55 protein-coding genes are annotated in these 55,660 nt (G+C 63.6%); 25 read left to right on the top strand and 30 right to left on the bottom strand.

Annotation, left to right across the window (positions count from 1 at the left end; translation table 11 throughout):
- Nucleotides 1–228: 228 nt before the first annotated feature.
- The 6 genes from arsB to ACCD03_RS12365 all read right to left on the bottom strand — a co-directional run bounded on the left by arsB (nt 229) and on the right by ACCD03_RS12365 (nt 4,082).
- Entirely contained in the window at nt 229–1,302 is a 1,074-nt protein-coding gene (gene arsB, locus ACCD03_RS12340; RefSeq protein ID WP_413411785.1) for an ACR3 family arsenite efflux transporter, read from the bottom strand.
- A gap of 15 nt (nt 1,303–1,317) precedes the next feature.
- On the bottom strand, nt 1,318–1,812 hold the full coding sequence (locus ACCD03_RS12345) for an arsenate reductase ArsC (protein WP_413411786.1): 495 nt from the start codon (nt 1,810–1,812) through the stop codon (nt 1,318–1,320).
- A gap of 15 nt (nt 1,813–1,827) precedes the next feature.
- A complete protein-coding gene (locus tag ACCD03_RS12350) occupies nt 1,828–2,316 on the bottom strand; it encodes an ArsI/CadI family heavy metal resistance metalloenzyme (protein ID WP_413411787.1) in 489 nt (162 codons plus the stop codon).
- Nucleotides 2,317–2,328: 12 nt separating this feature from the next.
- A complete protein-coding gene (locus tag ACCD03_RS12355) occupies nt 2,329–2,652 on the bottom strand; it encodes an ArsR/SmtB family transcription factor (RefSeq protein WP_413411788.1) in 324 nt (107 codons plus the stop codon).
- A gap of 486 nt (nt 2,653–3,138) precedes the next feature.
- Nucleotides 3,139–3,618, bottom strand: a complete 480-nt coding sequence (locus ACCD03_RS12360) for a lysozyme inhibitor LprI family protein (protein WP_413411789.1) — start codon at nt 3,616–3,618, stop codon at nt 3,139–3,141.
- Between the two features lie 164 nt (nt 3,619–3,782).
- The gene (locus ACCD03_RS12365) at nt 3,783–4,082 is read right to left on the bottom strand and encodes a hypothetical protein (protein ID WP_413411790.1); all 300 of its coding nucleotides are present in this window, start codon (nt 4,080–4,082) and stop codon (nt 3,783–3,785) included.
- A gap of 404 nt (nt 4,083–4,486) precedes the next feature.
- Here ACCD03_RS12365 and ACCD03_RS12370 point away from each other — a divergent pair, with 404 nt between their 5' ends.
- The 4 genes from ACCD03_RS12370 (at nt 4,487) to ACCD03_RS12385 (ending at nt 7,199) form a co-directional block, all read left to right on the top strand.
- Complete coding sequence (locus ACCD03_RS12370) at nt 4,487–5,479, top strand: lysozyme inhibitor LprI family protein (protein WP_413411791.1); 993 nt, start codon at nt 4,487–4,489, stop codon at nt 5,477–5,479.
- 27 nt (nt 5,480–5,506) lie between these two features.
- Entirely contained in the window at nt 5,507–6,331 is an 825-nt protein-coding gene (locus ACCD03_RS12375) for a hypothetical protein (protein WP_413411792.1), read from the top strand.
- 175 nt (nt 6,332–6,506) lie between these two features.
- Nucleotides 6,507–6,812 carry a panthothenate synthetase gene (locus ACCD03_RS12380; RefSeq protein WP_343660272.1) on the top strand — a complete coding sequence of 102 codons (306 nt, stop codon included), beginning with the start codon at nt 6,507–6,509 and terminating at the stop codon, nt 6,810–6,812.
- Between the two features lie 144 nt (nt 6,813–6,956).
- Entirely contained in the window at nt 6,957–7,199 is a 243-nt protein-coding gene (locus tag ACCD03_RS12385) for a hypothetical protein (RefSeq protein ID WP_343660273.1), read from the top strand.
- A 74-nt stretch (nt 7,200–7,273) separates the two neighbouring features.
- Here the strand turns inward: ACCD03_RS12385 and ACCD03_RS12390 are convergent, their stop codons facing one another.
- The 5 genes from ACCD03_RS12390 to ACCD03_RS12410 form a co-directional block, all read right to left on the bottom strand.
- The gene (locus tag ACCD03_RS12390; RefSeq protein WP_296225955.1) at nt 7,274–7,423 is read right to left on the bottom strand and encodes a hypothetical protein; all 150 of its coding nucleotides are present in this window, start codon (nt 7,421–7,423) and stop codon (nt 7,274–7,276) included.
- 37 nt (nt 7,424–7,460) lie between these two features.
- Nucleotides 7,461–8,636, bottom strand: a complete 1,176-nt coding sequence (locus ACCD03_RS12395) for a DUF4382 domain-containing protein (protein ID WP_413411793.1) — start codon at nt 8,634–8,636, stop codon at nt 7,461–7,463.
- A 164-nt stretch (nt 8,637–8,800) separates the two neighbouring features.
- Nucleotides 8,801–9,973 (bottom strand): chromate transporter, encoded by a 1,173-nt coding sequence (locus ACCD03_RS12400; RefSeq protein ID WP_413411795.1) that lies wholly within the window; start codon nt 9,971–9,973, stop codon nt 8,801–8,803.
- Between the two features lie 26 nt (nt 9,974–9,999).
- Nucleotides 10,000–10,962, bottom strand: a complete 963-nt coding sequence (locus tag ACCD03_RS12405; protein WP_413411851.1) for a chromate resistance protein ChrB domain-containing protein — start codon at nt 10,960–10,962, stop codon at nt 10,000–10,002.
- A gap of 54 nt (nt 10,963–11,016) precedes the next feature.
- Nucleotides 11,017–12,027, bottom strand: a complete 1,011-nt coding sequence (locus tag ACCD03_RS12410; protein WP_413411852.1) for a dienelactone hydrolase family protein — start codon at nt 12,025–12,027, stop codon at nt 11,017–11,019.
- 533 nt (nt 12,028–12,560) lie between these two features.
- Here ACCD03_RS12410 and ACCD03_RS12415 point away from each other — a divergent pair.
- Complete coding sequence (locus ACCD03_RS12415) at nt 12,561–16,037, top strand: autotransporter outer membrane beta-barrel domain-containing protein (RefSeq protein ID WP_413411796.1); 3,477 nt, start codon at nt 12,561–12,563, stop codon at nt 16,035–16,037.
- 78 nt (nt 16,038–16,115) lie between these two features.
- Here ACCD03_RS12415 and ACCD03_RS12420 read toward each other — a convergent pair whose 3' ends face one another.
- Both ACCD03_RS12420 and ACCD03_RS12425 read right to left on the bottom strand, forming a co-directional pair.
- Entirely contained in the window at nt 16,116–17,489 is a 1,374-nt protein-coding gene (locus ACCD03_RS12420; protein WP_024977182.1) for a nitrate/sulfonate/bicarbonate ABC transporter ATP-binding protein, read from the bottom strand.
- Between the two features lie 29 nt (nt 17,490–17,518).
- Complete coding sequence (locus tag ACCD03_RS12425; RefSeq protein ID WP_253535780.1) at nt 17,519–19,303, bottom strand: ABC transporter permease; 1,785 nt, start codon at nt 19,301–19,303, stop codon at nt 17,519–17,521.
- Between the two features lie 280 nt (nt 19,304–19,583).
- Here ACCD03_RS12425 and ACCD03_RS12430 point away from each other — a divergent pair, with 280 nt between their 5' ends.
- Entirely contained in the window at nt 19,584–19,871 is a 288-nt protein-coding gene (locus ACCD03_RS12430; RefSeq protein WP_045205260.1) for an acylphosphatase, read from the top strand.
- A 101-nt stretch (nt 19,872–19,972) separates the two neighbouring features.
- On the opposite strand, the gene ppk2 is transcribed toward ACCD03_RS12430, so the two are convergent.
- The 3 genes from ppk2 to ACCD03_RS12445 all read right to left on the bottom strand — a co-directional run bounded on the left by ppk2 (nt 19,973) and on the right by ACCD03_RS12445 (nt 23,369).
- Nucleotides 19,973–20,875, bottom strand: coding sequence for a polyphosphate kinase 2 (gene ppk2, locus ACCD03_RS12435; protein ID WP_413411797.1), 903 nt, complete (start codon nt 20,873–20,875; stop codon nt 19,973–19,975).
- Between the two features lie 142 nt (nt 20,876–21,017).
- Nucleotides 21,018–21,875 carry a 23S rRNA (adenine(2030)-N(6))-methyltransferase RlmJ gene (locus ACCD03_RS12440; protein WP_045205262.1) on the bottom strand — a complete coding sequence of 286 codons (858 nt, stop codon included), beginning with the start codon at nt 21,873–21,875 and terminating at the stop codon, nt 21,018–21,020.
- 60 nt (nt 21,876–21,935) lie between these two features.
- Complete coding sequence (locus ACCD03_RS12445; protein ID WP_325653521.1) at nt 21,936–23,369, bottom strand: CoA transferase; 1,434 nt, start codon at nt 23,367–23,369, stop codon at nt 21,936–21,938.
- Between the two features lie 107 nt (nt 23,370–23,476).
- On the opposite strand from ACCD03_RS12445, the gene ACCD03_RS12450 reads away from it, so the two are divergent.
- Nucleotides 23,477–24,709, top strand: a complete 1,233-nt coding sequence (locus tag ACCD03_RS12450) for a citrate synthase family protein (RefSeq protein ID WP_413411798.1) — start codon at nt 23,477–23,479, stop codon at nt 24,707–24,709.
- A 7-nt stretch (nt 24,710–24,716) separates the two neighbouring features.
- On the opposite strand, the gene minE is transcribed toward ACCD03_RS12450, so the two are convergent.
- Genes minE through minC form a run of 3 tightly spaced genes read right to left on the bottom strand, consistent with a single transcriptional unit; the run spans nt 24,717 to nt 26,631 of the window.
- Nucleotides 24,717–24,971 (bottom strand): cell division topological specificity factor MinE, encoded by a 255-nt coding sequence (gene minE / locus ACCD03_RS12455; protein WP_024977189.1) that lies wholly within the window; start codon nt 24,969–24,971, stop codon nt 24,717–24,719.
- 14 nt (nt 24,972–24,985) lie between these two features.
- Nucleotides 24,986–25,807 carry a septum site-determining protein MinD gene (gene minD, locus ACCD03_RS12460; RefSeq protein WP_012436754.1) on the bottom strand — a complete coding sequence of 274 codons (822 nt, stop codon included), beginning with the start codon at nt 25,805–25,807 and terminating at the stop codon, nt 24,986–24,988.
- A gap of 44 nt (nt 25,808–25,851) precedes the next feature.
- The gene (gene minC / locus ACCD03_RS12465) at nt 25,852–26,631 is read right to left on the bottom strand and encodes a septum site-determining protein MinC (RefSeq protein ID WP_325653516.1); all 780 of its coding nucleotides are present in this window, start codon (nt 26,629–26,631) and stop codon (nt 25,852–25,854) included.
- 343 nt (nt 26,632–26,974) lie between these two features.
- On the opposite strand from minC, the gene ACCD03_RS12470 reads away from it, so the two are divergent.
- From ACCD03_RS12470 to ACCD03_RS12480, 3 genes are all read left to right on the top strand, one after another.
- Nucleotides 26,975–29,041 carry a bifunctional 2',3'-cyclic-nucleotide 2'-phosphodiesterase/3'-nucleotidase gene (locus ACCD03_RS12470; RefSeq protein ID WP_325653515.1) on the top strand — a complete coding sequence of 689 codons (2,067 nt, stop codon included), beginning with the start codon at nt 26,975–26,977 and terminating at the stop codon, nt 29,039–29,041.
- Nucleotides 29,042–29,053: 12 nt separating this feature from the next.
- The gene (locus ACCD03_RS12475; protein WP_325653513.1) at nt 29,054–29,857 is read left to right on the top strand and encodes a tetratricopeptide repeat protein; all 804 of its coding nucleotides are present in this window, start codon (nt 29,054–29,056) and stop codon (nt 29,855–29,857) included.
- A gap of 258 nt (nt 29,858–30,115) precedes the next feature.
- On the top strand, nt 30,116–31,117 hold the full coding sequence (locus tag ACCD03_RS12480) for a fimbrial protein (protein WP_413411799.1): 1,002 nt from the start codon (nt 30,116–30,118) through the stop codon (nt 31,115–31,117).
- A gap of 13 nt (nt 31,118–31,130) precedes the next feature.
- Here ACCD03_RS12480 and ACCD03_RS12485 read toward each other — a convergent pair whose 3' ends face one another.
- The 4 genes from ACCD03_RS12485 to ACCD03_RS12500 all read right to left on the bottom strand — a co-directional run bounded on the left by ACCD03_RS12485 (nt 31,131) and on the right by ACCD03_RS12500 (nt 34,419).
- Nucleotides 31,131–32,108, bottom strand: a complete 978-nt coding sequence (locus tag ACCD03_RS12485) for a 2-dehydropantoate 2-reductase (protein ID WP_413411800.1) — start codon at nt 32,106–32,108, stop codon at nt 31,131–31,133.
- Nucleotides 32,109–32,112: 4 nt separating this feature from the next.
- Nucleotides 32,113–32,937 carry a class II aldolase/adducin family protein gene (locus ACCD03_RS12490; protein WP_325653507.1) on the bottom strand — a complete coding sequence of 275 codons (825 nt, stop codon included), beginning with the start codon at nt 32,935–32,937 and terminating at the stop codon, nt 32,113–32,115.
- Between the two features lie 111 nt (nt 32,938–33,048).
- Complete coding sequence (locus ACCD03_RS12495; RefSeq protein WP_325653505.1) at nt 33,049–33,996, bottom strand: DUF2272 domain-containing protein; 948 nt, start codon at nt 33,994–33,996, stop codon at nt 33,049–33,051.
- Nucleotides 33,997–34,140: 144 nt separating this feature from the next.
- A complete protein-coding gene (locus ACCD03_RS12500) occupies nt 34,141–34,419 on the bottom strand; it encodes an HU family DNA-binding protein (RefSeq protein ID WP_004628548.1) in 279 nt (92 codons plus the stop codon).
- Between the two features lie 633 nt (nt 34,420–35,052).
- Between ACCD03_RS12500 and ACCD03_RS12505 the strand changes: the two genes are divergently transcribed.
- Nucleotides 35,053–35,592, top strand: a complete 540-nt coding sequence (locus ACCD03_RS12505) for an SET domain-containing protein (protein WP_413411801.1) — start codon at nt 35,053–35,055, stop codon at nt 35,590–35,592.
- A gap of 16 nt (nt 35,593–35,608) precedes the next feature.
- Here ACCD03_RS12505 and ACCD03_RS12510 read toward each other — a convergent pair whose 3' ends face one another.
- Nucleotides 35,609–37,285, bottom strand: coding sequence for a sensor histidine kinase (locus ACCD03_RS12510; protein ID WP_413411802.1), 1,677 nt, complete (start codon nt 37,283–37,285; stop codon nt 35,609–35,611).
- Nucleotides 37,286–37,293: 8 nt separating this feature from the next.
- Nucleotides 37,294–38,004, bottom strand: a complete 711-nt coding sequence (locus ACCD03_RS12515) for a response regulator transcription factor (RefSeq protein WP_325653500.1) — start codon at nt 38,002–38,004, stop codon at nt 37,294–37,296.
- A 76-nt stretch (nt 38,005–38,080) separates the two neighbouring features.
- Between ACCD03_RS12515 and ACCD03_RS12520 the strand changes: the two genes are divergently transcribed.
- Nucleotides 38,081–38,308 (top strand): DUF3717 domain-containing protein, encoded by a 228-nt coding sequence (locus ACCD03_RS12520; RefSeq protein ID WP_045205351.1) that lies wholly within the window; start codon nt 38,081–38,083, stop codon nt 38,306–38,308.
- 18 nt (nt 38,309–38,326) lie between these two features.
- Here the strand turns inward: ACCD03_RS12520 and ACCD03_RS12525 are convergent, their stop codons facing one another.
- Both ACCD03_RS12525 and phhA read right to left on the bottom strand, forming a co-directional pair.
- Nucleotides 38,327–38,641: a 4a-hydroxytetrahydrobiopterin dehydratase gene (locus ACCD03_RS12525; protein ID WP_024977199.1), complete on the bottom strand. Its 315-nt coding sequence runs from the start codon at nt 38,639–38,641 to the stop codon at nt 38,327–38,329.
- A gap of 61 nt (nt 38,642–38,702) precedes the next feature.
- Nucleotides 38,703–39,647, bottom strand: a complete 945-nt coding sequence (gene phhA, locus ACCD03_RS12530) for a phenylalanine 4-monooxygenase (protein WP_253535771.1) — start codon at nt 39,645–39,647, stop codon at nt 38,703–38,705.
- Between the two features lie 138 nt (nt 39,648–39,785).
- Here phhA and ACCD03_RS12535 point away from each other — a divergent pair, with 138 nt between their 5' ends.
- From ACCD03_RS12535 to ACCD03_RS12550, 4 genes are all read left to right on the top strand, one after another.
- Entirely contained in the window at nt 39,786–40,262 is a 477-nt protein-coding gene (locus tag ACCD03_RS12535; protein WP_004628561.1) for an Lrp/AsnC family transcriptional regulator, read from the top strand.
- Nucleotides 40,263–40,355: 93 nt separating this feature from the next.
- Nucleotides 40,356–41,120: a lysoplasmalogenase gene (locus ACCD03_RS12540; protein WP_325653497.1), complete on the top strand. Its 765-nt coding sequence runs from the start codon at nt 40,356–40,358 to the stop codon at nt 41,118–41,120.
- A 35-nt stretch (nt 41,121–41,155) separates the two neighbouring features.
- The gene (locus tag ACCD03_RS12545) at nt 41,156–42,157 is read left to right on the top strand and encodes a delta(1)-pyrroline-2-carboxylate reductase family protein (RefSeq protein WP_413411803.1); all 1,002 of its coding nucleotides are present in this window, start codon (nt 41,156–41,158) and stop codon (nt 42,155–42,157) included.
- Nucleotides 42,158–42,360: 203 nt separating this feature from the next.
- Nucleotides 42,361–43,089: an OmpW/AlkL family protein gene (locus ACCD03_RS12550; protein WP_045205278.1), complete on the top strand. Its 729-nt coding sequence runs from the start codon at nt 42,361–42,363 to the stop codon at nt 43,087–43,089.
- Between the two features lie 65 nt (nt 43,090–43,154).
- Here ACCD03_RS12550 and ACCD03_RS12555 read toward each other — a convergent pair whose 3' ends face one another.
- Nucleotides 43,155–43,367, bottom strand: coding sequence for a cation transporter (locus ACCD03_RS12555; RefSeq protein WP_253535768.1), 213 nt, complete (start codon nt 43,365–43,367; stop codon nt 43,155–43,157).
- A 146-nt stretch (nt 43,368–43,513) separates the two neighbouring features.
- On the opposite strand from ACCD03_RS12555, the gene ACCD03_RS12560 reads away from it, so the two are divergent.
- The 3 genes from ACCD03_RS12560 to ACCD03_RS12570 all read left to right on the top strand — a co-directional run bounded on the left by ACCD03_RS12560 (nt 43,514) and on the right by ACCD03_RS12570 (nt 47,130).
- The gene (locus tag ACCD03_RS12560) at nt 43,514–45,736 is read left to right on the top strand and encodes a heavy metal translocating P-type ATPase (RefSeq protein ID WP_413411804.1); all 2,223 of its coding nucleotides are present in this window, start codon (nt 43,514–43,516) and stop codon (nt 45,734–45,736) included.
- Nucleotides 45,733–46,185, top strand: a complete 453-nt coding sequence (cueR, locus tag ACCD03_RS12565; RefSeq protein ID WP_253535766.1) for a Cu(I)-responsive transcriptional regulator — start codon at nt 45,733–45,735, stop codon at nt 46,183–46,185. The genes ACCD03_RS12560 and cueR overlap by 4 nt, the downstream gene beginning before the upstream one ends.
- A gap of 75 nt (nt 46,186–46,260) precedes the next feature.
- On the top strand, nt 46,261–47,130 hold the full coding sequence (locus ACCD03_RS12570; RefSeq protein WP_413411805.1) for an alpha/beta hydrolase: 870 nt from the start codon (nt 46,261–46,263) through the stop codon (nt 47,128–47,130).
- Nucleotides 47,131–47,228: 98 nt separating this feature from the next.
- On the opposite strand, the gene ACCD03_RS12575 is transcribed toward ACCD03_RS12570, so the two are convergent.
- Nucleotides 47,229–47,807 (bottom strand): hypothetical protein, encoded by a 579-nt coding sequence (locus ACCD03_RS12575; RefSeq protein WP_413411806.1) that lies wholly within the window; start codon nt 47,805–47,807, stop codon nt 47,229–47,231.
- Between the two features lie 549 nt (nt 47,808–48,356).
- On the opposite strand from ACCD03_RS12575, the gene ACCD03_RS12580 reads away from it, so the two are divergent.
- From ACCD03_RS12580 to ACCD03_RS12605, 6 genes are all read left to right on the top strand, one after another.
- The gene (locus ACCD03_RS12580; RefSeq protein WP_413411807.1) at nt 48,357–49,991 is read left to right on the top strand and encodes a GMC family oxidoreductase; all 1,635 of its coding nucleotides are present in this window, start codon (nt 48,357–48,359) and stop codon (nt 49,989–49,991) included.
- A 245-nt stretch (nt 49,992–50,236) separates the two neighbouring features.
- Nucleotides 50,237–51,007: an ABC transporter ATP-binding protein gene (locus tag ACCD03_RS12585; protein WP_045205284.1), complete on the top strand. Its 771-nt coding sequence runs from the start codon at nt 50,237–50,239 to the stop codon at nt 51,005–51,007.
- Between the two features lie 103 nt (nt 51,008–51,110).
- The gene (locus tag ACCD03_RS12590) at nt 51,111–51,851 is read left to right on the top strand and encodes an ABC transporter ATP-binding protein (protein WP_325653831.1); all 741 of its coding nucleotides are present in this window, start codon (nt 51,111–51,113) and stop codon (nt 51,849–51,851) included.
- Nucleotides 51,852–51,926: 75 nt separating this feature from the next.
- Nucleotides 51,927–53,135 carry an ABC transporter substrate-binding protein gene (locus tag ACCD03_RS12595; protein ID WP_024977211.1) on the top strand — a complete coding sequence of 403 codons (1,209 nt, stop codon included), beginning with the start codon at nt 51,927–51,929 and terminating at the stop codon, nt 53,133–53,135.
- 80 nt (nt 53,136–53,215) lie between these two features.
- Nucleotides 53,216–54,100 carry a branched-chain amino acid ABC transporter permease gene (locus ACCD03_RS12600; RefSeq protein WP_024977212.1) on the top strand — a complete coding sequence of 295 codons (885 nt, stop codon included), beginning with the start codon at nt 53,216–53,218 and terminating at the stop codon, nt 54,098–54,100.
- 14 nt (nt 54,101–54,114) lie between these two features.
- Nucleotides 54,115–55,101, top strand: a complete 987-nt coding sequence (locus ACCD03_RS12605; RefSeq protein WP_325653828.1) for a branched-chain amino acid ABC transporter permease — start codon at nt 54,115–54,117, stop codon at nt 55,099–55,101.
- Between the two features lie 246 nt (nt 55,102–55,347).
- Here ACCD03_RS12605 and ACCD03_RS12610 read toward each other — a convergent pair whose 3' ends face one another.
- The gene (locus ACCD03_RS12610; protein ID WP_413411808.1) at nt 55,348–55,572 is read right to left on the bottom strand and encodes a hypothetical protein; all 225 of its coding nucleotides are present in this window, start codon (nt 55,570–55,572) and stop codon (nt 55,348–55,350) included.
- Between the last annotated feature and the right edge of the window lie 88 nt (nt 55,573–55,660).

A 55,660-nucleotide genomic window follows, 5' to 3' on the forward strand; every position in this document is an offset into this window, starting at 1 on the left:
CCGCTGAGCGGGTCGTTGGGGTACGGGCCGCACGCGCCAGATAACAGCGCGCCACGCAGGCCTCGTAAAGAGTAGTACGCGCCCGGCGCGGCGCAAGCGTGAAGGAGAGGGGGGCGTGCGCTAGCGCTTCAGGCGTTACGGCTGCTGTGGCCGCTCGCGGCAGTGCGAACTTTGACGGTCCGCCGTGAACGACCAGGAGGGCGCTGAGCTAGATCGAAACGTGTACTGCTAGGTACGGCACTCGTACCAGCCCTTCGTCCGGTTAACAATGCGCACGACCAGCAGCATGACCGGCACTTCGATCAGCACCCCGACGACGGTGGCCAGCGCCGCGCCGGAATGGAAACCGAACAGGCTGATCGCCGCCGCAACGGCCAGCTCGAAGAAGTTCGATGCGCCAATCAGGGCGGAGGGGCACGCAATGTTGTGCTTCTCGCCAACTGCCCGGTTAAGCCAGTACGCAAGCGCGGAGTTGAAGAACACCTGAATCAGGATCGGTACCGCCAGCAGGGCGATGACCAGCGGCTGCTTCAGGATCGCTTCGCCCTGGAACGCGAACAGCAACACCAGCGTCGCCAACAGCGCAGCGATAGACCATGGGCCGATCTTCGCCATTGCGGCATCGAACGCCGATTGGCCTTTCGCGAGCAGCGCCTTGCGCCAGATCTGCGCGAGGATCACAGGGATGACGATGTAGAGAGCGACCGATGTCAGCAGCGTCGCCCACGGCACCGTGATGGCGGACATGCCCAGCAGCAGCCCAACCAATGGCGCGAATGCGATGACCATGATGCTGTCGTTCACCGCGACTTGCGACAGCGTGAACAGCGGGTCGCCGCCCGTCAGCCGGCTCCACACGAACACCATCGCCGTGCACGGTGCAGCGGCCAGCAGGATCAGGCCCGCGATGTAGCTGTCGATCTGGTCCGCAGGCAGCATCGGCGCAAACAGGTGGCGAATGAAAAGCCAGCCGAGAAGCGCCATCGAGAACGGTTTGACGAGCCAGTTCACGACAAGCGTGACGCCAATACCTTTGACGTGCTGACGCACCTCATGCAACGCGCCAAAGTCGACCTTGACCAGCATCGGGATGATCATCACCCAGATCAACAGCCCGACCGGGAGGTTGACCTGCGCGTATTCCATCCGGCCGATCTGCTGGAACAGGCCAGGCAGCACCTGGCCGAGCACGATGCCGGCAACGATGCAGAGCGCCACCCAGACGGTTAGGTAGCGCTCGAAGAAATTGATGGCGGGCTTGGCAGCGGCCTGTGCTGGTGGCGCTACGTTGGATGCAGTCATTGGACAGGCTTCAGATCAGTTTTGCGAGATGCGTTCCAGCGCGGCCTGCAGCTCGGCATTGCTCATGCCATCGAGCGGCAGTGCCAATAGCTGCAACATGCGGTAGCCGATGGCCTGGCGTGTCAGCTCAAAGGCCTGGCGCTTGCCTTCGTCACCGCCCGTCGCATTGGACGGGTCGGCATAGCCCCAATGCACCTTCACGGGACTGCCGGGCCAGTATGGGCAGGTCTCGGCTGCGGCGCTGTCGCACACGGTAATGACGATGCGCATCTGCGGGGCGCCGTCTGCAACGAACTCGTCCCAACTCTTGCTGCGGTAGCCGGTGGTGTCGATGCCCGCGTTGGTGAGGGCTTCGAGTGCGAACGGGTTGAGGCGGCCGCTCGGTGCGCTGCCGGCGCTGTAGGCCCGGACGTCTTTGCCGAGTTGTTTGGCCCAGCGGTTGAGCATCCCTTCGCTCAGCACGCTGCGTGCGGAATTGTGGGTGCAGAGGATGAGGACGTTGGTGGTCATGGGTTCGATTCGCTGTCAGCAGCAGGACGAGCCGGCGTCGGATTTCACTGCGATACCGATCGGCTTACCTTTCGGGGCCCGTGGTGCGCAGCAGGCAGAACTTTCCGTCGCGGCTTCTTCCGTCTTGTCTTCGCGGAACACCGGGATGTTGCCGAGCGAATGGAAGTGCTCCCAGGCGATGCCCTGTGGGTCGGTAATCCAGTGCTTGTCGCTGCGGGCATAGCAGCAGGTGGTTTCGCCTTCGTCCAATAGGGCCATGTCTGCGGCTTCGGCGCGGGCCTTCAGTTCGGCCAGCTCGGCTGCGTCATCGACTTGGAAGCCGAGATGGTCCACGCCCGCGGCGCTGCCACGCGTCGAGATGGCGAAGTTGATGCGGGGGTCGTCCAGCATCCACTTGGCGTAATCGGTCTCCACGCGCGTCGGCTCGGCTGCAAACAGCTTGGAGTAGAAGGCGATGCTCTTGCTCAGGTCGTCAACGTGGACATGGACGTGAAATCGTTTCATGGGAATGCTCCTTCAGCACTTGCAGGCGGCGGCGTTTGGTTCCAGGCAGGCTTCGCCCTGACAGCAGTTGGCGGTCAGGAAGCCCAGCAGGTCGTTCATGTGGTCATAGGCCGCGCGGTAGATCAGGTTGCGGCCGTCGCGCTCCTGCGTCACCAGGCGCGCGGCTGTCAGTTCCTTGAGGTGGAATGACAACGTAGCGCCCGGCACGTCGAGCTGTTCGGCAATCGCGCCTGGCGTCAGACCTGTCGGCCCGGCAACCACCAGCATGCGGAACACTTGCAGGCGAATGCCGTGGGCGAGCGCGGCGAGGGATCGGATAGCGTCGTTTTCTTCCATATTTCCAATATATTCGAAATATAGGGCGACAGCAAGACGATCAGCCAGTTATGTCGGGAACAACTCGGGGAGCACTTGACGCTGTTGTGCGAGAGATCGGGCAAGCGCGTTCGGTGCCTGCATCACCAGTCGCCTGCCCTGCGTGCTGCTTTTGCCCACAACCCAGCCACGGGCTCGATGCCCGACAGAGGGTTTATAGGTTTACTTCTTTATGTATACAGATAGTAGTAGTAGATAACGGTGGATAAGTCCTGTGGATAAGCACCAAAAGCGCTTTGGCATCAAGGACTTGCAGAACGGACAACCCATCGGACAGTGTGTGCTGTTGCGTGGATGAGTCCGGGGGATCGTGTCTGACCCCTTCACCCTGGTGGGAAGTTGTTCCCGTGCTGTCTGCCCACTGACCCCGGAGAACCAACACGCTTGTCCCTGGAGTTATTCACAGGAGGAGGGAAGGTTATCCACAGCGGCGTTTTTGCAGCCCGACTAGTGCGGGTAATACTCCAGCTCGGCAATGCGCGCGCGGATTGCCTCCACGTTCAGCCCTTCGATATCGGGGCTCGCCATTGAGCCGCTGTCTGCGCGCCACGGTGCGTTGTCGGCCGTCCGCTGTGCATTTCGATAGGCCAGCCATGCACGTTGGGCGTTGCGGATGGCCTGGCGGGAGGCGGGGTCCGTCTTGCTCATGACCGCTTGATACAGCGTGTTCATCTGGCGGTCGTACGCCTGGTAGGCGGTGTGCGTGCACTCGGTCATACCGGCCGTCGTGCTGCCTCGCGGGCTCTTCAGGCATTGCTGGAGCGCGTCGTCGACGGGGTCGGCGGCCCATGCAGCCAAGGGGAGCAGCGCCGCCGCGAGTGACAGCGTAGTTACGAGGTTACGTAGACCAGGGCGGACCGGATGGCGTGTGTTGTTCGGCAGGTAAGTGCCTTGTGCCGGGCATCGTGCGCAGACAGAAAGGGCCATCGCATACCTCGTTTTGTTGTCGCTTCGGGGTTGCTTGCCATGGTAGGAAAAGTCTTGCCGTGCCGCACTGGCTGAATACCTGTCGAAGTCGCTCCAGGCCCGGCCAGCGCTCGATCCGTCGAACATCCGGGCCGGGAGGGGGACATTCTTTCTACCTTTGGATCTCACGCCAGCCGGACGACGGTGTCTTCCATGGAGCCTTCTGCCCAGATGTCTTTGTACTTTTCGAGCAAGGCGGCGTAGTCGCGATCCCCCAACAGTTTTTCGTTCACTTGCTGCATCTTGTCGAGACTGTCGGCATCGAAGTGCCAATGGATATTGCCGCCCCCAAACTGCTCGGCACCGAAGCGCATGTTGAGCGAATACGCCTTGTTAAGGTGGGCCGTGACCTCTGCCGCGAAAACCAATGCCGACGGCAGCGCCGCGGCATTCTTGACTGTAGCGGTGCGGATGAATCTGTACATGGTTGCTCTCCTATCAACGTGTCTGGAAACCGATGCGGCACGCCGACAGCAGAACATCGATGCTTTCATGGCCTCCGCTAGCCCATGTTAGGAGGCACCTTCATGCTTGCTTTGCTCTGGCTCAAGAACGATGGGCCCAGTTGAGCGGCCATCACGCCGGGGGCGTGCGCCGTTGGCGTGACGTTCTCGCGCGGTTGCGGTTCTCACCAACGATGCTTGCAAAGGCAGACGGATGAAAAGGGGAACACCAAAGAGCCGTGTGGTTGCCACGGTAGGAAAAGTCTTCCCGTGCCGCACTGGGCGCGAGATGAAAGCGGCCATGTGCGGAGAAAGCCCACCACACGGCCCAATTCCACAGCACAATCGCGCACACGCTCACCGCTGGTTCCCCAAGAGTTCATCCAATGACGCCAATTCGCGGCATCTCCACCATCGCCTTTGCCATCGCTCTGTTGCCCACGGCTGCGCATGCAGCCAGTTTTGATTGCGCCGCCGCGCGCAGCCCCATCGAGCACGCCATCTGCAATGACGCACAGCTCTCCGCCCTGGATAGCCAACTGGCCGATGTGTACCGCGCTGCGTTGAACAAGCGCGGCGCGGACACCGATGCGTTGAAGGCCGAGCAACGCGAATGGCTGAAACAGCGTGCGCCATCGGGCCAGATCGACGTGGCAGCGTTGAGGGAGGCGTACCGCACGCGCATTGACGAGGTGAAATCGCAACCCGTGTTTCCCGATCCGGGCGAGCGCGTGGATGGCCCGGTTTTCCCCCTGAAGGCGATCGCCAAGCAGCACGACTTTGTGCTGCGCATGCTCGAAGCCTGTCCGGCGGAAAGCAGCAACGAGGACACCACCTGCGAAGGGCCTGCCCAGTTGGTCATTCATGACAAGGGCCAGCGCGCCGTGCGTCAGGTCATCAACCTGCCGAAGGTGTTTGTCACGCTGCCCAAGGGGAAGAAGGTACCGCTCGTCAACTCGACGCGGCTCTATGACGACCAGGGCGTGATCAACGTTGGCGATTTCAACTTCGACGGCCAGGAAGACTTCGGCATCCAGACCGGCAACGAGAGCAGCTACGGTGGCCCCAGCTATGACATTTATCTGTTCAATGCGCAGGCGCAGCGCTTCGTACCCAACAGTGAGATGACGGGGCTCATTCTGGAAACGCTCGGGTTCTTTGAAGTGGATGCCAAGAACAAGCGTCTGCGCACGTGGGCGAAGAGCGGTTGCTGCTATCACGAGCACACGACGTACGCCGTCGAACACGATGTACCCGTCGCCGTTGAACGCCGCATTGATGACGCGCAGGGCGGCGGCGACAAGATGAAAGTCACCGTGGAAACGCTCGTCAATGGCAAATGGCGCAGCAAGGTGCATTACGAGCCGATGCCGAAGTGAACGCGCTCACCAACAACATCAACAGACATGAAACACGCCCGCCTGACCCCTCTGCTGTGCGCTGCTGGCCTGCTGCTTGCCGCGCAAACTCTCCACGCTGCTGAAGACGCCTGCACCGCCCAGGTGGACAGCGCAATCAAGCGGGCTTACCCCGCTGCAAAACGTGCAGACCGTGGTTACAAGGTCGGCAACGCGCGCATCCAATTATCGGAGGCGTTCAACCCGCACGCGGTGGTGTGCCGCACGTGGCCCGCGCATCCGGAACTCACGCTCATGGCCGTGCCGCTCATGCAGCAGGAAGACGCAGACGCGGGCACCAATGAAGGCGACCTTGAATTGTTCGTGATGGACACCGGCAACGGCAGCATCCGGCAACGTCTGCGCCTGCCTGCACGCATGTCGGACGATGCGGTGCGCATTCGGTCCGTCACGTTCGATACCGCGCGCTACGTGCTCGCGCCTGGGCAGATGGCATTCGGGGTGCGCATCGTCAAAGAGGGCAGCTCGCGGCCCAATCCGTTCAACGAAACCGATCTATGGCTCTACACCGTCCAGGGCAATCAATTGAAACCGGTGTTGAACGGCGTTGTCGTGGAAAGCGGCGGCGGTGAATGGGATACCAACTGCGCCGGCGCGTTCGAGCAAACCAAGCGCACGCTGAACATGGCATCGGACACCCACAACGGCTACGCCGATATCGCGGTGTCGGAAACCAAGTCCGGATCCACCAACACGGTCGACAAGGCCGGCGAATGCCAGACGCACGAAGCCAAGCCGCAGCGCACAACCTACCGGCTTGCGTATGACGGTAAGCAATACGTCGTGCCGAAGGCGCTGATGCCGTTGGATTGATAGGCAGACGTGGGCGAGTTGGCTACGCCCTCATCCTGGCGTCTACGCCTTCTCGCCTAGCCAACGGCTGATAACGCAAACGCGGCGCCCGTCCTATACCTACGGTGTTCGGCCATGCATGGCCGTGGCGGCTTTGTCGCGGCGCTTGCCCTGGCCATCACCCCGGAGGCAGATCATGCGCATGCTCGTCAACGTGCGGATTCCGCACGAACCCTTCAACACCTACGTGCGCGACGGCTCCATCGCCGAGCTGATTCCGCGCGTGATGGCCGAGAGCAAGCCCGAGGCCGTGTACTTCACCGAGCAGAACGGCCATCGCGGTGCGGTGCTCATCGTCAACGTGGAATCGGCTTCGCACATTCCCGCGCTGGCGGAGCCGTGGTTTCTGCTGTTCAACGCAGACTGTGAGTTCCGCATCGTGATGAGTGCGGAAGATTTGCAGAAAGCGGGGTTGGCGGAGATTGGTTCCAAGTGGAAATGAGGTCGCGCCTCGCGACGCTTATCCCCGCGCATTCCCTTGTGCGGTGCACCTGCGATTGCCGTTACGTTTGGTTGCACTGAAACGCACATCCTCATCTGCGCGTCCCTACAATCGGAGGAACCAAAAACCAGAAGGAGGAAGCAGATGACCCGAGCACAATGGATGGTGGCCGCCGCAATGGCCGCGCTGTGCACCGTTTCGCTGTCGGCGCAGGCCAAGGGCGGCAACGCCGGTGGTGGTTCCGCGGCGCATATGAGCAGCCAGGGCATGTCCAACACCAACGGCCCACGCAGCCTGGACCGCGATAAAGGCAAGGCGCGTGCGGCAGACCGTGCGCATCAGCATGGCAAATCCACGCAGCACAAGCACGCGGGCAAGGGCAAGTAAGCGCCGCTCAGCAGCAAAGAAAGAGCCGGTCACGCAGACCGGCTTCTTTGTTGCGCGAGCGCTAAGTCAAAGGCTCAGCAATTGCCCTTCTTTGCCTGTCCCGGCGGGCAGAAGCCGTTGCCCGGGCCGCCTTGCGGGCGCGCGACGGGGCCATCGTCGGGCAGATAGACGCAACCGCCCAGCAGCGATGCGCCCAAAGACAGGATGAGGATGATGTTCTTCATTGTGTTGTGAGGGGCGGCTTCGCCCCTTTCTCCCTGGTTAGAAACTGAAATTGACACCGGTCTGGTTGCCCGCCGAGACGTTGACCGCATTGCTCAGCGTGGTACCCGATGCACTGGTGGCCTGCACCGAATACTGACCCGCCGACGCCGACGCCGCCGACAACGCGATCGGCAGCGTCGCGCTGTATGTGCCGACCAACGGCGCAGCTGCAGGCAACGCCAGCGAGTACGCGCCGGTATCGAGGTTGGCATTGGTTGAGGTGATCTCGTACGACACCGAGCTGACCGTCTGCAGGGCGCGCAGCGTGGCCTGCGCTGACGCAGTGGCCGTGCCGGAGGCGGTATTGGTGGTGGAGGCCGGCAGCGTGATCGGCGCGCCCGTAGTGGAAACCGTGGTCGTGGTGCTGGCTGTGACGGGCACGGTGCGAATGATGCCCGTGGCATGGCCGGTCGGCAGTGCGTTGTCTACGATCACCACGTCATAAGCGCCATTGGTGCTGCTTTGCACCAGCGGCGACAGGACGAACTTGCCTGTGGCGTCCGCCACCGTGCCGCGAATGACCTGGCCGTTCTGCTCGGCATAGACCGTAGCGCCAGCCTGTGCGGCGGGCACGTAGCCGGTAATCGAACCGCTCACGACCGTGGGCGTTGCCGTGACGACAGGCTTGAGGCTGTAGCCGCCATTGCCCTGTTGCACGATGGATTTACAGGCATTGAAATCCAGCACCAGATCAACCAGCGTGTTGGCCTGCACCGTGAAGGGCTGGATGATCTTGTAGCCGCTCTGTGCGCCACTGGGAGTGGCCAGTGCCTGCTCGGTCGACGAGCCCGTGACCACCACGGAATTGGACAGCGTGTTGCCTTGGTTGGCGGATAACACCAGGCGCAACTGCTGATATTGCCCGGCTGGCAACGGCGCCGTACCGAGGTCAGTCAGCACGCCGTTGGTGAGCGCGAGCAGGTCGACCTTCTGAGGCGTGGCCAAGGCGATGTCGGTCCAGCCAGCGTCGGTGTCGGCCGCCGACGCGCTGGCGTGCACGCGCACCTTGTTGACGGTGACATAGACGTGATCAAAACCGCAGGACGGTGCGTCCGTCATCGAGACATGGAGGGTGCCCGTGCCGGCATCCGTGCCGCCGTCCCCGCCCCCGCACGCAGCGAAGAGGAACGGGAGGGGCAGCGCAATGAGGGCGTTCCGATAGGTTGTTTTCATGGTTATCTCCTCGGGTGGGGGGTGCCCGAAGCATAGTCCTGGCTCTGCCACGCACTTTGGGCAAAGTGCAACCAATCGTAACGCCGCTGGGGCGGGCGTGGTCTCACCCAATTGCGTTGCAAACGGTTGCGGAGCGCGGGAGATATTGCGGTCCCGCTCACGCATCAGCGGTGCATCAGCGGATACAGCGCCAAGCCCAGCAACGCTGCCCCCGCCACGATCACCGGCTCGGGTAGCTTCTTGAACTTCACCAGCAGCAACACCGTGGCCACGGCCAGCAGCGCCGTCGGCACATCGACGATGGAGCGCTTGGCCAGCACGATCACCGCGCCGGTAATGGCGCCCACGGCCGCTGCGGTAACGCCATCCACAAACGCGAGGATGGAGGGCAGCTTGCCGTATTTCTTGAAGTACGGCGCCGGCAGGATGGTGAAGAGGTAGCACGGCAGAAACGTGCCAAGCGCGGCCACGCATGCGCCGGGCACGCCCGCCACCAGGTAGCCGATAAAGCCGACGGTGATGACGACCGGGCCGGGCGTGATCATCGCCACGGCCACCGCGTCAACGAACTGCTTTTCGTTGAGCCAGTGGTGCTCCGTGACCACACCGCCGTAGAGAAATGGCACGATGGCCAGCCCCGAGCCGAATACGAACGCCCCGGCCTTGGCGAAGAACGCGCCAAGCTGCGAAAGCAGGGGCCAGTCGATCGCGCCCAGCAAACCGCTGGCCGCTGCGACGGGTGTGACGGCAACCGCGTTCATGCGGCCCTGGCGCAGCCACTTGGGCGGCGCACGCCAGAACCACACCAGCACGCCGGCCGCCAGAAACAGCCACGCGACCTCGGACTCCGTAACGACAGTCACCGCCGCCAGCAACAGGTAGATAGCCCACAGCAGCTTGTCTTTGCCGACACTCTTGGTGGTGAGCTTGTGCGCGCTGATGGCGATGATGCCGATCACTGCAGCGCCCACGCCGTAGAACACCGACTGCATCCACGTCAGCCCGCCAAAGCGCACATAGGCCCAGCCCAGCGCCACCACCATGAGAAACGAAGGCAGCACGAAGGCCATGCCGACCAGCGTGGCGCCAACGATGCGGTAGTGCACGTAGCCGAGGTAGATGGCCAGTTGCGCAGCGAGCGGCCCGGGCGCGAGCTGGGCGAGCGCAAGGCCTTCCTTGTAGTCCGCCTCGGTGATCCAGTGGCGTGCTTCAACGAGGTCGCGGCGCATGTAGCCGGCCAGCGCCACCGGGCCGCCAAAGCCCAGTGCGCCAAGCCGGAGGAAGTACAGCACCAGCTGCCGCAGCGTGTAGGAGGAGCGTTCAGGGGCAATGTTCATAAGCTACCTGCGATGGGTGACCGCGGTCATGCTTTCCGGCCGCCGGAAAAATGCACATACAACGAGTCGAGCACGGTGCCGATCTCTGCGAGCAGGGCATCGTCGTTCGCCACGCGCTTGCGGGCACCTGCCAGGATGGCTTCGAACCCGCCGGCTTCAGGCGTGGCCGCGCCGCCCACGTCGAGCGCATGCACCATGGCGCCCAGCCGCGCGAGCCCGGCGTCGTCATCGAGCCCAAAACTGGCGATGAGCACCTCAAACGAAACGCGCTCGCCAACATGCGTGAACGCTGCGCCGTCAAAGTCGAAGCCGAGCGCATCGGCAGGGCAATCGGCCGGGCTGTCGAGCCACAGGAACCGCGCGTGCGGATCGATGAAGCGCTGGATGAGCCACGCGCTGGCAACGCGGTCCACCCATAAATGCCGGCGTGTTGCCCACAGGCGGCCCTGGTATTGGGTTGGATCACGGCGCGGAATGCCGCCCGAAGCAGCGCGCGGTTCGCCCGCCGATTGCGTGGCTTCGACCGCCGCAGCAAAGTCGCGCCATTGCGCATCGGCGCGCACGGTCGCTTCGTTAGAGAAGAAATCGATTTTGCGGATGGCCTCGTAGGCGCGGGCATGGCGGCGCAGCAGCCGGTTGCGCTCGGCGGTGGGCAGGTCCGGCAGCGTCTTGCGCGCTTCAGACAACTCGGCCAGCCAGTCAGCGTAGTCGGGCGTGCGGTCGAACAAGGTGCGGTAGGCCGCGTCTTCCGCCGCGTCGCTGGCCTGCACGTGCAGTACCCAGGCCTGGCCGTCTTCCTGCAATGTCTCGTCTGCCAGGTCATTGAGCTGTGCGGCATGCTCGGCACGCGCGGGCAGCAGGTAGACGCCATCCCGCAGCGCTGCACAGCCGATCGCCTTGATGGCGCGCCAGATACGCATGCGCGCGGTGGCTCGGGCAGTCGGCAGGCTGACGATCAGGAGCAGCCAGGAATCGGGGGAGGCGGTCATGACGGCAGCATAGGCGCGCGTCATAACCGCTGCAATGTTGTAGAGGTTTCTACATCAGTGCGGCGGGAGGTTCATGGCTTTGGTCAGGAACGCTCTGACGTCGGCCTCTGCGCGCTGAGCCTGGTCCAGGTTGGCGCCGGTGGATACGCCCCGGACGGTGCAGCGCTTGTAGTCCGCCTCCATGGCCTGCAGGCTGGCGTATTTTTCGCCGGTCTGCAGGTGGTAGTACGCATCGTGCTGCACGTCGATCATCGTCTGCGGGCACCCGCGCGCCGTGGTCGCTCCGGGGAAGTACTTGAAGTACGCACGCGTGTTGTCGAAGTCGTGATACGCGCCGGGGTAGACGTGCACGTCAACGGCCTGCCCGTCACGCTGCATGACCTCCGCCGCATTGCGGCAGAGCTGCGCAGGCGTGTAGTCATCTTTCTCGCCCAACGCGAGCATGAGCGGGGCGCCAGTCAGCGGTGGCGGCGGGATCTCCCACCACAGCGCCGAGCACCCGGGGTAGAAGCCGATGAGCGCCGCAAACCGTGTGTCGTCATCGATGACACCTTTGCGGAATGCGTCGAGCGTCATGTCCAGTGCCACACCGCCGCCGCGTGAAAAACCGATCTGCCCGATGCGCTTCGGGTCGATACGCGGATCGGTGCTCAGCAGCTTAAGCGCGAACAGCGCATCGGCGTCGTTGGCGGCCGGGTTCAGCTGCGACTGGTTGTCCATCGTGTTGGTGATGCCGCGTGGGCCAAACGAGTCCACCACAAAGGCGGCCATGCCCATCTGGTTGAACAGCCGCACCCACCGGTCGACGTCTTTCTGCTGCGGCCCGGCAGAGCCATGCGAAATCACCATCGCAGGCACGCGGCCCTGCAGGGTCTCGGGCAGATACAACGTGCCCCAGATGGGCGTGGGCATCTTGTCGAACTTGCGATGCACCAGCTCCCATTTGCTCTTGGGGGTGATGCTGTTGAAGTGGATGCGGCCAGTTGGTTTTGCAGAGAGGTCGTTGACGATTTCCTGCGCTGATGCAGGTGCGGAGATCAGCGCGATGACGAAGATGCCAAGCATCAACACGCCGATTGCATTCCACCGCCACGCGCGCATGCACCAGGCGCCTTTTTCATCGCGCAAATCATCGCAGCTTCTCATTTGTTCTTTCAACAGCGGAGAAAGGGGCATCGCTGGAATCCTAGGTTGGTAGAGGTTCTTCGCTTCTTTCTTTATTGAATGGAAATAAAACGCGGCTCATTCGATGTTGGGAAGGAACACATTCTCAAATACCGTTGATTTTTACATTCTTTGTACATCGCTATTGATTGGCATTCCTAGAATCACGCCGTCCGCAACACTTTAAAAATAAATGCAGTGGGTCAAGTCGCGCGGACAGGGCTGATGCTCGCAGCGATGAGTTGGTCTGGCATGTGCACCGCTAAAGACGGGGCAGGTTCAGAGACAACCTTAGCGAGATGATCAGCCCACCGGGGAAGTTGGACTTCATCAAACCATCAAAGATAAGAAGGGGAAGTCTGCGCAAATCGCGCTACGTCTGTCCGGGGGGACAGACGTAGCGGCTTCTTTTCGCTGCGCGCGGACGCAAACGTATGTCTACGCCATTGTTCCAGCGCCGCCGCGGGCGGCTTCAGTTTGTCTCCATCGCGCTTGTTGCTTCGCCATTCGCCTTGTTTGGGGCGCTTGCGCATGCAGACTGCACCACCACCGGGCAGACCACCGTCTGCGATACGGCGGCACCCAACCCCGCCACATCCACCGTCGGCACCGGCAACGTGGCGGCAGAAGACAACCGCACGGTGACAGTGCAGAACGGCAGCACGCTGGCGGTGGGTGACACCAGCGCTATTGCCCTGCGCGACAACGCCAACATCACGGTGCAAACCGGCGGCACGGTCAGCGCAAACGCGGTGTCGAACTCCGGCTTTTACGGTACGGGCGGCAACGCGATCGACTTCCGCAACAACAGCACGCTCACGGTGCAGCAAGGCGCGCAGGTGCTGGCCAACGGCACACAGTTGAGCGGAGAGGCTGTCAACCCGGAAGGCACGGGCAACACCATCGTCAATGACGGCCTGATCAAATCGGCGCACGGCGCGGCGATCTGGTTCCAGAACACTTCGGGCGGCAACACGGTCATCAACAACGCCACGGGGACGATCCAGACGGACGTGGCTGGTGGCAATGTGATGGGCGCGTCGGGCAACGGGTCAGTCGACTTCACCAACCGTGGCAAGGTGATCGGCAACCTGATCTTTGCGGGCGGCAATGATGCCTTGCACTTCTATACCGGCTCGTCGGTGAGCGGCAGCATCAACGGCGGCGGCGGTGCCAACGTCATCACGCTCAACGGCACCGACAGCGCGACGCTGGGCACCATCACCAACTTCCAGACGCTGCAGAAGCAGGACAGCGGCACGTGGACGCTGTCCAAGACGCTCGCCAGCATGGGCGTGACCAATGCGGAGGTGCAGCAAGGCACGCTGATCCTGCAAGGCAACAACGGCACCTACACCGGCACGATGCAGGTGGACGCCGGGGGCACGCTGCAAGGCGACGCGCTGAGCGTGACGAAGGCCGTGACGAACAACGGCCTCGTGCGCTTCCAGCAGGACGTGGATGGCAGCTATGCCGGCCAGATCGTCGGCGCAGGTGCGCTGGAGAAAACCGGCACGGGCACGCTCACGCTCGGTGCAGGCAATACGTACAGCGGCGGCACGACCATTACGCAAGGCACGCTCGCCATCGGTGCGGATAGCGCATTGGGCAGCACCACGGGCGGCCTGACGTTCAACGGCGGCACGCTGCAACTGACGGGCAATGTGGATGTGGCCGCCACGCGCGCCGTCAGCATCACCAATGCCAACGGCACGATTGACACCCAGGGCTTTACGTCGACCCTGAGCCAGGGCATTTCGGGTGCGGGGGCGCTCACCAAGGCCGGCAGCGGCACGCTGGTGCTGGCGGGCGACAACACGTACCAGGGCGGTACCACCATCGCCACCGGTACGCTGCAACTCGGCAATGGCGGCACGTCGGGCAGCATCGTGGGCGACGTGGCCAACAACGGCACGCTGGCCTTCAACCGATCCGATACGTACACGTATGGTGGTCAGGTCTCCGGCACGGGCGCGGTCAACCAGAGCGGCACCGGCACGACGGTACTGACGGCAGATCACACCTATTCGGGCGGCACGACCATCTCTGCGGGGACGTTGCAACTCGGTAACGGTGGCACGTCGGGCTCGATCCTGGGCAATGTGGTGGACAACGGCACACTGACGTTCAACCGATCGGACGTGTTCACCTTCGGTGGCACCGTCTCCGGCACGGGCGGCATCACGCAGGCCGGCACGGGCACGACCGTGCTCACCGCCAACAACGCGATCCGGGGCGACACGCTGGTCGCCAGCGGGGCGCTGGCCATCGGCGACGCGACACACGCCAGTGCCGCGCTCGGCATGTCGGCCGCCAATGCGCCGCAGAGCCTGCGGCCGATGGCGGGCGCCAGCGGCAACAATGTCCAGATCGCGGCCAACGCCACGCTGGGCGGCTACGGCACAGTGAACGGTGCCGTCACCAACAACGGCACGGTGGCCGTGGCCGATGCGCTGGCGGCGTTTGCCAACGCTGGCGGCGGCAGCCTGACGATCAACGGGTCGCTGAATAACGCCGGCACGGTGCAGGTTGGTGGCGCAGGCGTCGGCAACAAGCTGGTGGTCAACGGCAACTACGTCGGCAATGGCGGCGTGCTGGCCATCAACACCAAGCTGGGCACCGACAACTCGCCGACAGACAAGCTCGTCATCTCGGGCGGCACGGCAAGCGGCAATACGGCGGTGCGCGTCACCAATGCCGGCGGCGCCGGTGCGCGAACCACGGGTGATGGCATCGAAGTCGTCAGCGCCATCAATGGCGCGTCCACGCAGGCCAATGCCTTCGCACTCGCCAACCGTGTCGTCGCCGGCCCGTACGAATACACGCTGCAACGCGGTGGCTCAGCCAGTGCGGACAGCTGGTATCTGCGCACTCTGCAAACAGCAACCGAGGGCACCAGCGGCGCTGGCACTGGCACCACGCAAGCGGCATTGCGTCCGGAAGTCTCGCTCTACACCGCCATTCCTTCGCTGACCTTGCTGTACGGCCGCACGCTGCTCGATACGCTGCACGAACGCGTGGGTGAAGAGAGCAATCAGCCCACCGCACCGGCAGGCACATCCCCCGTGCTGCGCACCGGCTGGGCACGCGTGATCGCGCAGAAGGGCAGCCGCATGTCGGATGGCAACGGTATCTACGGTAACCAGGGCCCGGCGTTCAGCTACGACTTCGGCGGCGTGCAGGTCGGTGCCGATGTCTACCAGCGCCAGCGCGAAGACGGCAGCCACGACCATGCCGGCGGCTACTTCGCCACCGGCCGCATCGCGGCAGACGTGACGCACGCCGACGGCGCAGATGCCGGCCGCGACACCGTCAACGCCAACACGGTCGGCCTGTATTGGACGCACTTCGGTCCGTCAGGCTGGTATCTGGATGGCGTGGTGCAGGGCACGCGCTACGACGCCGATGCCTCGCCGCATGGCGTGAACGGCCTGAAGACGCATGCGCTCGGTTACGCCGCATCGCTCGAGGCGGGCTACCCGATCGCGCTGTCGCAGCAATGGCGTGTCGAGCCGCAAGCGCAGCTCGTGTATCAGCGTGCCGCGTTTGCCGATGCCAACGACGGTGCCGCCGATGTGCGCTTCAACTCGGTGAACTCGATGCTCGGCCGCCTGGGCGTGCGCGTGAGCAAGCGCTGGGGTGAATCGCCGGAACGTCAGCACACCGCGTGGCTGCGTGCGAATGTGTGGCATGAGTTCCGCGGTGAGACGGGCACGCAGATGTCGTCGCCGGACGGTGGCTTCGTGCCGTTCACGTCGCAACTGCCGAGCACGACGCTGGAGCTGACGGGCGGGCTCACGGCGCAGGTGGCGAAGAACGGCGTGTTCTATGCCAGCCTCGGCTACCAGGTCAGCGCGGACCGTCGCCTGCATGGCGTGAACGGCAAGGCTGGGGTGCGCTGGGGTTGGTAATGTGACATCGCTGATCCAGCCTGTGAAATAGAAAGAGCCGCATCAAGCGGCTCTTTTTTCTTAAACAGCAGCGCACGCTTACGCCGCGTTATCCCCACCTTCCTGCGCCTCCCGCTCTTCGCGTTCCTCGCGCTCTTCACGGGGCAGGGTCAGCATGCCGGTGTTGTAGACGTACTCATACACCTCGCCGTAGCGGCCCCATTCAATGCCGATCTTGAGCACGCGTTCGGCTTCTTCGGGCTTGAGGTACGCCTCCAGTTCGCGCAGCACATGTTCTTCGCGGATCTCGCCGTCTTCGTTGGCGTCCAGCTCGGCGCGAATGTGCGCGGCCAGGGCCACGCGCTCCAGCAGCTTTTGGCCGAACAGCACCTTGCGCTCGGGCGGTTCGGTTTCCATGTAGGTCTTGCCGAACGGGGTGACGATGATGTCGCCGCGCTCGATGGTGGCCAGTTGCAGCAGGGCCAGCGCTTCGCACGCGGGCAGCAGGTCGTCGTCGGTCACGCCGGCTTCTTCTGCCAGGTGCGGCAGGTCGGCACGGCCGTTGAACGGCGCTTCGACCAGCAGGTCGAGAATGGCCTCCATCTGGCCGATTTCGGCATCGGGCAGACGGTAGGCAAGCTGCTCGGCCGCAGGCTCCACGCCCACATGCACGCCCACACGCTCCGGCGAGGTCATCAGGCCGTACACCTCGTCGATGAGGTTGCGCACGGCGGCGGAGTCACGGTTGCGCGGGCGCGGGAACGGCACGCGCACCTCGGCACGGATGCGCCCCGGATCGCTCGACAGGATGACGATGCGGTCGGCCATCATCACCGCCTCTTCAATGTTGTGCGAGACGATGAGGATGCTCTTGATGTTGGTGCGGCGGCCTTCCCACAGGTCGAGCATTTCGTCGCGCAGGTTCTCGCCGGTCAGCACGTCGAGCGCTGAAAACGCTTCATCCATCAGCAGCAGGTCGGGCTCGGTCACCAGCGCGCGCGCAATGCCCACACGCTGGCGCATGCCGCCGGAGAGTTCGCGCGGTAGGGCGCTGTTGAAACCCGACAGGCCGATCAGGTCGATGGCCTGTTCAGCGCGCTCTTCGCGCTCCGCCTTGGCCACGCCTTGCGCTTCCAGGCCCAGCTCGACGTTCTGCTGCACCGTCAGCCACGGAAACAGCGCAAACGACTGGAACACCATCGCGATGCCCTGCACGGGGCCGGCGTATTCGCGCCCACGGAACAGCACCTGGCCACGATCGGCGCGCACCAGGCCCGCCATGATGCGCAGCAGCGTCGATTTGCCCGAGCCCGATTTGCCCAGCATGGCGACGATCTCGCCCTGGCGCAGGTTGAGGTCCACGCCTTCGAGCACGGCGCGGTCGGTGTGGTCTGCGGTGCGGAAGATCTTCGAGACGCCGCGCAGCTCCATGACGCTTTCAGCGCTCTGGCTATGGGTGCTGGTGGTAACCATGTGTGTTCTCAGCTGAAAAGTCGTCGTCGTTACAGGCGGGTGCGCTCTTGCGCGATGTCGTACAGGCGGTTCCACAGCAGCCGGTTGAAGCCGACCACGAACAGGCTCATCACGGCAATTCCGAGAGCAATGCGCGGGAAGTCGCCCTTCGATGTCATCTCGGCGATGTAGCTGCCCAGGCCCGTTGCCACCAGCGTGCGGTCGCCCCAGGACACGTATTCGGAGACGATGCTGGCGTTCCACGAACCGCCGGCGGCCGTCACCAGGCCCGTCAGCAGATTGGGGAACACGGCGGGAATGAGGAAGCGCTTCCATAGCAGCCAGCCGCGCAGGCCGAAGTTGCGGGCGGCCAGTTTCAGCTCGGTCGGGATGGCCGACGCGCCGGCAATCACGTTGAAGAGGATGTACCACTGCGTGCCGAAAATCATCAGCGGGCTCAACCAGATTTCGGGGTTGAGCGCGAAGCGCGCGATCAGCATGACCGCCAGCGGGAACATCAGGTTGGCCGGGAACGCCGCCAGGAACTGTGCCACCGGCTGGGCGATGCGTGCCACGTTCGGGTTCAGGCCGATGCGGATGCCGATCGGCACCCACACCAGGGCTGCCAGGGCAATCAGCAGGATCACGCGCACCATGGTCAGGAAGCCGAGCCAGAAGACGTGGCCGACCTCGGCCCAGCCCACCTCGGAACGCACGAATTGCAGCACGTGCGCCACGGCCACCAGCGCGGCCAGGATGATGACGACATCAGCGATGCGGTGCGACCACGGGAAGCGCGGCAGAAACCCGCTGCCGCCGACAGCTGTAGGCCGCGTGCGCTCGGCACCCCAGGACAGCGTGCGCTCGGCCATCGCGGCGGTGCGCTCGAGCAGCGCCTTGACCCACTCGGAGCGGCGCAGCAGGTCGAGCAGCCACGATTGCGGTTCGCGCTCTGACGACATCGTGTCGAAGCGGAAGCGGTCTGCCCAGGCAATCAGCGGGCGGAACAGCAGTTGGTCGTACAGGATGATGCCGATCAGCATGGCCAGGATGGCCCAGCCGATGGCCGGCAGGTTCTGCTGCTGGATCGCCAGCGAGATGTACGAACCGATGCCCGGCAGCTTGATGTCGTGGCCCGACACCGAGATGGCTTCGGATGCCACCACGAAGAACCAGCCGCCCGACATCGACATCATCATGTTCCACAGCAGGCCTGGCATGGCGAACGGCACTTCCAGGCGCCAGAAGCGCTGCCACTTGGACAGCCGGAACACCGTGGCGGCCTCTTCCAGGTCGGTCGGGATGGTGCGAAACGATTGGTACAACGAGAACGCCATGTTCCACGCCTGCGACGTGAAGATGGCGAAGATGGCCGCGCATTCCACGCCCACCAGGTTGCCCGGGAACAGCGCAATGAAACCCGTGACCGTGATCGACAGGAAACCCAGCACCGGAATCGATTGCAGGATGTCCAGCGCCGGCACCATCACCTTCTCGGCCGTGCGGTTCTTGGAAGCAATGGCGGCAAACGCAAACGAGAACGCCAGCGACGCGCCCAGCGCCAGCAGCATGCGGATGCTGGTGCGCAGCAGGTAATACGGCAGCTCAATGACGTCCAGGCTCACGTCGAGCTGTTCGCCAGGCGTGTAGGGCACGTTCATCTGCTTGGCGGCATAGGCCACGAGCAAGATGGCCGCCAGGATGATCGGCAGCAGCGCCAGGTCAAACCGGTTGGGCGGCGCAGTCAGCAGGTGGCCGAAGTTGACGCCAAAGTTGGTACCGAAGGTGGTACCCAAGCGGCCCCGGATGGTGGTTTCGTTGTCGTTTTGCTGCATCTTGGATAACCGGGACGGAAACCGCGGACGAAATTCGGGCGCCTCAAGGCCTGGGGCCGAGGCGCGATACATGGCGTGCGGGGCGGGGCGCAGTGCTTTGCACAAGCGTTGCTTGGCACCCGGCGGCAAGCCGCCTAGTTTACCTTGCGTAACGTCAGAGCCCGCCGCGCGGTTGTCAGTCTGACGACGTCACATTCCAGAAATGTGACAGAGATACGACAACGCCGGTTTGTCATGTTTTATCCAACACATCACCTGCCGTGTCGCTCCGGAGGCCGCCATGTCCGTCATTGCGCAAGTGATCGTTACCGTACAGGGCCGCGTGCAAGGCGTCGGCTATCGCGCGGCGTGTGTCGACCGCGCCCGCCTACTCGGCCTGCGCGGCTGGGTGCGCAACCGCCGCGATGGGGCGGTCGAGGCGTTTCTGGCTGGCCCCGAGCCCAATGTGCTGAGTATGCGGGAATGGATGTGGGAGGGGCCAGACAACGCGCTGGTCACGCAGCTGGAGGTGGTCACGGGCGAGCATGAGGTGCTCGTCCACGGCTTCGAGATCCGCCCGACGGTGTAACGCTCGGCACCGCGGTCTTCCAAGCAACTGAAGGCGCGCATTGAAACAAAAAGGGCGACCGCGCAGGCCGCCCTTCTTTCGCTGATGGCATTGCTGGCGGATCAATAGACGTTCGGCACGATCATCTCTTCCGGCACCGGGTGGCGAATGTACTCCGCGTGGTGCACGCGCTCGGGCAGCGACACCGGCGAATGCGGCACCGGGTGGTAAGGCACTTGGCCAAGCAAGTGGTGGATGCAATTCAGGCGCGCGCGCTTCTTGTCGTCCGCCAGCACCACCCACCATGGCGATTCGGGAATGTGCGAGCGCTCGAGCATCGCCTCCTTGGCCTGCGTATAGGCTTCCCAGCGGCGGCGGCTTTCCAGGTCCATCGGGCTCAGCTTCCACTGCTTGAGCGGATCGGCGATACGGCTCTGGAACCGCACTTCCTGCTCTTCGTCCGTCACCGAGAACCAATACTTGACGATCTGGATGCCTGAGCGCACGAGCATCTTCTCGAACTCGGGCACGGAGCGGAAGAACTCGTCGTATTCCTCGTCGGTGCAGAAACCCATCACGCGTTCGACGCCGGCGCGGTTGTACCAGCTGCGATCGAACAGGACGATCTCGCCGGCGGCGGGCAGGTGCGCCACATAGCGCTGGAAGTACCACTGCGTACGTTCGCGGTTGGTGGGTGCGGGCAGGGCAGCCACGCGGCACACGCGCGGGTTCAGCCGCTGCGTGATGCGCTTGATGGCGCCACCCTTTCCAGCGGCATCGCGCCCTTCGAAGATCACCACCAGCCGGTGGCCGGTCTCGATCACCCAGTCCTGCAGCTTGACGAGCTCGCCTTGCAGGCGAAACAGCTCGCGGAAGTACATGCGTCGCGTTTCGCGCGCTTCGTCGCTGATGCCTTCGCCGCCACCGAGCAGGTGGTCGTCGATTTCCATCTCCAGCTCTTCGTCAAGCGTGTCGAGCAGGTCTTCCTGCAGGCGCGCCTGCCGGGCTGCGTCACGTTCGCTCATGGTGTGTTGCTCCTGCCGATCTTGCGGATATTGCCGAGAGGGGGGCGCTGCGCATGGGCAGCGCAGTGCAAGTCTAAGCCCGACTAGGTAGCACAAGCATGTGGCAGGGGAGTGACACGCGGGCGTCACGCCGCCCGAAGGCTTAACTGGACTCGCCTTCCAGCATGAACTTCGCGCCGTCGTCCTGGCCGAGCAGGCGCACCAGCGTGGGCATGGCTTCCTGCAATTGCGCCTTCAGCGTCCACGGCGGGTTGACGATGAACATGCCGCTGCCGTGCAAGCCTAGGCCACCCTCGACCGGGTGCCTGACGGTGAGCGTGACGTGCAGCCAATCCTTGGGGCGCAACTGCTTCAGGCGTGAGGGAAATTGCGCAGCTTCGCGCCGCTGCACGAGCGGATACCAGACCGCATACATGCCGGTCGCAAAGCGCTGCAGGCTGTCCTGCAGCGATTGCACGGTGCGGGCGTAATCCTGCTTGTCTTCAAACGACGGATCGATCAGCACCAGCGCGCGGCGCGGCGGCGGCGGCAGGATCGCCTTGATGCCGGCAAAGCCATCGCCGTCGTACAGCATGACTTTGCGGCCAGCACCTCGAAAGTTGTTGGACAGCACCTTGATTTCGGAGCTGTGCAGCTCGAACAGGCGCAGGCGATCGGCGTCGCGCAGCATCTGCCACGCCAGCCACGGCGAGCCCGGGTAGTGCCTCAGTTCACCGTTGGGATTCAGTTCGCGCACCTGGTCGAGGTAGGCATCGAGCAGCTGCGGCAGCGTTTCGCCGGCTTGGGCCGCGCGCCACAGCGGGCCAATGCCGGTATCGAACTCGGCCTTCTTTTGCGCCCATTCGTGGTCCAGCGCGTAGAGGCCGGCGCCGGCGTGCGTGTCGATGTACCAGAACGGCTTGTCCTTCTGCGTGAGGTAATCGAGCATCTGCACAAGCACGGCGTGCTTGAGGACATCGGCGTGATTGCCGGCGTGGAAGGCGTGACGGTAACTGAGCATCGGCGGGCCATGTGCGCCCGGAGTATCAAGCGCGGGCGGAGAAAACGGTAGGCGCGAATGCTACCACCGCGCGGGATGCGTCCCCAGCGGCACGCTGGGCAGCGTCCAGTGCGGCGGCGTGTCGGAGAGCTGCCCCGCGTGGCGCAACGCGGTGAGCGTGCCGAAGCCGGAGGGCGACGTTTCCAGATACGCGCCGATGTCTTCATAGCGCGGGTCGGCCGCATCAAAGCCGTTGGCCACGCGGCCGAAGCTGCGCAGCCAATGCGCCGTCTGCACAAGCGACACACGCACGTGCCAGCTTCCGCCCTCGGTCATGCGGCGTGCAAGTGCCGTCATGGCACCGGCGGCCATCAGATAACCCGCGCCGTGGTCCAGCGCCTGGGCGGGCAGGGGCCGTGGCTTCGCCTCACCGGCGGCTTGCGCTTCGGCCCAGTTGAAACCGCTGGCGGTCTGCACAAGCGAGTCGAAGCCTCGTCGATTGGCCCAGGGGCCGTCATAGCCGTATGCGCACAGGCTCACGTAGACGATGCCCGGGCGCAGCGCTGCCACCTGCTCGGGGCCAAACTGCAACGCCGCCAAGCCACCGGGCCGATACCCTTGCACGAAGATGTCGGCGTCGCGCAGCAGCGCGCGGAGTTGCTCGGCACCCGCCGCATCACGCAAGTCGAGCTGCGCAGAGCGCTTGCCGCGCCCGGTGTCGATCACCAGCGGCGGAACGGCGGGCAGATGCGGCGCCGTGACAAGCAGCACATCTGCCCCATGCGCCGCCAGTGTCCGGCCGCAAACGGGGCCGGCAATCACGCGCGTGAGATCGAGCACGCGCACACCCGAGAGCGGACGGCTATCGGCATGGGCGGGCAGGGGCTGCGGTGACGCGTCGCCAATGCGTTCGATCGTCATCAGAGGTTGGCGCGCCACGGCCATGCCTTGCGGGTGCGCGTCCCACTCTTCAAACGTGCGCGCGGCGGTCGCGACCATGCCGGCCTGCGCCGCCGCTTCTTCAAACGCTTCGGCCTTCCATTGTTTCAGCGCAGCGGCCACGGCCGCCCGGTCATACGCGCAGCCGAGCAACTTCAGCACGCCGTCACGGTGATGCGGAAAGTTGGTGTGCAGACGCACCCAGCGGCCATCGCCGCAGCGGTAGAGCCCGGCAATCTTGTCCCACGGTTCGGGCGGCAACTGGCCATCGAGACGGAAGTAGCGCTCCGAGCGAAATTCCAACGCGGCGTGGTGCATGTCGACCGACACGGCCTGCTGCCGCCCGCTGCGCAACGTGTCGACCTGCGCCGCCGCAAGCGCAGCGGCAGCGACGGTGCTTTGCGCGAGCGTGCCCACGGCAAACGACGACGCCAGCGCCGGCTCCGCGCCCGTGAGCGTTGCGCGCGACAGCGCATCCGCCGGTTGGCCGAGCACGCTCCACAACTGGCTGAGTGCGCCGGCGGGGCTGACAGTCTGCATGGAAGGATCAACCACATCAGCAACGGGTGACGGCATAGCGGGGCTCCGCGGGGAAGGTGCGCCCATTACAGTCCCGCACCGCCGATAGCGTCAACATTGACTAGACTGATCAACCTCGATTGCCGTCCACTTCATCCGGCCCGATGACCACCTACCTCAATGCCGCCGAAGCCGCCGCGCGCCTGCATATCTCGCGCCCAACGCTTTACGCCTATGTGAGCCGCGGGCTGCTGGCGGCGTATCCGTCGCCCGATGGACGCGGCAGCCGCTATCGCGAAGCCGATGTTGCCCGCCTGGCCGATCAGCGTTCCGGCGGACGGCGCCCGCGCCAGGTGGTGCGCCATGCGCTGGACTGGGGACTGCCCGTCATGGAATCGGCCATCACGCTGATCGATCACGGGCAGTTGTTCTATCGCGGCACGCCTGCTGTGGAATTGGCCGAACGCGCCACGCTGGAGGCCGTTGCGGCGCAACTATGGCAATGCGAAGAGGCGGCGGCCTTCAACGCGCCGGCGCCGGTGTTGCCGAAAAGTTGGTACGCAGCGCTCACGTCGTTGGCAGACGCGGACATCCGCCAACGCTGCATGGCGCTGTGCGCGCTTGCCTTGCCGGCGCTGGACGAGGCTGCGTGGCGGCAGGATTCTGCACGCACGGCACGCGATGCCGGTGCACTCCTGCGCGTGGTGTTTGCTGCAATGCTCGGGCGCAAGCCCGACACTGCGCCCGTGCATCTGCAATGCCAGCAGGCATGGAACCTTGACGCGCACGCCGCCGAGGCCATCCGCGTCGCACTGGTGCTCTGCGCCGATCACGAACTCAATGCCTCAAGCTTTGCTGCACGCGTTGTCGCATCGACGGGCGCCAGCCTGGGCGCCGCGGTGAGCGCCGGCTTGGCTGCGCTCACCGGTGGCCGCCATGGCGGCACCACGGCGCGCGTGGAGGCATTGCTGAGCGAGCTGGAAGGGGAGCGCTCCGTGGCAACGGCACTGCGCCGTCGGCTTGATCGCGGCGATACGCTGCCGGGCTTTGGCCACCCGCTGTATCGCAAGGCCGACCCGCGCGCCGACGCAATCCTGGCGCAGTTGCCGAAGGCAGGCGCAGTACGCAGGCGGTTGCAAACCGTGATTGATGCCGTGGCCGGGCTGACCGGCGATGGGCCATCGGTGGATTTCGCGCTGGTGGCCGCCCGGCGTGTGCTCGGGCTACCGGAAGGTTCTGGCTTTGGCCTGTTTGCAGCGGGGCGTACGGCAGGCTGGATTGCCCACGCGCTGGAGCAGCGCGCGGCGGGGCAGTTGATCCGCCCGAGAGCCGCCTATGTGGGGCCGATGCCAGCCGCGCCGGACGCACCGGCGGGCCGCATCATTCGTGTGCGCTGAGGCGCGATCAGGCTTGCGGAATCTCGATCTTCACCTCAAGCACTTCCAGGTTGTCCTGGCGCTCGAGATTGACCTTGATGTCGTCGTTGCCGATCTTCACGTACTTCGAAATTACGGCCACCAGCTCGCGTTGCAGCGCGGGCAGGTAGTCGGCAGGCGCACCGCTGGCGGTACGTTCATGGGCGAGGATGATCTGCAGACGTTCCTTGGCGACGGTCGCAGTCTTCTTCTTCTCGCCCAGCAGGAAAGACAGAATCGACATGAATGTGCGTCTCCTTATTTACCGCTGCCGCCGAACAGGCGCTGCAGGAAGCCCGGCTTGTTGTATTCGACGTAGCGCAGTTCTTTCTCTTTGCCCAGGAAGCGGTCGATCACGTCGTGGTAGGCGTTCGCCACGTCGGAGCCTTCGATGTGGATGGCGGGCGTGCCCTGGTTGGACGCCTGCAGCACGGCTTCCGATTCCGGAATGACGCCGATCAGCTTGATGCGCAGGATTTCCTGAATGTCGGTGAGCGACAGCATTTCGCCTTCGGACACGCGCTTCGGGTTGTAGCGCGTGAGCAGCAGGTGCTCCTTGATCGGCTCCTTGCCTTCCACAGCGCGGCGCGACTTGGACGACAGGATGCCCAGAATGCGATCGGAGTCGCGCACCGAAGACACTTCCGGGTTCGTCACCACGATGGCCTCATCGGCAAAGTACATCGCCATCAGCGCGCCCGATTCGATACCGGCCGGCGAATCGCAGACGATGTATTCGAAGCCCATTTCCTTCAGGCCTTCGATTACCTTCTCGACGCCTTCACGCGTCAGAGCATCCTTGTCGCGCGTTTGCGAGGCAGGGAGGATGAACAGGTTCTCGCACTTCTTGTCCTTGATGAGGGCCTGGTTCAGGTTGGCCTCGCCGTGGATCACGTTGATCAGGTCATACACCACGCGGCGCTCGCAGCCCATGATGAGGTCGAGGTTGCGCAGGCCGACGTCGAAGTCGATGACGGCGGTCTTGTGGCCGCGCAGCGCAAGGCCGGCAGAGAACGCCGCACTGGTGGTCGTCTTGCCGACGCCGCCCTTGCCGGAGGTGACTACGATGATCTTGGTCATGGCTCGTATATCGAAAAGTTAAATCGCTCGGCGCACGGGGTGCGTCACTTCATCCGCAACGGTTCGAAAACCAGCGTGTTGTCCGCGAGCCGGACCTGCGCAGGCTTGCTGGCGTAGGGCTCCGGCCACGGGGTTTCGCCGGTGCGGTAGATGCCGGCGATGGAAATCAGTTGGGGCTCCAGGCACGTGCAGAAGATACGCGCGTCCAGGTTGCCCTTGACGCCCGCCAGCGCGCGGCCGCGCAGCGAGGCATAGACGTAGATGTTGCCCTCGGCGATCACCTCGGCGCCGTCGCTCACCAGGTCGAGCACGACGAGGTCCCCGCGCGCATAGATGCGCTGGCCTGAACGCAACGGGCGATCAATGATCATCGTGCCGGGCTGCATGGCCGCGGCATCGACGGGAGGAACAGCAGCGGCGGGGGCCGGCGCTTCGGCAGCCTGGGCGTGCTCGGCGGCGTCCTGGCCTTCGCCGTTGTCCTTGGCGTCTTTCTCGCCGCGCGGACGGCGTCCGTGGCTGTCGAGCAGCGGCAGGCCAAAGGCCTGGGCCCACTCAGCCTGCTCCGGGCTGGCAACCACGCCGATCGCGCGGGCACGCAGCGCGGTCAGGGTCTCCACCAAACGGTCGATGGGCAGGCGCTCGTCTTCGGCCAGCCGGCGCACATCGATGGCGATCACGTCGTTGGAGAAAAACTCCGGCGTGTCGGCAAAGCGTCGCGTGAGTTCGGCGGCCAGGGCGTCCATGTCGGCGGTGCGCGGCGACAGCAGCAGGGCATCGACGGTGCCGCTGCGGATCTCGAACAGCGGCGCTTTCTTCTGGGACATAGAACGGCTACGCGGAAAAATGGGCTCATTCTAACGTTGTTGACGAAACGCCTTGGATTTTTTGGGCCCGCCGCTCCCCCATCCGGCTGAGACCCGCAGCCGGCGCCGTTCTCCACACTGCCGGCGCCGCGCGCAAATGTCATGCGATGGTCACAGCATCGTCATGCACGCTTTTGATACTTCTCCGCTTCTGCGCCCCCCGGCCCAGTCTGTTGTCCTTTCGCGTTGCGCAAACGGTTCCGCCGATTCTGCGTGTGCGCCCACGCGTCATTCGCTTCATCAGCAATTCGCATTTCGCAGTCCGTAGTTCGCATACCAAAAAATAGACTTCAGGGAGAAGTTCATGCGAGTCCGACCGTTGTGTTCGGCGGCGTTGCCGCTTGCTGTGTTCTTGTCGATGTCGTTGGCTGCCTGCGGTGGCGGCGGCGATAGCCCTTCGAACGGTAGCGCCACGCCCGCTGCCAGCGCCGCCCCCGCGGGCACCAAGGCCACGCTGGCCGTGCTGGAGACGACCGACCTGCACACCAACGTGCTGTCGTACGACTATTTCAAGCTCGCGGCCGACAATTCGCTTGGCTTCGAACGCGTGGCAACGCTCATTAGCCAGGCGCGCACGCAATTCCCGAACACGCTGCTGCTGGATAACGGCGACACCATCCAGGGCACCGCGCTGTCGGACTACCAGGCCATGGTGAGCCCGGTCACGTGCGACCAGACGCTGGCGATCTACAAGGTGATGAACGCTGCGAAGTACGACGGCGGCGGTATCGGAAACCACGAGTTCAATTACGGCCTGCCGTATCTGTCGCAAGTCACGGGCAATACGTTCAACGTCGATGGCCTGCCCGATCCGGCCACGCAGAAGAAATGCGCGGGCCCGAACTTCCCGCAAGTGCTGGCCAACGTGATCAGTGCCAAGACGAATGCGCCGCTGTTCCAGCCGTACACGATCATCACCAAGACGGTGACGGCCACTGCGCCGGATGGCAGCACCGTGAGCGCGCCGGTCAAGGTCGGCATCATCAGCTTTACGCCGCCCACGATCACGAGCTGGGACAAACGCTGGCTCGACGGCAAGGTCTATACCGTCGGCATCAAGGAAACTGCTGCCAAGTACATCCCCGAGATGCGCGCGAAGGGGGCTGACCTTGTGGTCGCGATTTCGCACGGCGGTCTGGATAACTCGACGTATTCGCCGACGATGGAAAACGGCAGCTGGTGGCTTTCCACCGTGCCGGGCATCGATGCCATGTTGATCGGCCATTCGCATCAGCTCTTCCCGGATGCAAAGAGCACGGTCAGCCAGTTCAACCTGCCGGGTGTCGACAAGGTGGCCGGCACCGTGAACGGCGTGCCGACGGTGATGGCGAACTACTGGGGCAAGCACCTGGGTGTGATCAAGCTTGGCCTGACGTTCAACGGCACGAACTGGGCTGTCGACAAGACGCAGACCACGGTGGAAGCGCGCTCGATCCAGAACGCCGACAAGACGTACGTGGCAGCCGACCCGACTGTTTCCGCAGCCATCGCCACCGAACACCAGGCGACGATCAACTACGTGAAGACGCCGGTGGGCAGCACCGACTTCAACATGAGCACGTACTTTGCCGACGTGGGTGACCCGGGCGCAATCGAGATCGTCAACCAGGCGCAGGCGGATTACGTGTCGGCGTATGTTCAGGCGAACCTGCCGCAGTACGCGTCGCTGCCAGTGCTGTCGGTCAGCGCGCCGTTCAAGAGCGGTTTTGGTGGCGGTACGGATTTCACCGATGTAGCGGCTGGTCCGCTGGCGATCAACAACGCGGCTGACCTGTACCTGTATCCGAACACGATCTACGCAGTGAAGGTGGCAGGCTCCGACATCAAGAACTGGCTGGAGACGGCCGCCAAGCGCTTCAACACCATTGACCCGACGCAAGCGACGGTGCAGAAGCTGGTGAGCACGTTCCCGGGCTACAACTTCGATATGTTCACCACGCCGGACCTGACGTATGAGATTGACGTCACGCAGCCCGTGGGCAGCCGCATCAAAAACCTCCTGTACAAGGGCGTGGCACTCGACCCAGCGGCGCAGTTCATCGTGGCGACCAACAACTACCGTGCAAGCGGCGGTGGCAACTTCCCGGGCCTGGACGGCAGCAAGACGATCTATGCGTCGCCGGATGCCAACCGCGACGTGCTGATCAGCTACATCAAGAAGATCGGCAGCGTGAAGCGTGCGACGAACGGCTCGCAGCGCAGCTGGCGCTTTACGAAGCTGGCGACGTCGGCGGCAACGGTGGTGTTCCCGTCGGCGGCGGGCAAGCTGGCTGCAGCCGGGGCAGCGGGCATCAACAACGTCACGCTGTATCAGGCCGACGACGGCACCAACAAGGGACTGTCGCTGTACCAGATCGATCTGACGCAGTAAGAGGAACACGCCATGCCTTCTCTTCGTTCCGCATGGGTTGGTGCGCCAGCCATGGAATCTCCGCGCCAGTCGGTGCCGATGCTCACGGTGGCCGCGGCCCTGGCGATCATCGTAACGGCTGGCGGTTGGCTGTCGCACGCACGCCAGGCGCCCACCGTGGACGCCACGCAGCTGGAATCGTGGCGCGCGATGGTCGTGCAAGCGATGGAGCCCGAGGCGCTGCAGCAGTTGCGTCAGCTCGCACGCAGCGGCTCGGTGCCGGCGCAGTCAGCGTTGGGCGAAGCGTTGCTTAGCGCGCACGACAGCGCCTTGCGTAACGAAGGGATGCGCTGGCTTGAAACCGCTGCACCGAGCGATGCGCGTGCGCAGCTGTCGCTGGGCAAGGCGCTGCTGCTCGGCACGGGCGGCGTTGAACGAGACTATCCGCGCGCGCTGCGCCTGCTGCGTCAATCCGCTGACAAGGGCGACGCGGCGGCCGCGTATTACCTGGGCGTGATGTATCGCAGCGGCTACGGCACGGCCATCGACACCGCACAGGCTGCGCACTGGTTTGATCGCGCTGCCCGTCACGAGATTCCGGCAGCGATGTTCATGCTGGCCAACGCGTACCGTGAAGGCGATGGTGTGCCGCGCGATGAAGCCCGCGCGCTGGCGTTGTACCAGGACGCCGCCGAGCACGAATTGCCGGAGGCCGTGCAAGCCTTGGCGATGGCGTATCAGAACGGCGAACTGGGTCTCAAGCGCGACGACGCGGCGTATCACCAGCAGTGGATCGAAACAGCACATGCGCTGAAGCATCCGGCGCTGGCGCCGTAAGCATCGCGCAGTTTTTCCTTTCGACTCGATGCGATCCTCGTCGCCATGGCGATGGATCGCCTTCGCCTGCCTGACGGGCACGCGAGCGGCCAGCTTTGCGTCGACTGAATGCGCCTCGAGCGCATTGCACATCGCCACGCCGCGGGCGATAGGAGAGCGTCTCCGCTTTCTCAATCACGACCAAGACAAGATTATTCCTAGCTACAGGCATCAGCTCCTGTGGTCCTATGCCGTCTTCCATGGCAGAGGGAGACAAACATGCGTGAGTGGTGCACCAAGCTGGCAATAGGAATCGTGTTAATTCCTGCAAAGGGAGCATTTGCCTTTACCTGTGAAGCGGTCACGAGCAGTACCACGGTTCAGCCGAAGACGATGACCATTCAGCGTGACCTGCCGGTCGGCTCACTCATTGCACAGGTCAAGTCAGGGATCGTGACGGCCTACAAGTGTTCCAATACCTCGCCACCCGTGAGTTGGCAGGGACGAGGGATCAGGGGAGCGGGCACCTATGCCGGCCATTTCGCCGGCAAGCGCGTGTACAAGACCAACATCAAAGGAATCGGCTATGCCTTGGGCGTTGCGCCGGTTGATGAGTGCAATATGGGACAGCAAGTCTGGGTTGACGCTCCTTCCTCTGTGTACCAGCCCGATCTCCGGCTCTACTGCAACGGCGGGTTCTTAGGTCCGCAGATGAAAGCCCAGGCGGTGATCAATTTCTACAAGACGGAATCGACCACTGGCACGGGTACCGTTTCGGGCAGACAGGTTGGTGCTTTCGTCCTGGGAAACAACGAAGATTGGCACCGCCCGGAATCCACTATCAGCATCGGCTCATTCAGCGTCGCCGCTGTGTCGTGCTCGGTGGGCAGCAAGCTGATCCTCGTAGACTTGGGGCGAGTAGACGTAGACGCGTTCAGCGGCCCTGGTACTTCGCCATCGCGCAACTGGACAAAGGCGTTCAACATTCCGCTGACCTGTGAAAAAGGCGCCAGCATCAACTTGCAATTGGATGGCACCGCGCATGATGCCGAGAAAGGGATGTTGAAGCTGAGCTCAACGCCGTCCAGCGCCACTGGCGTCGCAATCCAATTGCTGCATAACGACAAGCCCGTGACACTGGCCAAGCGCTTCAAATGGAAGATAGCCGATGCGGACGGCGACTACACGATTCCGCTCAAGGCCCGCTACGTGCAGACCAGTAAAAGCATCACGCCCGGCGTTGCCAATGGCAGCGCAACCTTTACGGTCACGTATCAGTAATCGGCATGCAGGCTCAGTAAAGCCCGCGGGTCTGAGCGTGCAGGCGCACCAGGCCCAGCAGGGCATCAATCTGGGGTGTCGGCACGCCCACGTGCTGGCCGATCTCTCGTACCGAGGCCACCAGCGCATCGATCTCCAGCGGGCCGCGCCCGGCCTCCGCATCCTGCAGCATCGACGTTTTGAATGCGCCGAGTTGACGCGTGACGGCGCTGCGTTCTTCGCCTCTTTGTTCGATCGGGCAACCGATGCGCGCACCGATCGCTTTGGCCTCTTCCATGACGCCCAGGCAAAACGCACTGACGAGCGGATCATCAAGAATGCGATCGCACGTCGCGCCCGTGAGCACCGACACCGGGTTCATCGTCATGTTGCCCCACAGCTTGAACCAGATGTCGCGTTGGATGGCTTCGCTGCGTTCGATCTGCAAACCGGCGCGTTCAAAGAGCGCACCGAGTGCATCCAAGCGTGATGAGGTGCCGCCTGCGGGTTCACCGAGAATCAATCGCTTGCCAAAACCATGGCGCACGTGTCCTGGTGCCGCCGTTGAACACGTCAGATGCACCACGCAACCCAGCACGTTCTTTGTTGGAATCGCCTGCGCGATGCGACCGTGTGGATCCACCGATTGAAGGCGCAGACCTTCCAGCGGCCCGTGTCGATCAAAGAACCACCACGGCACGCCATTCATCGCAACCACCACACACGTCTCTGGGCCAATGAGCGGGGCAATGCTTTGCGCCACGCTTCCCATGGCGGGAGCTTTTACGGCAACGATCACGACGTCCTGCACACCGAACGCATGCGCGTCGTCACTCGCATGCACTGACACAGAGTGTGTGTTGCCTTCTTCGGTCAGGCGCAGCCCTTCGGCACGCAATGCCTGAAGTGTCGCACCCCGCGCCAGTACATTGACGGGTTGATCCGCCAGCGCGAGCTTCGCGCCAAGATAGCCGCCGACAGCACCGGCGCCCACGATGCAAATGCGTGTCATGTGATCAGGTTCGGTAGGAAGGATCGATGCGGTCGATGGTGCGAGTGAGGGCCGCGAACACATCTTCGCCTGCGCCAAAGTTCGGATTGAACTGCAGTGAATCGCGCGTGCAGTTGCGTGCAATTGCTTCGGGAATCTCCAGCACAGGGCCCATCGATGTGGAGGCGAGCTGGATCTCGCACGCGCGGTTGAGCAGCCACAGCACTGCAAACGCCCGCGCAATCGAATCGCCCCAGGCCAGCAGCCCGTGGTTACGCAAGATCACCGCGGGCTTGTCGCCGATGTTCTTTACCAGGCGCGGCCCTTCATCGGCATGCACGGTGATGCCTTCGAAGTCGTGATACGCCACCTTGCCGTGCAGTTGCGCCGCGTAGAAGTTGCTGATCGACAGACCGTCACGCGCACAGGCCACAGCCATACCGGCGGTCGTGTGGGTATGCATCACGCAATGCGCCCCCGGGATGCCCGCATGAATGGCGGCATGCACGGTAAAGCCGGCCGGGTTGACCGGCCAGTCCGGCTGACCCGACGCGCGCTGCACGTTGCCCTGCAAGTCGATCTTGACGAGGTTCGACGCGCAAACCTCGGCATAGGTCAGGCCAAACGGATTGATCAGAAAGTGCGGACCTTCATCGCCGTCCACACCGTCTTCCGGCTGCAGGCGCAGCGTGATGTGGTTGTAGATGAGTTCGGTCCAGCCCAGCTGCGCAAAGATGCGGTAGCACGCCGCCAGCTTCACGCGCGCTGCCCATTCGCGTGGGCCGCACCAAGCCGGGCGATGGGCCTGAATGTTCGAACCAGAATCGGGCGAAAGCGAAAGCACCGTCATGACCTGTCTCCTGATCGCAGGGGCCATGCGCCGGTCGGTTGCCGGCGCTACATTTATTCACATGTTAATGAATTTGCGCCGGACGTCAAACCACGTTACATCCGCTGTCTGCTAGGGCAACTGGTTGCGCAGGATCACCAGCCACTGCATGACCGAATTGGTGTACGGATCAAGCTGGTTGGCGTCGTTCAACTCGGTAATGCTCATCGACGCGGATTGCTGCACGTTGCCGCCAATCGATTTCACCTCATGGCGCACCGGGTCCACCTCGACGACGAGATCACAGTGCATGGGGGTTCTGCCGGCCTGGATCTCCGCTGGGTCCGTCATGAAGCGATCGGCGCCGCGCGCGGTGCAGATGAGGTCGCCCGGGCGCGGCACGGCGGGTGTGCGTTCAAGAACGAAGGCGGGATGCTTGAGCAGATGGTCGCGCGCGTCAGTCACGTATTCCGCATGCGTGGCGCCGGTCAGGAACTGATCGTTCTGCAAGCCGGCCTTGCGCATGATCCACGAGATGAACACCGCAGACCACGCCCAGCCGCCGGTGGTCAACTGCTGGCACGTCGGTGTCTTGCCAACGATGCCCCAGTAGCGCTTGGCCAGCATGCAACCCCGTGAGGTGGCTTCACCGCCCGTGCCGTCCGGATAGCGCAGGCAAGGCGCAGGGGGCGGTACCGCAGACGTGGCAGCTGCGTTGGGCAACGGCATGTCGGTACCGCTTTCTTCATCGGACGGGACAGGGGTGGGGTCGTCGGCCGTCAGCCAGCGGCCCTGCGGCTGGTCGGGAAACCCACCGCCTGCCACGCAATACGTATCGTCACGCCCCACGCGCACCACCTGGCGCCCCCACCGATCCCATTCGGTCAGGGCAATCTCGATCATCTTCTCGCGCGGCGTGGCACCTGGCCGGGTTTGCACGACTTCGTTGTCAGGCAGCGGTTCGGCTTGCGGACGCGCAGGCGGCGTCGCGCAACCGGCAAACCAGAGGACCGGTGCGATCAGAACGATCGGCAGAGCAATGCGCAGAGCGAGCGAATTGCGCAGGAAAGGGCGGGACATGGAAGAAGGTGAAGGGATGGCCTGACGGGGAGACAGGCCTTCCGACGTGGTACGCCGATGCTGCGGTCGATTCACGCATGCAATGGCATGCCACGTCGTTGGCGCTAACCAGACCGGCTGGTCACGCCGAGGGTTGTCATTGCCTTAGGCGTTGACAGCGTCCTTGAACTTCTGGCCGGCCTTGAACTTGACCGTCTTGGCCGCTTCGACCTTGATTTCTTCGCCGGTACGCGGGTTGCGAGCCATACGCTCGGCACGCTCGCCTTGGCTGAAGGTACCAAAGCCGATGAGGCTGACCGCATCGCCCTTGCCAACGGATTCCATGATGGCTTGCAGCGTCACGTTCAGTGCCTGCTCGGCCTTGGCCTTGGTCAGACCGTCTACGCCGCTGGCGATGGCGTCGATCAGTTCGGTTTTCGTCATTGCTTGACTCCCTTCAAGAGTAGATAAAACACACAACAGAGCGTCCGGGGGATGGCTCCAAGGGCGACATGATACCGGCATGCGAACAGCGTCGGCACGTGAGCTTTGTAACCGCACCTGGCATTCGGGTTCCGTAAACCCACACGGGGCCTACGTTGCGCGGCGATCCCATCACATCAATGTTGACACTTGATGTTCTGCTTTGCGGTTGGCTTGTCTGCTCGCTGATAGGTTCGACGCAAGTCGATCAGTTGGTTTACCTTTTTCTTATGTATACAGATAGTAGTAGTAGATAACGGTGGATAGTTTCTGTGGATAAGTGGGAAAAGCGCTTTTTTTTCAAGCACTTGCTGCAAGCAAAACCAGAGGTACCGCGTGTGTCTTCGCGTGGATAGCTTTCTGATTGTTTAGACCCCCCGCCTAGCAACCCCGTAACTTGTGCCCACACCGTCGACAGGGCAGCCACAGACAGCCAACAGCCTTTGCCGGTAGTTATCCACAGCTGCAGGCGGAGTTATCCACACTGGCCGGGCAGCATGGGGTTGCGGCACGTGTCGAGAAGCCATGCTTTTGGTGTAGGCTCACGGCTTCGTTGATCGACGTTCTTGTTTCGCTTTCCTGCGCCTTTTCTCCATGACACGCACGTCCGCTGATGCCACGCCGGCTCTGGCTGAGTCCTCGCCCACGCCGGAAGCTCCGGCCAAACTGCGCCGCCGCGATCGCATCGAGGTGCGCGAATCTGGCGTACACGGACGCGGCGTGTATGCCGTGGTGGCCATCGCACGCGGCAAGAAGATCATCGAATACAAGGGTGAGCACATCACGTGGAAGGAGGCACTGCGCCGCCATCCGCACGACCCGTCCGACCCGAATCACACGTTCTACTTCAGCCTGGAAGACGGCAGCGTGATCGACGCCAAGTTTGGCGGCAACCGCGCGCGCTGGATCAACCACGCCTGCAAGCCGAACTGCGAGGCGCGAGAAGAGGATGGCCGCGTGTTCATTCACGCGCTGCGTGACATCGAACCTGGCGAAGAACTGTTCTATGACTACGGCCTCGTCATCGAAGGTCGCCAGACCAAGGCCCTGAAGGAGCAGTTTGCGTGCCGCTGCGGCGCGAAGAAGTGCCGCGGCACAATGCTGGCGCCGCCCGAGAAGAACAAGAAGAAGTAAGCCGAAGGTCGGTCAGTCAGACCGATTCGCTTGCCAGCGGCAGGCGCAACACGAAGCGCATCACGCGGCTGCCATCACGCGCAGTCGCATCGTCAATGGCGACGGTGCCGCCGTGCAGACGCACGATGTCATGCACGATGGCCAGGCCCAGGCCGCTCCCTTGCGGTTGTCCGGGGCGGTGGTCCGCATCCCCACGGAAGAATCGCTGGAAGACTTCACCGCGCCGCTCGGATGGAATGCCCGGGCCATTGTCTTCCACGCTCACAACACCCCACCACTGGGATGTCGCGTCGGCCTCCATCCCTGCGCGCAAGGTCACGCGTCCGCCGGCCGGCACGTATTTGATGGCGTTGTCGAGCAGGTTGTTAATGGCCTCGCGCAGCAGCACCACGTTGGCCAGCACCGGTGCCTGCAAGGAACCCGGCGACGTGGCTTCCTGCGGCCAGGCCTCAAAGCCCAGATCCAGCCCCCGCGCAAGCGCGCGCGGAACCCATTCGGCGCCGGTATCGAACGCCAGCGCGACGAGATCGACCCGCATCGGCGGGCCTAGCTGATCGAGCGTCATACCCGATTCGGCACGCGCCAGCGTCAGCAACTGGTTGGACAGACGCACCGCGCGGTTGGCACCCGATTGCAGCTCCAGCAGTGCAGGGCGGGCCTCGTCCAACGTCTTGGCATCGATGGCGCGATCGGCATGCAGCTTCAACGCGGTAAGCGGCGTGCGCAGTTGGTGTGCCGCGTCTGCGATGAAGGTGCGCTGCGCTTCCAGCGCGTCGCGCAGCCGGGCCAGCAGCGCGTTCATCGCGTTGATGAGCGGTTGCAGTTCGGCGGGCACGTGTTCCGCTGACTCCGCTGGCAGCGGCGTCACCGATCGTGCGCTCTGCTTGTTGAGTGTGTCGGCCAGCGTCTGCAACGGCTGCAATTCTTCCTTGAGCACGAGCGAGAGAATCAGGCCGCCGATTGCCAGCAGCACGATCAGCGGAATCGATACCGACAGCAGCACTTCCTTGGCCGCCGTATCGCGGTGGTCCAGCAGCTCCGCCACTTCCACGACGATGCCGTCTTCGGCCTTCATGGTGTCGGGCGGATTGGATGGGTTGAATGCCGGGGCTGTCTGCGCCTGCGTTGGCGCAAGCGCTGGGCGCGTGACGTCGTCTTCAGGTTCGGGCGGCACTGGCTGGCGCGGCGAGCGTGGTTTAGGCACCTCCGCACTCACGCCCGGAACGAGCAGATGCACGGCGCGCACCTGTTTGCCGTCGATCCAGCTATAGAACACACGCGCATCGCCAATGCGCACCTGGCCCGAGCCGTAGCCCAGCGGCGTGTCGCGCCCGACCAGCGTGCCTGTGGGGCCAGAAATGCGCCAGTAGATGCGGTCTTCGCCGCTGTTCTGTACAAGCGTCTGGGCGGTGAGGGCGATGTCGTAGAGCTTGGCCGCCGGCACGTTCGGGCCAGCAATGCGCAACTGTTCGGCTAGCGTGTTGGCCACCCCCACCAATGCGCGGTCGAACACCTGGGCGGTGTAGTGCGCCGCCAGCCAATACGACAGCGCGCCGGTACCCACGATCAAACCAAACAGCGGTGTCGCCAGCGCACGCAACAGATGCAGGCGTAAGCTGATGGCACCGTTGCCAGCACCCTTGGCTGGAGCTGATGAAGCCGACGACGAGGCAGGGCGGTGGCGCTTGAACATGGGCCGGACTACGCCGTGGAGCGTGCCTGCAACAGGTAACCGAAGCCACGCACCGTGACGATCTCTGCCTCGGAATGCTCGATCTTGCGGCGCACCCGGTGCACATAGACTTCGATGGCCGTATCGCCCACTACATCGTGACTGGCCTCACCGATGGCGTGCCCAAAGCTGGCAAGGTGGTCCTGCAACTGCACCTTGCTGACCACCCGGCCCTGGCGCAACATCAGCAACTCCAGCACGGCAAATTCGCGCGGCGAGAGTTCGAGCGGCGCGGCATCGACAAAGATGCGCCGTTCCACGCCGCTCATGCGCAGCCGTCCGACAAGGACTTCAGGGCGTGAGGCGGGTTCGGTCGAATCGTTGCGACGGCGCAGCAATGCGCCCACGCGGGCCACGAGTTCGAGCATCTCGAACGGCTTGAGCAGGTAATCGTCTGCACCGGCGTTCAGGCCGTTCACCTTGTCGAGCAGGCCGTCGCGTGCCGTCAGGATCAGCACGGGCGTCACACGATCGCGCGCCCGAAACTGCGACAGCAACGTCATGCCATCGATACCGGGCAACCCAAGATCCAGAATCACCAGATCGTGTGTCTGTCTGGCAAGTTGTTCAGTGGCAAAGACGCCGTCGTGCACGACATGCACGCGATGCCCGGCTTGCGTGAGTCCGGCATGGATGCCGCTGGCGATGGCACGGTCGTCTTCAATCAGCAGGATGCGCATTGACTCGATCCAGAGTGCAGGGCGGAAAAGGCAAAAAGGGGCAATCGGCGTGATTTGGCAGCGCTACAATGCGCGGATGACCGATGCCCTGCTCACCATCACCGATCTGGAGGCCGCCATCAATTTCTGGCGCGCCCGTTCACCCGCCGAAGGCGAGGAACTGCGGCTGTGTGCCGAGGCGTCGGCGCTGGCCAAGCCGTATGCGCTGATGATTGTACAAGGCGCCACCCGCATCGCCCCTGAGCAATTGGGCGACAAGGCGCGGGCAGCTTATGAGGCGTGGCGCGCAGCCTCACAGGGCTGAGCGCCAGCATTGCGGTCGTTACTTTGCGCCGGTGGCGCTGGTGCCTTTCGCGGCCTGCTCGATAAAGCGCGCGAGATCTGCATCACGGTGCGTGAGCCCGTTCGCATCATGTGTGGACAAGGTGATGTCCACGCGATTCCACACGTTGAACCACTCCGGATGGTGATTCATCTGCTCGGCCTTGATCGCCACGCGCGTCATGAAACCGAACGCGGCGTTGAAGTCGGCAAAGGTGAAGGTCTTCTGGATGGCGTCTCGCTCGCTCTGTAGCGTCCAGCCGGGCAGTTCGGCAAAGAGGGCCTTGCGTTGGTCTTCGTTCAGGGTCGGCATCATGATGGGGTGCGAAGTTGGGTCTTGAATGCGCGCAGTATAGTCAGCGCTCGACTATCTGCTGTCAGATGTCCGCAGTGTCTGCCCAACCTTCACGGTTGCCGACGTTCAGCACCACATCGCCATCCACCACATCGCCTGCGCCAATGGTGGGCAGCGCGGCCAGTTCTTCATACAGCGGCGTGAAGTCGGGGCGCGTGGCATCGAACAACTGCTCAAAGCTGTCGATGGTGAAGTAGGTCTTCTGAAAAGTGTCGATCCGATAGCGCGTGCGCATGATGCGGCGCACGTCAAAGCCGATGCGGTTCGGGCTGGCCGAATCCAGCGCGTACACCGATTCACTCTTGCTCGACACGATGCCCGCACCGTAGATGCGCAGACCAGCCGGCGTGCGGATCAGGCCAAACTCCACCGTGTACCAGTACAGGCGCGCGAGCATGTCGAGCTGGCCCAACCGTGCGGCCTTCAGGCCACCCTTGCCGTAGGCTTCCATGTAGTCGGCAAAGATCGGGTTAATCAGCAGCGGCACGTGGCCAAAGATGTCGTGAAAGCAATCCGGCTCTTGCAGGTAATCGAGCTGATCGGGGCGGCGCATCCACCAGCTTGCGGGGAAACGGCGGTTGGCCAGGTGATCGAAGAACACTTCGTCGGGCACCAGGCCCGGTACGGCAACGATCTGCCAGCCCGTGGCGCGCATCAGCGTTTCGTTGAGCTGGTCGAATGACGGCACGGCATCGCGGCTCATGCCCAGCGTTGACAGACCTTGCAGGAATTCATCGCATACACGGCCCGGCAACAGCGCTTCCTGGCGGTCGTACAGCGTGCGCCACGTTGCATGATCAGCGGCGGTGTAACGGTGCACCGGCTGCTGCATGGTGAAGTCGGCGCGCAGCGTCTGGCCATCGAGGCCTTCTGCGAATTGCTCGCGCAGTTTGTCGGTCAGGGTGCCGTTGAAGCCGGCCGGAGCGGCGTTTTGGGCTGCGTCGGGGGCGGTGGTTGCGAGGGCCATTTGTAATGTCGATTTTGTGCAATCAGGGTCCGGCCAGTGTATGGGCGCGCCCACGCGGATTGGCCGCAAAACCGCCACCCATTGCGCAGTGTTTGCGGAATTCATGCAGAATTCAACTTATCAACGCAGGAGATGTGCATGATTTCGCTCGATACCTTCGATCTGGCCCTGCTAGCGGCCCTTCAGCGCGATGGGCGTGCGACGCATCAGCAGCTCTCGGAGCAGGTTCACCTGTCGGCCAGCCAAGTCGGGCGGCGTCTGGCGCGGCTTGAATCGGAAGGCGTGATCGAGGGCTACCGTGTGGTGCTTTCGCCGACGGGCCTGGGCTTGGGCGTGACGGTGTTTGCCAGCGTCAAGCTCGCGCACCACGGCGACGCCATCGTCGAACGCTTTCACGAAGAGATCAGCCTGCTCGATGCGGTGCAGGAGTGCTATTCCGTGGCCGGCGACGCCGATTACATGCTGCGCGTGGTGGTGCCCGATCTGCCTGCGTTGTCGGAATTTGTCATGCGCAAGCTGATGCGGGTACCGGGTGTGGATAACGTGCGTTCCAATATCGTTCTGACGGCCTTGAAGCGGGATGGCGCGTTGCCGCTATCCCACCTTGGTGGGTAGACTCGCGCCTTGCGCCAGGGTGCACGGCGTGTCACGCTGCAAGCCGACAACACTTTGCCGATATGAAACGCCTGTCTTGGGCGGGAGACCACGATGGTTGACGGACACACCACGCATCCGGCGCACGCGCCGGCGCATCTGGCAGGCGGCTACGGCATGTCGGCACGGGTTCGCGCGTGGTGGGTGGCCGCTGCAGTGGCAGGCGTCACGTACGGCGGCATGCTCACCATGGTGGCCGTCGAGGTGCCCCCCGGCACGCCGCTGGTGGGCCGCATCGTCGCGCAGCCGCTGTGGAAAATGCTGATGGCGTTGCTGCTGGCGCGCGCCGCATCGTTGCACGACATTCCGCGCGAGCGGCGCTGGCTGATTGGGGCGATGGTGTTCTCCGCACTCGGCGATCTCTGGCTTGCGCTGCCGTGGCTGGCGTTCTCGTTCATGGCGGGGCTGGGCTGTTTCCTGCTGGCGCACGTGTGCTACCTGCGGGTGCTGGTGGGGCTGCGCGGGGCGTCGTCGGCCATCCGCATGATTGGTGTCGGGGTGATGATCGGCGTAGCCATCGGCATGTTGCTTTGGTATTGGCCCGGCCTGGGTGAGTTGAAGGGGCCGGTGATCGCCTACATGCTGGTGCTCTCGGCGATGGTGTGCGCGGCATTGCTGGCGCGCCTGCCAGGCCCGCTGACAGCCTGGGGCGCGCTCGCCTTTGCGGCTTCCGACGCCATGATCGGCATCAGCGTGTTTGTCTTTCCGTTCACCGACCATGAACTGGCGATCTGGTGGAGCTACGCTGCTGCCCAACTCCTCATCAGCGCCGGTTTGCTCACGCGCCGCATGCCGCCCGCGCGCCGCGCCGTGGCATAAGGTCCGTCCGACGTTTCTTCCCCTGCGGGAGCCCCATGCTGCAGACTCTCGACGCTGCCACCACGGCGGCCCGCTTGCCCTATGCCGCGTTGGCCGATGCCATCGCCCAAGTGTTGCGCGATGCGCGTGCGGGCCGGGCCCAGGCGCCCGCGCGGCTTGTGATGCCGGTGGCGGATGGCGGCAGTTTGCTGCTGATGCCCGCGTCCAACGCCGACATCGCCGTCACCAAGATGATCACCGTTCACCCGCACAACCCTGCGCAGGGCTTGCCGGCCATTCACGGCGAGGTGGTGGTGATGGACGCCCGCACCGGCGAGCGCCAACTCATGCTGGATGGCCCCACCGTCACCGCACACCGCACAGCGGCTGTGTCGTTGCTGGCGGCGCGCTTGCTGGCGCCTGAGCCGGCCGGGGATCTGCTGCTGATCGGCGCCGGGGCACAGGCGCGTGCGCACCTGGAAGCCTTCCGCTTCGGGCTAGGCACACGACGCGTCACGATCATCGCGCGCACGGCTGCCAGCGCGGATGGGCTGGCTGGGTACGCCCGAGCGCTCGGCATGGACGCCACGGCGCTGGCGGGTGGCGATGCGGCCGGCGTGGCAGACGCTGCCCGTGCGGTGCTGCCGCAAACACCGTTGGTCATCACCGCCACGCCGTCATCGCAGCCAGTGCTGCCGGATCTGGGTGACCCGAGCCACCCTGCCGGCTATGCGTGGGGCGCGCATCACTTCATTGCCGCCGTTGGCGCGTTCCGGCCCGACATGGCCGAGCTGCCGCCGCGCTTGTGTGTGCATGCCGCCGCGGCCGATCGGCTGTACGCCGACACCTTGGTCGACCTGGAAGCCGAAGCTGGCGACCTGCTGCAGGCGGGCGTGCCGTGGTCGCGTGTGCGGCCGTTACAACAGTGCGTCGATACGCCGCCAGACACGCTCGCGCAGCCCGCGCCGGTGTCGCCAGTGGTATTCAAAAGCGTTGGCAATGCCCTGTGGGATCTGGCCGCGTGCGTGCTCGCGCTGTCCAAGTCCAAGCCTGTTTAAAAACTGAGCATGTGCTGAAGACGCCCGCCACCAGCGGGTTTAGCGCACCGCTTGTAACAGGAAACCTCTAGAAAAAGGGTTCTAGCCAAGGCAATCACACGGGATAATGGCCATCCCTTCCGCCTGGGAGGAGACTTAGAACGCACCGCAAACGTATCAACCCGTCTGCATCGGATGCGTCTGACACAGGAGCACATACAGAGATGGCCTATAAAAAAGCACTGGCGGCCGCCGCCGGGATGATCCTCGCCACCGCCGCGCACGCACAGGCTGCGGGCAGCAATATCGTCAGCCTCGGCTGGTTCCGCGTGATGCCGAACAGTTCGAGCGATCCGCTGTTCATCAACAGCGTTGGCGGCGCACCCATCAACCAATCGGTGCCGAACACCGGCGCGAAGATCAAGGAAGCCGATACCGTTGGTCTCGCCTTTACGCACTTCTTCACGGACAACATCGCCGTGGAACTGGTTGGTGGCATTCCGCCGCGCCACAAGATTGAAGGCACGGGCTCGTTCTCCGGCTATGGCGAAATCGGTTCCGCCAAGCAATGGAGCCCGGCCGTGCTCGCCAAGTGGTACTTCTTCAGCGCGGACAGCAAGTTCCGTCCGTATGTCGGCGCCGGCCTGAACTACACGTGGTTCTCCGACGAGAAGATCACCAACAGCGCTTTCCAGAACCAGGTCCTGGGCCGCGGCACGCCAGGCAGCACGAGCAACGTGACGACCGACAGCTCGCTCAACCCGGTGCTGAACGTGGGCGCCACCTACGCCATCACCAAGGATTGGTTCGTTGGCTTGTCGGTGTCCTACCTGCCGCTGAAGACCACGGCCAAGATCGACACCACGCTGATCAACGGCGTGCACATCCAGAGCGAAGCGAAGATCAAGATCAACCCGGTCGTGACCTTCCTCAGCGTCGGCTACCGCTTCTAAGCGGTTTCCGCGCAACAAAAAAGGCGTGCCACAGCGGCACGCCTTTTTTGTTGCCCGTGCCGGGTTCAGGCGAAGGCTTTGACGGGGTAGCCGGCTTGCTCGATGGCGGCCTTGACCGCATCGGTGCTGGCGCCGCTGGTGACGGCCACGGTCTGCTTGTCCAGATCTACCTTCACATTGGCAGCGGCATCGACTTGTTGCACCGCACGCGTGACGGCCGACACGCAATGGCCGCAGCTCATGCCACTCACGGAAAAGGTCGTGGAAGACGTTGTCATGGTTTGCTCCTGAAAGAGGGGAGAGAGAATCACGGGAGGAGTATGAACCTTCCCATCGTTGGAAGCGCAAGCGTAAAATGTGGGCTTGACCTTGCCAAGATGGGAAGGTCTAGGGTGATGCCATCTTCCTTAGAACGGACGCTTCCATGACCGCCGCCAGCCTTGCCGACGTGACCTCCACCGACCTCGATATCAGCGGGATGACGTGTGCCGCCTGTGCAGGCCGTGTCGAACGTGCCTTGCGCGCCGTGCCTGGGGTGACCGAAGCCAGCGTGAATCTCGCGACCGAGCGCGCCCGCGTGCAGGGCGCCGCCGCCAGCGATGCACTGATCGCCGCTGTGACGGACGCCGGCTATGAGGCGCGCGTCGCTTCCGACGAAACCGCCGCCCCTGCTGCTGCGGAACCCGACTTCTGGGAAGGCGCCGGCCCCGTGTGGATTGCTGCCGCACTGTCCGTGCCGCTCGTACTGCCGATGATTGCCGGCTGGCTCGGCAGTGACTGGATGTTGCCCGCCTGGGCGCAATGGCTGCTGGCGACGCCGGTGCAGTTCGTGATCGGCGCGCGCTTCTACAAGGCGGGCTGGAAGGCGGTACGCGCGGGTGCCGGCAATATGGATCTGCTGGTCGCGCTCGGCACATCGGCGGCGTATGGGTTGTCGCTGTGGCTGTGGGCGCGCGCGGGAGCGGACGGGATGCACCATGAGCCGCACCTGTACTTCGAAAGCGCGGCCGTGGTCATCACGCTGGTGCGGCTTGGCAAGTGGCTGGAAGTGCGTGCCAAGCGCCAGACCGCGCAGGCCATCCGTGCCCTGCAGGCGCTGCGCCCCGATACCGCTCGCGTGCGCAGCGCAGATGGCACGCTGCGCGATACCCCCGTGGCCCAGGTGCGCGTGGGCGATGTGGTGTCTGTGCGTGCCGGGGAACGCATCCCGGTGGATGCGGTGGTGCTGGAAGGCGCGAGCCACGTCGATGAATCCATGCTGACTGGTGAGAGCCTGCCCGTGCCCAAGCATGAAGGCGACCGCGTGACCGCCGGCGCGATCGCCACCGATGGCGTGCTGCTCGTGCGCACCACGGCGATCGGCGCAGACACTATGCTCTCGCGCATCATCCGCCTCGTCGAAGACGCGCAGGCCGCCAAGCCGCCGATCCAGCAACTGGTCGACCGCGTAAGCGCCATCTTTGTGCCGGCGGTGCTCGTGGCGGCGTTGCTTACGCTGGCTGGTTGGTTTATCGCTGGTGCGGGGTGGGAGACGGCCATCGTCAACGCCGTGGCCGTGCTGGTGATTGCCTGCCCGTGTGCGCTGGGTCTTGCCACGCCGTCCGCCATCATGGCCGGCACCGGTGCGGGTGCACGGCGCGGCATCCTGATTGCCGATGCGCAGGCGCTGGAGCGCGCACAGCAAGTGGATTTCGTCGTCTTCGACAAGACGGGCACGCTCACCGTCGGTCAGCCGCGCGTGACGGCGGTGGAAGCGGCTTCAGGCATTGACGCCGACACGCTGCTCGATCAGCTTGCTGCGCTGCAGGCCGAGAACACGCATCCGCTTGCGCAGGCCACGCGTGAACATGTGAAAGAGCTGGGCCGCGCAATCACGCCCGCACAATCGCCGGAAGTGTTGGCTGGCCGCGGTACGCGCGGCATCGTGAATGGCGCATTGCTGCAACTGGGCAATGCGCGGTGGATGGATGAACTGGGGCTGGATCGCAGTGCATTGCAAGCGCGTGCCGATGCGCTGGAAGCACAAGGCAATACCGTCTCGTGGCTCGCGCAGGGTGATGGAGGCAGCGCGCAACTGCGGGGCCTGATTGCATTTGGCGATGCACTCAAGCCGGGTGCCCGGGACGCCGTAGCCTTGCTGCAGGCGCGTGGCGTGCGCACCGCGCTCGTGACGGGCGACAACGCAGGCGCCGCACGCAGCGTGGCCCAGGCACTGGGGATCGACGAAGTGGCCGCGCAAGTGCTGCCGCAAGACAAGGCCGCGCGCGTGACGGCGTGGCAGCAGAGCGGCCATGTGGTTGCGATGGTGGGCGATGGCATCAACGATGCACCTGCGCTGGCGGTGGCCGATGTCGGCATTGCCATGGCCACGGGCACGGATGTGGCGATGCAAGCCGCTGGTATCACCCTCATGCGTGGCGAGCCGCGTCTGGTGAGCGACGCGCTGGACCTGTCGCGCCGCACCGTTGCCAAGATTCGGCAGAACCTGTTCTGGGCCTTCATCTATAACGTGGTGGGCATTCCGCTGGCGGCATTCGGCTTGCTGAACCCCACCTTTGCCGGCGCGGCCATGGCGTTCTCCAGCGTGAGCGTGGTCACCAATGCGCTGATGCTGCGCCGCTGGCGCGCCACCGGAGACAACGCATGACTCGCACGGACCTCAACGAGACCCAAGGCCCCGTCAACATTGGCGAGGCCGCGAAGGCCAGTGGCGTGTCGGCCAAGATGATCCGCTATTACGAAAGCATCGGCCTGCTGCCGCCCAGCCCGCGCACCGAAGGCAACTACCGCATGTACGACGCGCGGGCGGTGCACGTGCTGCGCTTTATCCACAGGTCGCGCTCGCTGGGTTTCTCGCTGGAAGAGATTCGCACGCTGCTTTCGCTATGGAACGACCGCGAACGCGCCAGCGCCGATGTGAAGGCCGTTACCCTGCGCCACGTGGCGGATCTCGACGCGCGCATCAGCGAGCTGCAAAGCATGCGCGACACGCTCATGACACTCGCTAATGCGTGCCACGGTGATGATCGCCCCGACTGCCCGATCCTCCAGAGCGTGGCCGGCGAGGGCGGTGACACCGACGCATGCTGTCACTGACGGGTCGCTCTACTGACACAGATTGCGGCAGGCGGCGTCTATGCCACAATCTGGCAACCCAAGGAGGAGACGCCGATGACGCAAGCCCCCGCTCAGGCCATCGCCCATCAAGCACTGGAAACCCGCCAGCGCATGAAGGACGGCACTGAACTGCTGGTCCGCACCTGGTTGCCCGCGCCCGACAGTGGCGAACCTCGCGGCACCGTCATCCTCGTCCACGGCATGGCCGAACACAGCGGCCGTTATCCACATGTGGCCAAGGTGCTCACCGACCTGGGCCTGCGCGTACGGGCCTTCGACCTGCGCGGCCACGGCAAGAGCGGCGGCCCGCGCATGGCGCTCGACGCGCAAGACAACTACCTCACCGATCTCGCAGAAATCATCGACGCCGCCGTCGCCGAATGGCACGAGATGCCGTTCGTGCTTGGACACAGCATGGGCGGATTGATCGTCGCGCGCTTCACCACGGCGCGCATCCGGCCCGTGCGTGGCGTGCTGCTGTCATCGCCCGCGCTGCGCGTGAAGTTGCCGCCAGGGGCGGGCATCGTGCGTGGGGTTCTTTCTGCGCTGGCGCCCAAGCTGGCGGTGCCCAATCCGGTGGACCCGGCCAAGCTGTCGCATGACCCGAGTGTTGCGCCCGCCTATCGAGCGGACCCGCTGGTGCAGGGCACCATCAGCGCATCATTGCTGGAGTTCATGCTCAATGCGATCACGCAGGCGCAGCAAGACGCGCCGCGCCTGGAAGCGCCGATGCTGCTCATGGCCGGCGGCGCGGATTCGATTGTCGATCCTTCCGGCAGCCGGGATTTCTATGCGAATGCGCCCGAGGATCTGCGGACCTTGGCCTGGTTCGACCATGGCTATCACGAGATTTTCAACGAGGCCGAACCGCTGCGTAGTGAGGTGTTTGGGAAGATGACCGAGTGGCTCCGTAGCCGGATTTGATCTTTTTGAAACCCCATCCGTCTTGCATGTGTGGACGGTGTGGTTTCGCTAGCCCAAGCGACGCACGTTTGGAACGGAGCACGTAAGCGCAACTGCTCTTAGTCGCATGGCTTGTCTCCCGAATACGACTCGACGATTTGCCCCGCCAGATTGTCTTGGGCTCTCGCAGAGGCATTAAGACGCTCCCGCGTATTGAGGAACATCGAGAGAACGTCTTTGGTCGCATCGAGCCAAGCGTCACCTAGTTGACGTTGTGTGCAAGCAAAGGCTCGCCATAGCTCGGTTGCTGCGGCTTTGGCGTTTTCTGGTGTGGTTGCTGTCAGGATGAAGTTCTGGCGGGCCTTTGCGTACTGCATCATCGCGGCCCTTTGCGCCGGGTCCGGATACTTCTTTTCGATGTACTGCTCGACGTCGTCGCGTATGCCGTTCTTATTGGCGTCGATGCCGGCGACGGAAGCGTCGAAATCCCTCGATTTCACGCCGGGGCGGCCGGCCTGATTTTCGACCGCGCCAATCTGTGGGTTCAGTACCGAACTCTTGTTGGCTTGAGCGGCGCTGGATGTTGTTGGTACGTTGCTCGTTGTTGCGCCGGTTACCTGGTTCCGAGCATCGCCCTCGCTTCGGGATGAGAAAGACCACCAAGCAGCGGCAACTGAGCACACGGCAACCGAGGCCACGATTCTTGCCTTCACATCTCCCCCTTTTGCGGGGCGATTGGCTCATCGCCTGCGCTGGACTTTTATTTGAATGCGTTTCTGGAACGTAGGAAAAGGGGCAAGCGGGTGCAAGTCGGGCGTGCGAAATTTCGCTGAGCATTGGCTTATATCCGGCAAGGCAAGGCTGCCGCATCCAGCTTGCCGTGACGTTGTCCCGCAGGCGCAGTGCGGCGTCAGCCAAGATCCCCGCGACTACGAGGAAGAGTGCAAGGACATCGGAGGCGTATTCCAGCGAAGGCTGCTTAAGCGCCCCGTATCGCCTTTGGTGACCAGCCTCAACGCTGTACCGAGACGGTGGCAGGCGAATCCGTGCACAATGGCTTTTCGCCGGTGGGATGGAGCCGCAGCCTTAGCAAACCAACAAGGTGGCCGTTCCTGCAAGATGGCGCTTTTCTTTGCTTACGTTTTTTGGCAAAGATATAGAAAGTGAGTTAGCTCGGCAGGACATGAAACGAGGGTTGCACCACAACAATAAAAACCAATAACACCAAGGAAAAGAAGCACGGAGACATGGAAACCTACGACTACATCATCATCGGTGCAGGCTCCGCAGGCTGCGTCCTCGCCAACCGCCTGACCCGCGACCCCGACGTCTCCGTGCTGCTGCTGGAAGCGGGCGGCAAGGACGATTACCACTGGATCCACATCCCAGTTGGCTATCTGTATTGCATCGGCAATCCACGCACCGACTGGCTCTATCGCACCCGCGAAGAACCTGGCCTGAATGGCCGTTCGCTCGGGTATCCGCGCGGCCGCGTGCTGGGTGGTTGCTCGTCGATCAACGGGATGATCTACATGCGCGGTCAGCGCGAGGATTACGACGGCTGGGCCGCCATGACCGGCGACGATTCATGGAAGTGGGATGCCGTGCTGCCACAGTTCAAGGCCAGCGAGAACCATCACGGCGGCGCGAACGCATGGCACGGCGCGAACGGCGAATGGCGGGTCGAGCCGCAACGCCTGCACTGGCAGGTGCTGGAGACTTTCATCGAGGCGGCCGTGCAGGCGGGCATTCCGCGCACGAGCGATTTCAACCGCGGCGACAACTTCGGCGTCGGCTACTTCGAGGTCAACCAGAAGCGCGGTATCCGCTGGAACACGGCCAAGGGCTTTCTGCGCCCGGCATCGCAGCGGCCGAACCTGACGATCGTCACGGGCGCGCAGGTGCGGGCGCTGACGTTTGATGGCAAGCGCTGCACCGGCGTGACGTATCGCGGGGCAGGGCAGGACTACACGGTGGCCGCGCGCGAAGAGGTGATTCTTTCGGCTGGCGCGATCAACTCGCCGCAGTTGCTGGAGCTGGCGGGCATCGGCCAACCGGAGCGTCTGCAAGCGCTTGGCATTCCGGTGCGCCACGCATTGCCGGGGGTGGGAGAAAACCTGCAGGACCATCTGCAACTGCGCAGCGTGGTCAAGGTAAACGGCGTGCCCACGCTCAACACGCGCGCTTCCAAATGGTGGGGAAAAGCGCTCATCGGCATGCAATACGCGTTCAACCAGAGCGGGCCGATGAGCATGGCGCCGTCACAACTGGGCGTGTTCGCGCGCTCGAATCCGCACGTGTCGCGGCCAGATGTGGAGTATCACGTGCAGCCGCTTTCGCTCGACAAGTTTGGCGATCCGCTGCACGCGTTCAATGCGTTTACGGCGAGCGTGTGCAACCTGCGGCCGACCTCGCGCGGCACGGTGCATGTCACATCCGCCGACCCGTTTGCTGCGCCGAGCATCGCGCCGAACTACTTGTCCACAGAGGAAGACCGCAAGGTCGCGGCGGATTCGCTGCGGCTCACGCGCCGCATCGTCGCGCAGCCGGCCTTGGCGCAATACCGGCCGGAAGAGTACCTGCCTGGCGCGGCGTTCCAAACTGACGAGGAACTCGCCCGCGCCGCTGGCGAGATTGGCACGACCATCTTCCACCCGGTCGGCACTTGCCGCATGGGGCGCGCCGATGATGCAAACGCGGTGGTCGACGCGCAATTGCGCGTGCGCGGCATCGAGGGGCTGCGGGTGGTCGACGCGTCCGTCATGCCGACGATTACGTCAGGCAATACCAACTCACCGACGATCATGATTGCGGAGAAGGCGAGCGAGATGATCCGTGCCGCGCGCAAGGCCCGTGCACGCGGTGAGGCCGTGCCAGCCTGACGCCGGCTCCGATGCCGATGACACGGGCGTGACACACCGCCCGTGTCATATGAATACGCAATCCGCATTGCCCCGATAGGTAACTCTACGTAACGCCCTCCTGTGAGGCGGAAAGCCAATACCGGTGCGGGTTTCCGGGGCGTAAGCGGGGTGTAATCGTCTCGGTAAAAACCCCGATGTTTTGCAACGCAACAGCCGTTGACAATCATCCGCACCATAAAAAGGGCGGGAGACAAGAGGGAATCATGGCGCAGGACATCATTCTCGAAACGCGCGGACTGACCAAGGGCTTCAAAGGCTTTACCGCCGTGTCCGACGTCAACTTGCGCGTGCAGCGTGGGTCCATCCATGCGCTCATTGGCCCGAACGGTGCCGGCAAGACGACCTGTTTCAACCTGCTGACCAAATTTCTGGTGCCCACGCGCGGCACGATTCTGTTCAACGGCGCCGATATCACATCGGAAAAGCCGGCACAGATTGCGCGCCGCGGCGTGATCCGCTCGTTTCAGATCTCCGCCGTGTTTCCGCATCTGACGGTGATGGAAAACGTTCGCGTTGGGTTGCAACGGCAGCTCGGTACGGCGTACGCGTTCTGGCGCAGCGAGCAGTCGCTCAACAGGCTGAACGCGCGTGCGATGGAGCTGCTCGAGCAGGTGGGCCTGACGGAGTTCGCGCACACCGTGACGGTGGAGCTGCCCTACGGCCGCAAGCGCGCGCTGGAAATTGCCACCACGCTGGCGATGGAGCCGGAGCTGATGCTGCTCGACGAGCCCACGCAGGGCATGGGCCACGAAGACGTGGACCGTGTGACGGAGCTGATCAAGCGCGTCGCGCAGGGCCGCACGATCCTGATGGTCGAACACAACATGAACGTGGTCTCGTCCATCGCCGACAAGATCACGGTGCTGCAGCGCGGCCAGATCCTGGCCGAAGGCCCGTACGAAGACGTCTCGAAGAACCCGCAGGTGATGGAGGCCTATATGGGCACCGCCGATGCGGCGCTGGAAGGCCATTGAGGCTATTGAGGCCACTGATCGACGCCGATCGATCACGCGACGCGGCTGCGTGCCGCGTATCAAACGTAAGCGAACGCTAGACCCGAACACACGAGAACACTGAATGAGCACGCCCGCGCTCCAGATCAAGGACCTGCACGCCTGGTACGGCGAATCGCACATCCTGCATGGTGTCGACCTGACCGTGAACCGCGGCGAGGTCGTCACGCTGCTCGGCCGCAATGGCGCGGGTCGTACCACCACGCTGCGCGCCATCATGGGCCTGGTGGGCACGCGCAAGGGCTCCATCGTCGTGCATGACGCAAGCGGGGCGGGCGTAGAAACGATCGACCTGCCCACGCACAAGATCGCCCATTGCGGCATTGGCTACTGCCCAGAAGAGCGCGGCATTTTCTCGAGCCTGTCGTGCGAAGAAAACCTGATGCTGCCGCCGATTCTGAAGGGCCAGGTGGCCAAGACCGGCAATGCCGGCATGAGCATCGACGAGATCTACGAGATGTTCCCGAACCTGGCCGAGCGCCGCCAGAGCCAGGGCACGCGCCTGTCGGGCGGCGAACAGCAGATGCTGGCGGTTGGGCGGATTCTGCGCACCGGCGCGAACCTGCTGCTGCTCGATGAGATTTCCGAAGGACTGGCCCCGGTGATCGTGCAGGCGCTGGCCCGCATGATCCTGATGCTCAAGAAGCGCGGCTACACGGTGGTGATGGTGGAGCAGAACTTCCGCTTTGCCGCGCCGCTGGCAGACCGCTTCTATGTGATGGAACACGGCCGCATCGTCGAGCGCTTCGAAGCGGCGCAGTTGCAGGACAAGATGCCGGTGCTGCACGAGCTGCTCGGCGTTTAAGGCGTTTTCCCGATCGACTTGCAAGACCCTTGCGCCAGCGTGATCCGCGGCGCGTACGACACAGGAGACAAGACCATGACACTCAAGAAGCTGGCTGGTGCATTGATGGCGGTAGGGCTGGGCGCGGCTGCATTTGGCGCGCACGCACAGGTAAGCGGCGACAAGGTGAAGATCGGCTACATCACCGATCTCTCGGGTCTGTATGCCGACATCGACGGGCAGGGCGGTGTTGAGGCAGTGAAGATGGCGATCGAAGATGCGGGCGGCAAGGTGCTCGGCAAGCCGATCGAACTGGTGACGGCTGATCACCAGAACAAGGCCGACATTGCCGCTTCGAAGGCGCGCGAGTGGATGGACCAGCAAGGCCTGGACATGCTGCTGGGCGGCACGAACTCCGCCACGGGCCTGGCCATGAACAAGGTGGCTTCCGAGAAGAAGCGCGTGTTCATCGACATTGGTGCCGGCACGGCGCGCCTGACCAACGAAGAGTGCACGCCGTACACGATCCACTATGCATATGACACCGTGGCGCTGGCCAAGGGCACGGGCAGCGCGGTGGTCAAGCAGGGCGGTAAGTCGTGGTTCTTCCTGACCGCTGATTACGCCTTCGGCCACTCGCTGGAGAACGACACGACGGCCGTGGTCAAAGCCAACGGCGGCACGGTGGTAGGTTCGGTCAAGCACCCGCTGTCGGCGTCGGACTTCTCGTCGTACCTGCTGCAGGCACAGGCATCCAAGGCGCAGATCCTGGGTCTGGCCAACGCTGGCGGCGACACGATCAACTCGATCAAGGCGGCCAAGGAATTCGGCATCACCAAGACGATGAAGATCGCCGGCCTGCTGATGTTCATCAACGACGTGCACAGCCTGGGCCTGCAGACGGCCGAAGGCCTGCTGATGACCGACAGCTGGTATTGGGACATGAACGACGCCACGCGCAAGTTCGCCAACCGCTACTTCATGAAGATGAAGAAGATGCCGAGCAGCCTGCAGGCGGCGGACTATTCGGCGGTGTCGAACTACATCAAGGCCGTGGCGGCTGCCGGCACGGATGATCCGGACAAGGTCATCGCGCAGCTTAAGAAGACCAAGATCGACGACTTCTACACGAAGGGCTACATCCGCCAGGACGGCCGTGGCATCCACGACATGTACCTGCTGCAGGTGAAGACGCCGGCCGAATCGAAGAAGCCGTGGGACTACCTGAAGGTCGTGGCGACGATCCCGGGCGAACAGGCCTTCACCACGCCGGCCGAGTCGAAGTGCTCGCTGATGAAGAAGTAAAAGCGTAGGCAATCCGGCGTCGCTGTCCGTGTGGATGGCGGCGCCATCAACGTTGTGTTGGTGTTCTTTCCCTGACCGCGATGGAAATTTTCGGCGTTCCGCTACCGGCCATGCTCAGCCAATTGCTGCTGGGTCTGGTCAACGGTTCCTTCTATGCGATGTTGAGCCTCGGCCTTGCGGTCATCTTCGGGCTGCTCAACGTCATCAATTTTGCGCACGGCGCGCTCTTCATGCTGGGCGCGGTGCTCACGTGGATGGGCTTCTCGTACCTGGGCGTGCCGTACTGGGCGATGCTGGTGCTCTCGCCGCTGGTGATCGGCCTGCTGGGCATGGTGATCGAACGCACGCTGCTGCGCTTCATCTACAAGCTGGACCATCTCTACGGCCTGCTGCTCACGCTGGGCGTGACGCTCGTCATCGAAGGCGTGTTCCGCGCCATTTACGGCGTGTCGGGCCTGCCGTATGACACGCCCGAATTGCTACAGGGTGCCACCGATCTCGGCTTCATGATGCTGCCCAACTATCGCGCGTGGGTGGTGGTGGCCTCGCTGGCGGTGTGCTTCGCCACGTGGTTCATGATCGAAAAGACCAAGCTGGGCGCCTACCTGCGCGCCGGCACCGAAAACCCGAAGCTGGTTGAAGCCTTTGGCGTGAACGTGCCGCTGATGGTCACGCTCACCTACGGTTTTGGCGTGGCGCTGGCGGCGTTTGCCGGCGTGCTGGCTGCGCCCGTCATCCAGATCTCGCCGCTGATGGGGCAGAGCATGATCATCACCGTGTTTGCGGTGGTGGTGATTGGCGGCATGGGGTCGATTCTCGGTTCGATCATCACCGGGCTGGGCCTGGGCGTGATCGAGGGGCTGACCAAGGTGTTTTATCCACAGGCGTCGGCGACCGTGGTGTTCGTGATCATGGTGCTGGTGCTGCTGGTGCGTCCGGCGGGCCTGTTCGGTAAAGAGAAATGAGCGGCGCGGCCAACATGACCAACTCTTCTTCCCTCAAATACGTCCTGTACGGCCTGCTGCTGGTTGCGCTGATTGCCGCACCGCTGGTGGGCGCGTATCCGGTGTTCGTCGCCAAGCTGCTGTGCTTCGCGCTGTTTGCCTCCGCATTCAACCTGCTGCTGGGCTACACGGGGCTGCTGTCGTTCGGGCACGCTGCCTTCTTTGGCGGCGCGGGCTACGTGGCCGGGTACATGATGCGCGACCTGCATGTCACGCCTGAACTGGGGTTGCTGGCCGGCACCGCGGCGGGCGCGTTCATCGGATTGATCGTCGGCCTGCTGGCCATCCGCCGCCAGGGCATCTATTTCGCGATGATCACGCTGGCGCTGGCGCAGATGCTGTACTTCTTCTGCCTGCAGGTGCCGTTCACCGGCGGTGAAGATGGGCTGCAAGGCGTGCCGCGCGGCAAGCTGTTCGGCGTGCTGGATCTGTCGTCCGACCTGACGCTGTATTACGTTGTGCTCGCCATCGTGGCGCTGGCGTTTCTGCTGATCGTGCGCACGATCCACTCACCGTTCGGGCAGATCCTCAAAGCCATCAAGGAGAACGAGCCGCGCGCTACGTCCCTCGGCTACGACACCGATCGTTTCAAGCTGCTGGCCTTCGTGTTGTCGGCGGCGCTCACGGGTCTGGCTGGATCGCTCAAGACGCTGGTGCTTGGCTTCGAGACGCTCACCGATGTGCACTGGTCGATGTCCGGCTCGGTCATCCTGATGACGCTTGTGGGCGGCCTGGGTATCCTGTCGGGTCCGCTGCTGGGCGCGGCGTTGGTGATTGCGCTGGAAAACAAGCTCGGCGACATCGGCAGCTTCCTGGCCGGCGCGACCGGCATCGACGGCTTCAATATCCTCGGCGAATCGGTCACTACGGTCACGGGCGCGATCTTCGTGATCTGCGTGCTGACCTTCCGCCGCGGCATCATGGGCGAAATCGCGGCTCGCGTGCCCTGGTTGCGACGTTGACGCCACAATGCGAGAAGATGCCGGCGAGTTTCAGCCAGACGGCTGAACTTGGTGCCTCATGCACCGTAAGGGTTTGCTCTAGTTGCTGCATTGCGGTGCATCTTTTACAGTCGCGTTACGGTTTTCGCACGAGATAAATGAGGCGGGAGCGAGGAGACGACAGCACACACCGCATGTACGGTGGAGATGCAAAATAAATGAAGGCCCTGCCAGGCGATCCCCGGCAGGGCCTTTTAGTTTGCGCGCTCAATCGGTGGCGCTTGCCGCTAATAGCGCCCGGCCCCGGGCGCTAACCGTCACCAGATGCGATTCCGGCGCGTAGTCCACCAGTCCATCGATGCACGCATCTTCCCAGATCGACAAACGCGGACACGACGTCCGCCACGTTTCCAGCACTTCGGCGTAAGGCCTGGGCCGCTCGGCCAGCGACTGCAGCAATTGCAGGGTGAGGGCACGGGTCGGATCGGCCATGGCGGGCTCCGGAGGGTGACGGCTCCATTCTGGTTCGCGCGCGTTCACCAGAGAAATGCATTCGGTGTCGACGCCTATGCGCGCACTG

This window comes from Ralstonia sp. Ralssp135, assembly GCF_047304345.1.
GTDB lineage: Bacteria > Pseudomonadota > Gammaproteobacteria > Burkholderiales > Burkholderiaceae > Ralstonia > Ralstonia chuxiongensis.

Coding starts and splice junctions, on each gene's coding strand:
- arsB (WP_413411785.1), bottom strand. CDS start 1,302: ATGACTGCATCCAACGTAGCGCCACCAGCACAGGCCGCTGCCAAGCCC.
- ACCD03_RS12345 (WP_413411786.1), bottom strand. CDS start 1,812: ATGACCACCAACGTCCTCATCCTCTGCACCCACAATTCCGCACGCAGC.
- ACCD03_RS12350 (WP_413411787.1), bottom strand. CDS start 2,316: ATGAAACGATTTCACGTCCATGTCCACGTTGACGACCTGAGCAAGAGC.
- ACCD03_RS12355 (WP_413411788.1), bottom strand. CDS start 2,652: ATGGAAGAAAACGACGCTATCCGATCCCTCGCCGCGCTCGCCCACGGC.
- ACCD03_RS12360 (WP_413411789.1), bottom strand. CDS start 3,618: ATGGCCCTTTCTGTCTGCGCACGATGCCCGGCACAAGGCACTTACCTG.
- ACCD03_RS12365 (WP_413411790.1), bottom strand. CDS start 4,082: ATGTACAGATTCATCCGCACCGCTACAGTCAAGAATGCCGCGGCGCTG.
- ACCD03_RS12370 (WP_413411791.1), top strand. CDS start 4,487: ATGACGCCAATTCGCGGCATCTCCACCATCGCCTTTGCCATCGCTCTG.
- ACCD03_RS12375 (WP_413411792.1), top strand. CDS start 5,507: ATGAAACACGCCCGCCTGACCCCTCTGCTGTGCGCTGCTGGCCTGCTG.
- ACCD03_RS12380 (WP_343660272.1), top strand. CDS start 6,507: ATGCGCATGCTCGTCAACGTGCGGATTCCGCACGAACCCTTCAACACC.
- ACCD03_RS12385 (WP_343660273.1), top strand. CDS start 6,957: ATGACCCGAGCACAATGGATGGTGGCCGCCGCAATGGCCGCGCTGTGC.
- ACCD03_RS12390 (WP_296225955.1), bottom strand. CDS start 7,423: ATGAAGAACATCATCCTCATCCTGTCTTTGGGCGCATCGCTGCTGGGC.
- ACCD03_RS12395 (WP_413411793.1), bottom strand. CDS start 8,636: ATGAAAACAACCTATCGGAACGCCCTCATTGCGCTGCCCCTCCCGTTC.
- ACCD03_RS12400 (WP_413411795.1), bottom strand. CDS start 9,973: ATGAACATTGCCCCTGAACGCTCCTCCTACACGCTGCGGCAGCTGGTG.
- ACCD03_RS12405 (WP_413411851.1), bottom strand. CDS start 10,962: ATGACCGCCTCCCCCGATTCCTGGCTGCTCCTGATCGTCAGCCTGCCG.
- ACCD03_RS12410 (WP_413411852.1), bottom strand. CDS start 12,027: ATGCTTGGCATCTTCGTCATCGCGCTGATCTCCGCACCTGCATCAGCG.
- ACCD03_RS12415 (WP_413411796.1), top strand. CDS start 12,561: ATGTCTACGCCATTGTTCCAGCGCCGCCGCGGGCGGCTTCAGTTTGTC.
- ACCD03_RS12420 (WP_024977182.1), bottom strand. CDS start 17,489: ATGGTTACCACCAGCACCCATAGCCAGAGCGCTGAAAGCGTCATGGAG.
- ACCD03_RS12425 (WP_253535780.1), bottom strand. CDS start 19,303: ATGCAGCAAAACGACAACGAAACCACCATCCGGGGCCGCTTGGGTACC.
- ACCD03_RS12430 (WP_045205260.1), top strand. CDS start 19,584: ATGTCCGTCATTGCGCAAGTGATCGTTACCGTACAGGGCCGCGTGCAA.
- ppk2 (WP_413411797.1), bottom strand. CDS start 20,875: ATGAGCGAACGTGACGCAGCCCGGCAGGCGCGCCTGCAGGAAGACCTG.
- ACCD03_RS12440 (WP_045205262.1), bottom strand. CDS start 21,875: ATGCTCAGTTACCGTCACGCCTTCCACGCCGGCAATCACGCCGATGTC.
- ACCD03_RS12445 (WP_325653521.1), bottom strand. CDS start 23,369: ATGCCGTCACCCGTTGCTGATGTGGTTGATCCTTCCATGCAGACTGTC.
- ACCD03_RS12450 (WP_413411798.1), top strand. CDS start 23,477: ATGACCACCTACCTCAATGCCGCCGAAGCCGCCGCGCGCCTGCATATC.
- minE (WP_024977189.1), bottom strand. CDS start 24,971: ATGTCGATTCTGTCTTTCCTGCTGGGCGAGAAGAAGAAGACTGCGACC.
- minD (WP_012436754.1), bottom strand. CDS start 25,807: ATGACCAAGATCATCGTAGTCACCTCCGGCAAGGGCGGCGTCGGCAAG.
- minC (WP_325653516.1), bottom strand. CDS start 26,631: ATGTCCCAGAAGAAAGCGCCGCTGTTCGAGATCCGCAGCGGCACCGTC.
- ACCD03_RS12470 (WP_325653515.1), top strand. CDS start 26,975: ATGCGAGTCCGACCGTTGTGTTCGGCGGCGTTGCCGCTTGCTGTGTTC.
- ACCD03_RS12475 (WP_325653513.1), top strand. CDS start 29,054: ATGCCTTCTCTTCGTTCCGCATGGGTTGGTGCGCCAGCCATGGAATCT.
- ACCD03_RS12480 (WP_413411799.1), top strand. CDS start 30,116: ATGCGTGAGTGGTGCACCAAGCTGGCAATAGGAATCGTGTTAATTCCT.
- ACCD03_RS12485 (WP_413411800.1), bottom strand. CDS start 32,108: ATGACACGCATTTGCATCGTGGGCGCCGGTGCTGTCGGCGGCTATCTT.
- ACCD03_RS12490 (WP_325653507.1), bottom strand. CDS start 32,937: ATGACGGTGCTTTCGCTTTCGCCCGATTCTGGTTCGAACATTCAGGCC.
- ACCD03_RS12495 (WP_325653505.1), bottom strand. CDS start 33,996: ATGTCCCGCCCTTTCCTGCGCAATTCGCTCGCTCTGCGCATTGCTCTG.
- ACCD03_RS12500 (WP_004628548.1), bottom strand. CDS start 34,419: ATGACGAAAACCGAACTGATCGACGCCATCGCCAGCGGCGTAGACGGT.
- ACCD03_RS12505 (WP_413411801.1), top strand. CDS start 35,053: ATGACACGCACGTCCGCTGATGCCACGCCGGCTCTGGCTGAGTCCTCG.
- ACCD03_RS12510 (WP_413411802.1), bottom strand. CDS start 37,285: ATGTTCAAGCGCCACCGCCCTGCCTCGTCGTCGGCTTCATCAGCTCCA.
- ACCD03_RS12515 (WP_325653500.1), bottom strand. CDS start 38,004: ATGCGCATCCTGCTGATTGAAGACGACCGTGCCATCGCCAGCGGCATC.
- ACCD03_RS12520 (WP_045205351.1), top strand. CDS start 38,081: ATGACCGATGCCCTGCTCACCATCACCGATCTGGAGGCCGCCATCAAT.
- ACCD03_RS12525 (WP_024977199.1), bottom strand. CDS start 38,641: ATGATGCCGACCCTGAACGAAGACCAACGCAAGGCCCTCTTTGCCGAA.
- phhA (WP_253535771.1), bottom strand. CDS start 39,647: ATGGCCCTCGCAACCACCGCCCCCGACGCAGCCCAAAACGCCGCTCCG.
- ACCD03_RS12535 (WP_004628561.1), top strand. CDS start 39,786: ATGATTTCGCTCGATACCTTCGATCTGGCCCTGCTAGCGGCCCTTCAG.
- ACCD03_RS12540 (WP_325653497.1), top strand. CDS start 40,356: ATGGTTGACGGACACACCACGCATCCGGCGCACGCGCCGGCGCATCTG.
- ACCD03_RS12545 (WP_413411803.1), top strand. CDS start 41,156: ATGCTGCAGACTCTCGACGCTGCCACCACGGCGGCCCGCTTGCCCTAT.
- ACCD03_RS12550 (WP_045205278.1), top strand. CDS start 42,361: ATGGCCTATAAAAAAGCACTGGCGGCCGCCGCCGGGATGATCCTCGCC.
- ACCD03_RS12555 (WP_253535768.1), bottom strand. CDS start 43,367: ATGACAACGTCTTCCACGACCTTTTCCGTGAGTGGCATGAGCTGCGGC.
- ACCD03_RS12560 (WP_413411804.1), top strand. CDS start 43,514: ATGACCGCCGCCAGCCTTGCCGACGTGACCTCCACCGACCTCGATATC.
- cueR (WP_253535766.1), top strand. CDS start 45,733: ATGACTCGCACGGACCTCAACGAGACCCAAGGCCCCGTCAACATTGGC.
- ACCD03_RS12570 (WP_413411805.1), top strand. CDS start 46,261: ATGACGCAAGCCCCCGCTCAGGCCATCGCCCATCAAGCACTGGAAACC.
- ACCD03_RS12580 (WP_413411807.1), top strand. CDS start 48,357: ATGGAAACCTACGACTACATCATCATCGGTGCAGGCTCCGCAGGCTGC.
- ACCD03_RS12585 (WP_045205284.1), top strand. CDS start 50,237: ATGGCGCAGGACATCATTCTCGAAACGCGCGGACTGACCAAGGGCTTC.
- ACCD03_RS12590 (WP_325653831.1), top strand. CDS start 51,111: ATGAGCACGCCCGCGCTCCAGATCAAGGACCTGCACGCCTGGTACGGC.
- ACCD03_RS12595 (WP_024977211.1), top strand. CDS start 51,927: ATGACACTCAAGAAGCTGGCTGGTGCATTGATGGCGGTAGGGCTGGGC.
- ACCD03_RS12600 (WP_024977212.1), top strand. CDS start 53,216: ATGGAAATTTTCGGCGTTCCGCTACCGGCCATGCTCAGCCAATTGCTG.
- ACCD03_RS12605 (WP_325653828.1), top strand. CDS start 54,115: ATGACCAACTCTTCTTCCCTCAAATACGTCCTGTACGGCCTGCTGCTG.
- ACCD03_RS12610 (WP_413411808.1), bottom strand. CDS start 55,572: ATGGCCGATCCGACCCGTGCCCTCACCCTGCAATTGCTGCAGTCGCTG.